The organism is Actinomadura chibensis NBRC 106107, from assembly GCF_001552135.1.
Lineage (GTDB): Bacteria > Actinomycetota > Actinomycetes > Streptosporangiales > Streptosporangiaceae > Spirillospora > Spirillospora chibensis.
Window position 1 is genome coordinate 1 of the sequence record NZ_BCQP01000079.1, and the last position, 49,339, is coordinate 49,339.

Genomic DNA, 49,339 nt, shown 5'->3' on the forward strand with positions numbered 1-49,339 from the left:
GGGGCCGGGGCCGGGCGCGGCGGCCCGTGACGCGGGCGGCCCGGGACGCCGACCGCGTACGACCGAACCGGTCGCTAGAGGGCGACCAGCGCGACGACGAGGATCACGACGACGGCCACCACGGCGGCGACGCCGACGATGACCGCCACGTTCGGCCCGGACTTCTGCGGCTGGGCCTGGTTGGCGAAGTTCTGGAACTGGTGCGTGGTACCGGCCGGATCTTGGGGCGTCTCTGACATGCGGACGAGGGTAACGGATGGCATTCGTCCGAGACGGGCGGTTTGCGAGGCGGACATACCGCCCCCGGCGTCCGGACGGCACCGCCCCCGGCGTTCGGGCGGAGTCGGAGCGGAGAGTGTGGGATTCGAACCCACGAGGACTGTCCCCAGCCCTGGGCGCTTTCAAGGCGCCTGCACTAGTCCACTATGCGAACTCTCCCAGGTGGCCATCGCCAACGATAGCGGGCATGGCGCGGTGGGTTCGACCGCATAACGCGGCTTGGGCCGTCCTCGACCGCCGCGACTCAGGACGACGCGGGACGCTGATACGCGAATCCGTCACCGACCACGGCGGCCAGGGTCAGGTACGCCTCGCGGGTCGCGGGGGCGAGCTGCTCTAGGTCGACCTCCGCGCCCTCTTCCAGGTGGTCGTCGTAGGGGATGCGGACGACCGCGCGGCAGCGGCTCTCGAAGTGCGCCTGGAGCTTGTCCAGGTCGACCTGGCTGCGGGTGCGGTTGCGGACCATCGACAGCACCACCACGCCGTTGCGGACGAGGTGCCCGTGGTCGTGCGCCTCCAGCCAGTCCAGGGTGGCGCTCGCGCTGCGGGCGCCGTCCACGGACGGGGAGCTGACCAGGACGAGCTGGTCGGCGAGGCTCAGCACGCCCGCCATCGCGGAGTGCAGGAGGCCCGTCCCGCAGTCGGTGATGCAGATCGAGTAGTACTGCTCCAGGACGACGGCGACGGCGGCGTAGTCGTCCGCGCTGAACGCCTCGCTGACCGCCGGGTCGCGGTCGGACGCGAGCACTTCGAGCCGCGCGTTGTTCTGCGACGTGAACGCGCGGACGTCGGCGTACCGGTGGATGTTGTCCCGGTTGTTCAGCAGGTCGCGGACGGTGGCGGCGGTCTCCAGCTTGACCTTGTCGGAGAGCGTCCCGCGGTCGGGGTTCGCGTCGACGGCGATGACGGTGTCGCCGCGCAGCGAGCCCAGCATCGAGCCGAGCCCGGTCGTCGTGGTCGTCTTGCCGACGCCGCCCTTCAGCGACATGACGGCGACGCGGTGGTGGCCGCCCGCCACGGCGGTGCGGGCCCGCGCGATCAGGTCCTTGCGGCGCAGGTCGCCCTGCGACTCGCCGGGGTGGATGTTGCCCGCCGTCGCCTTGTAGACGGCGCGCCGCCAACCCGAGGACGGCGCGATGCGGCGCTCGCCGAGCAGGTTCTCCGAGCTGAGGCTGTCGGCGTTCTGCGGGTCCATCGGCGGCTGCTGCGGCGCCTGGCCGGGGTGGCCCTGCGGCTGCGGATACCCGTAACCCTGCGGCGGCTGCCCGGGGTTCGGGGCGACGGGCTGGTACGCCTGCCCCGTGTTGGGGTCGATCTGGGGGGCGTACTGCTGCGCCGCGGCGTTCGGGTCCTGCTGGTAGGGCCGACCGGTGTTGGGGTCGATCGGGGTGGCGTACTGCTGCTGCGGGGCGGCGTTGGGGTCCTGCTGGTAGTCCTGCTGATAGGGCGGGGGCGCGGACGGGTCGAGCATCGGCGGGAACGCCTGCTGCTGGGCGGCCGCGGAGTTCGGGTCCTGCTGCTGGTAGAGCTGACCCGTGTTGGGGTCGGCGGGCGGATAGGGCCGACCGGTGGCGGGGTCGGCGTACGGGTACGGCTGCATGCCCGCGTTGGGGTCCTGCTGCTGGTACGCCTGCCCGGCGTTCGGGTCGGCGGGCTGCGGGAACTGCGGCTGACCGGTGTTCGGATCGCCCGGCGGGAACTGCGGTTGACCCGCGTTCGGGTCGCCGGGCGGGAACTGCGGTTGGCCCGCGTTCGGGTCCATCGGGGGGAACTGGGGCTGGCCCGCGTTGGGGTCGCCGGGCGGGAACTGCGGCTGACCGGTGTTCGGGTCGGCGGGCGGGGAGGGCTGCGGCGGGCCCGCGTTCGGGTCGATGGGCGGGAACTGCTGGAACGAGGTGGCTTCCGGGTCCTGCTCGTACGGCTGGGGGGTCGCCTCGGCGTCCCGCGAACCGAACTGGTCGGACGCGTAGGGCGGGAGCTGTTCGAGCGGAGGAGCGGTGTTGCCGTTGGCGTCGTACGGCGACTGCTGCGGCGGGTAGGGCGGCTGCGGGACCTGCGCCGGGTCGTACCCCTGGAAGCCGCCCGCGCCCGGGTAGGGCGGAGGCAGCATTCCGCCGTCGAACGGCTGCGGCATGGGGCCGCCGTCGTAGGGCGGGGGCTGCGGCGGCCCGAAGTTCTCCGGCGGGTAGCCCTCCGGGGCCTGCTGGAACGCGGGCGGCGCGGAGAGCCACGGGTTGCCGCCCGGATCGCTCGGCGGCGACGGCGGGCCGCTCTCGCCCGGCGGTGGCGGCAGCGGCAGCGGCGGCGGCGCGTTCTCCTGCTCGGCGGGTGCCTGCTGCGGGACCTGGGGAGGAACCTGCGGGGGAGCCTGCGACGGGGACTGCGCCTCCGGCGGCCGGTCGCCCTCGGGAGCGGACGGCCCGGCGCTGTCACCGCTCATCGCGTCGAGTGAGGCCAGCCGCTCCTCCAGGGAACGCCCGTCGTGCTCGTTCCTCGCCACCGTTCTTCCCCCTCGGGCACGCCTCTGATGATCAACACGGTGCAGGTGGGCGAATGGCCCCAAGGCAGGATACCCGTGTGCCAATACCACGCATCCACCGCGCAGATCGACGTTGACCCCGCGTAGCGGTCCCCCGGCGTCCCCCGGGCGTCCCCTAGGCGGGCGTCGCGTCCGCCGGGCCGTAAGACCGTTCCGGACGCCCGGTAGCGTGGCCGGTATGCATGCGATCGTGATCCGCGAGCCGGGCGACGCCGACGTCCTGACGTGGACGGAGGTCCCCGACCCGGCACCGGGGCCGGACGAGGTGCTGATCGACGTCGCCGCGAGCGCCGTCAACCGCGCGGACGTCATGCAGCGCAAGGGCTTCTACCCGCCCCCGGAGGGCGCTCCCCCGTACCCGGGCCTTGAGGTGTCCGGACGCGTCGCCGAGCTGGGCCCCGGCGTGGCGTCCGGGCTGAGCGTCGGCGACGAGGTGTGCGCGCTGCTCAGCGGCGGCGGATACGCCGAGAAGGTCGCGGTACCCGCCGGGCAGGTCCTCCCGGTGCCGCGCGGCGTCGATCTCGTCGAGGCGGCCGGGCTGCCCGAGGTCGCCTGCACGGTGTGGTCGAACGTCTTCCAGCTCGGCGGGCTGCGCGCGGGGGAGACCCTGCTCGCGCACGGCGGCGGCAGCGGCATCGGCACGTTCGCGATCCAGCTCGCCAAGGCGCGCGGCGCCCGCGTCGTGACGACCGTGGGCAGCGCCGAGAAGGCGGCCCGCTGCCGCGAACTCGGCGCGGACGTCGCCGTCAACTACCGCGAGGACGACTTCGTCGAGCACGGCCCCTACGACGTGATCCTCGACCTGATCGGCGCGAAGTACCTCGCCCGCAACGTGGACGCGCTCGCCGTGGGCGGCCGTCTCATGGTGATCGGGCTGCAGGGCGGCGCGCGGGCGGAGCTGGACATCGGCAAGCTGCTGGGCAAGCGCGCGGCCGTCCACGCGACGACGCTGCGGGCCCGTCCGGCGGACGAGAAGGCGGCGATCGTGGCGGGCGTCCGCGAGCACGTGTGGCCGCTGCTGGAGGCCGGACGGATCCGGACGGTCGTCGACCGCCGGGTCCCGATGGCCGACGCGGCGGCCGCGCACCGGGCGCTCGAAGACAGCGTTCACGTCGGCAAGATCCTGCTGACCGTGTGAGGATGTGGAGTTTATGAGCGAGCCTTCGAAGAACTCGAAGAACCAGTCAGAACAGGAGCCGCAGGTGCTCGTCGTCGGCCCGAACGGCATCGCCGTCGAGGGCGGCGGGGGCGAGTCCGAGGGCAAGTCCGTCACCGACATGGTGGAGCAGCCCGCGAAGGTGATGCGGATCGGCGGGATGATCCGGCAGTTGCTGGAGGAGGTCAAGGCCGCCCCCCTGGACGAGGCGAGCCGCGCCCGCCTGCGCGAGATCCACAAGTCGTCCATCAAGGAGCTTGAGGACGGTCTCGCGCCCGAGCTGGTCGAGGAGCTGGAGCGGCTGTCGCTGCCGTTCACCGAGGGCGTCGTGCCGAGCGAGAGCGAGCTGCGGATCGCGCAGGCCCAGCTCGTCGGCTGGCTGGAGGGCCTGTTCCACGGCATCCAGACGACCCTGTTCGCCCAGCAGATGGCGGCCCGCGCGCAGTTGGAGCAGATGCGCCGCGCCCTGCCCGCCGGGATGGTGCCCCCGACCGCCGACGAGGAGGGCCCCGGCCACCGCGCGTCCGGCCCCTACCTGTAAGCCCCCGCTAGTAGGACCCGCAGATAGGCCCCGCAGGCCCCCGGTAGGACGACTCGAAGAAGCGGCCGCGCCCCTCGGCGAGGGGCGCGGCCGCTTCTCACGGGTAGAGGCGTTCGAGGACCTCGGCGACCCCGTCGTCGTCGTTCGCGGACGTCTTGTGCGTGACGGCCGCCAGCACCAGCGGGTGCGCGTTCGCCACCCCGTACGAGACGCCCGCCCAGGTGAGCATCGGCAGGTCGTTCGGCATGTCGCCGAAGGCCGTCACGTCCGCGGGCCCGAACCCGTGCTCGGCGCACAGCGCGGCGAGCGCGCTCGCCTTCGTCACGCCGTGCGCGCTCATCTCCAGCAGGGCCCGCTTGGACGAGTGCGTCACCGTCACGAGGTCGCCGACCGCCTCCACCGCCGTCGCGGTCAGCACGTCGGGGTCGCCGTTCGGGTCGAAGGCGAGCAGTTTGGTGCCGCTGCGGTGGGCGAGGTCGGCCGGGTCCACCGAACGGCCGCCGAGGGCCTCGACGTCCAGCCGTTCCAGGTTGTAGGTGGACTCGAACACGAACCCGGTCGGGTGCTCCACCGCGAACCGCAGGCCCGGCGCGACGGCGCGGAGCCGCCCGACCGCCTCGGCGATCACCGCGGGCTCGATCTCCCGCGTCTCCAGGACGGTCTCGGTGTGCAGGTCGTACAGGACGGCGCCGTTCGCGCAGATGGCGACGCCGTGGTGGCCCGCGGCCGTCGCGACGTCGGCCATCCAGCGCGGCGGCCGGCCGGTGACCATGACGAGCATCGCCCCGGCCCGCTCGACGCGGGCGAGGGCGGCGGCGGTCCGGGCCGAGATCGTTCCATCGGAGCGCACGACCGTCCCGTCGAGGTCAGTGGCGATCACACGCGGCGAGGGCTGGCTCATGTCCCCCTTTGTATTGCATCCGCCGCCACTTTGACCCCCGGGGGCCCTGCAAGGTGGCAAAACGTGCGCTCTCCGACATCACCCCCATCCCGCCCAACGGCTCCCCGCGCGACCGGCGCGCGGGCGGCTCCGCGCGGAGCGGGCCATGGTCGCCGGGCAGAGCGGATCAGTCGCTCTTCGCCCGTTCCTCGGCGACGTGGAAGAAGTCGCCGCCCTTGCGCCGGAAGTCGTCGGTGCCCCAGGAGCGGGCCTCTTCCCGCGAGACCTTCCGCATATGCGGAATGTGCTTGGCGCAGTGGATGTAGGCCTCTTCCACCGACACCTTCACCCATACCTGCGCGCGCTGCCCGGGTGTCTGCTCCACCGGCAGGTCGGGCCACATGGCCCGCGCCGCGGCGCTCTCCAGAATCTCGGCCCCGCCATTGATGTGGAGCCCGATGCGGGCGCGTTCGAAGTCGATGACGAGTATTCCCACATGCGGGTTCTCTTCAATGTTGCCGAGGCTCGCGAACACGCCGTTTCCCCGGTACTCCGGGTACAGGACCGTTCGTTCGTCCGCGACGAACAGGACGCCGGGCGGCCCGGCCCGAAAAGAGCTGTCGCATTCTCCGTTCCGGTCGGCGGTCGCGACGAAGAACATCTCCTGCCGCCGGAGGTAGGCCCGCATGTGCGAGTTGAGATGGTCCAGCATTTGCTTGTGGTGGAATCGAATGGCGCGGTCGGTCGTCCCGAGCCGCCGCTGGAGAGCGCGTTCACCATCGGTTCCCGGACACACCGAGTACTCCGTCGTCATCGCCGGCGCCCCTGCCCTGCCAGGCTCGACCTCATCATCATCGACGTGATCCCCTTCCGTCCCGCGGGGTCGAGAAGCCGCTTCATTCGGCGATTCCGAGTGCACCACAGGCTTCACCGCAAAGGAAGGGGTATCCCGGAAGTACCTCGGCCAATATCGTTGACTTTGGCCATGACCCACATCCGGCAAAGAAGTTGATATACCGTCGGCGGGGAGGGCGTACGGGGTGCCCGAGGACGGTGTCCGGCATGGTCGATCAAATGCTTGACGTGGTCACGCTGGGTGACCTGGACGGTGTGTTTCCGCAAGATCTGGTGGAAGCGGTTTTGGCCAAAACCCAGGATCGAGAGGTGCGGCGGCGACTGCTGTCGCCCGGGTTGATGGTCTATTTCCTGCTTGCCCGCGCGTTGTTGTACCCGCAGTCTTATCAGCGCGTCCTGCGTACGCTGGTCGCCGTGCCCGGAACCGGTAATGGCTGGGATAATTGGCGGGTACCGGACAAGGCCGCGATATTTAGGGCGCGGTGCAAGCTGGGTATAGAGCCGTTCCATGAACTGCTGGTGCACGCGGGGAGCGCGGTGGCCGACGAGCGGACGCCCGGCGCGTTCTGGCGCGGGCTGCGCGTCATGGCGCTCGCCGGGACGACGCTCCAGGCCGCCGACAGCCCGGCCAACCAGACCGGACTCGGCGGGCCGCGCGCCCAGCGGGGGGAGAGACCGCCCGGAGGCCCGCTGGCGCGGCTGGTGGCGCTGGTCGAGTCGGGCAGCAACGTGGTCTGCGACGCGGCGGTCGACTCCCACCGCGTCAAGGAGCGTGTGCTCGCCGAACGGCTGGCCACCTCGCTCGGCCCGGCGATGCTGGTCCTCGCGGACCGCGACCTCCCCTGCGCGCACCTGTGGCGCAGGCTGGCGGACTCGGGCGCGGAACTGCTCTGGCGCGTCCCGAAGAACTGGAGGCCGCCCGTCGAGGAGACCCTGCCGGACGGATCGTGGCTCTCCACCGTCCACGGGGAGTTCGGCCGCGACGCCTGGCCGCGCCAGGACGCGCGGGCCAGGGTGGTGGAATACGCCCGCGACGCCCCCGGCAGGGGCGGCGCCGAACGCTGCCGGCTCGTCACCACGCTGATCGACCCGCACGCCGCGCCCGCCGCCGACCTGGTCGCCCTGTACGGCGAACGGGCGGAGGCGGAGGACCCGCTCGCCGAGCTGAAGACCACCCAGATCGGCGCCGACACCGTGCTGGCCAGCAAGACGCCCGAGCTCGTGTTCCAGGAGACGTACGCGCACCTGGCCGTCTACACCGGCCTGCGCGTCCTGATGCACGGCACGGCCGTGAACCGCAGCGAGCCGCTGGATCCCGGCCGGCTCAGCTTCACCGCCGCGCTGCGCGCCGCCCGGCGGAGCCTCACCGACCGGCGTCGGCCCGCACCGAGCCTCCTCATCCGGACACCGGTCGGCGGCGGCGGCGCACCCGGCCCGGCACGCGCGTATCCGCCACAGGGAGATCATCGCCCGCTGACCTGGGCGGCGGCCCCCGCCGACCGCTAAGTCAACGGTCAGCCCTTGACCGGCTCCAGGACGTCCAGCCCGATGAACTTGCGCAGCGCCTCGGGGACGCGGACCGTCCCGTCGGCCCGCTGGTGGTTCTCCAGGATCGAGACCATCCAGCGGGTGGTGGCCAGCGTCCCGTTCAGCGTCGCGACCGGGCGGCTCTTGCCCGCCTCGTCCCGGTACCGCACCGACAGGCGCCGGGCCTGGAACTCGGTGCAGTTGGACGTGGACGTCACCTCGCGGTACGTGCGCTGCGACGGCACCCACGCCTCGCAGTCGTACTTGCGGGCCGCGCTGGCGCCGAGGTCGCCCGCCGCCACGTCGATCACCCGGTACGGGATCTCGACCTTGGCGAGCATCTCCTTCTCCCACTCCAGCAGCCGCAGGTGCTCGGCGTGCGCGTCCTCCGGCTCGCAGTAGGAGAACATCTCCACCTTGTCGAACTGGTGGACGCGGATGATGCCGCGCGTGTCCTTGCCGTAGGAGCCCGCCTCGCGGCGGAAGCAGGACGACCACGCCGCGTACCGCCGCGGCAGCCCGTCGAGGATCTCGTCCATGTGGTAGGCGGCGAGCGGGACCTCCGAGGTGCCGACGAGGTACAGCTCGTCCTGCGGAAGCTGGTAGACCTCGGCGGCGTGCGCGCCGAGGAACCCGGTGCCCTCCATCGCCTCCGGCTTCACGAGGACGGGCGGGTACATCGGCACGAACCCGGCCGCGACGGCCTGCTCGACCGCCAGGTTGAGCAGCGCGTACTGGAGCCGCGCGCCGACGCCCGTCAGGTAGTAGAACCGCGCGCCGGACACCTTCGCGCCGCGCTCCATGTCGATCGCGCCGAGGCTCTCGCCGAGCTCCAGGTGGTCCTTCGGCTCGAAGTCGAACTCGGGCGGCTCGCCGACGTGCTCCAGGACGACGTAGTCCTGTTCGCCGCCGGGCGGGGCGCCGTCCTCGATGAGGTTCGGGACGTCCTTCAGGACCGCGTCGAGCTCGTCGCCGAGCCGGTCGGCCTCGGCCTCGGCGTCCTTGACCTGCTGCGCCAGCTCCTTGGCGCGCGTCAGCAACTGCTGCCGCTCCTCGCCCTGCGCCTTCGACACCGACTTGCCGAAACTCTTCTGCTCCGAGCGCAGCCGCTCGAACGAGGTCAGCGCCGAGCGGCGCCTCCCGTCGAGGTCGAGCAGGCGGTCGACGACGGCGTCGTCCGCGCCGCGGGCGCGCTGGGACGCGCGCAGCCGGTCAGGGTCCTCTCGAAGAGCGCGAAGGTCGATCACAGATGCGAGGCTACCGGCTGGAGGCGGCCCGCCGCGCGGGTGTATCGCGTCCGCGCGCCGCCCGGCGCGGCGCGCTCAGCGGGAGCCGCTGGCCAGCAGCGCGTGGGCGGGCAGCGCGACCTTCCCGTCCGCCGCCGCGTAGCCGGACACGATGCGGTCGTAGGCGTCCTTGACGCGCTGGACGGTGGGCGCGTCCTGCCGTCCGACGATGACGCCGTTCGTGCCGACCCTGGACAGCGCGCCCGTCTCCCACCACTCCTCCGGGTCGACGACGTGCTCCCAGGTCACCTCCTCGACGGCGACGCCCGCGAACCCCGCCGCCGCGACCAGCCGCCGGAACGCCGTGACCTCGCCGTACTCCATGAACGGCGGGTCGGGGATGTCGGCGGGGACGGGCACGCCCGCCTCCTCGAGCGCCTCCCGGACGATCCCGAGCGCGCCGCTGCCCGGCATCACCCAGCAGCTCAGCGCGAGCCGCCCGCCGGGCCGCAGCACCCGCCGCAGCTCGGCGAGCGCCGCGCCGGGCGAGCCCACGTGGTTGATGACGAAGTTGCCCGCGACCGCGTCGAACGTCCCGTCGTCGAACGGCACGTCGGGCAGGACGGCGACGCGCACGTCCAGTCCGGGGACGTTCCGGCGGGCCGTCTCGGCCATGTCCGGGTCGGCGTCGAGCGCGGTCGCCTCCGCGCCGCGCCGGACCGCCTCCCGGGAAACGAAGCCGGGACCCGTTCCGACTTCGAGGAACCGCGTCCCGGCCGCGACGCCCGCGGCGTCCAGCAGCGGGTCGATCAGGTGGCGGGTCAGCCGGGCGAACCCCCGCTCGTAGGCGGCGGCCCGCCCGGCCCACAGCTCGCGCTCGTAGAGATCGAAGTCATCGGCCACCCGCGCAGCCTACGTCAGCGCACGTCCACCTAATCACCGGGCGCGTTCGGCGCGGGCCGCGGCGCCGACTCGCGGTCCGGCTGGAACAGGGCCCGGCCGCGCAGCGTCACATCCTGGTGAACGATGTCGACGGCGGCGAGCGGGGCGGACGATCGGCGCGCGGCGCGGCCTCTCCGGTCGGTCACCGTACCGGGCGCCGGAATCGCGGGCCGGATGAAGGCCCGGGAACTGAGCCGTGGAATTGCTCTTTCGCGGCCGTTCGGCGTGCCTTTATGCGCCGTCCCTTCTTGTGGTCCCGCCAGGTCACCTGAGGTATAACGACGGTGATGGAATCCGAGGGCGAAGCTATTCTTGATCTTGGGGACGGCCGACGGCGGGAAGCCGCCGACGAACTGTGGGCGCACCGCGGCGCGGCCGTGATCACCGGGATCTCCGGGGTCGGCAAGTCCCTCCAACTCGTGAAACCGCTGCTGAGCCGGTATTTGAAGGAATGCGGGCGACCGGTCGTGAGCATCGACGTCCCGGAACGGTCGACCGACCTGGAGCAGGAACTCGTCGATCTGCTCGTGGACGGGCTCGTCCTCCCGGCGGGCGGCGGCGCCGCGCCGCGGATCGTGCCGGGCCGCGGATTCAAGGCCGCCGTCCGCGATTTGCTGCAGCAGCGGGTGCTCGTCGTGATCGACGAGTTCCAGCGGCTCCTGGACGCCGACAAGCGGCCGCGGGAGCCGTTCGGGTCCGCGCTCGCGGAACTGGCGCGGGCGCCGGGGAACGAGGGCGGCCTGTGGCTCGTGTCCAATCAGCATCTCGACGCCCTCTGGACCCAGCCGTTCCATCCGGTCGAACTGCCCGCCCCCGTGGCCGAGGAAGGCGTCCGCATCGTCCTGGAGCACCTCAGAACGGCGGACGCGGCGGCGAGGTTTCCCGAATCCCGCAGAACGGAGACGGTGAATCGGCTCGGCCGCAATCCCCGCGTGCTGCATTTGCTGGGCTCGCTTTTGCGGCGCTACACATTGGACGAGTTGCTCGGCCCGCCGTTGCTCGGCCCGCCCACCGAGGGGATCCCCGAGGACGAACTCGTCGACACGATCGAACGGGGACTGGTGGCCAAGGCCACCGAAGGGCTCGCGGACGACGAGCGCCAGGCCCTGCGCAGGCTGTCGGTCCTCTCGGCCGGTTTCGAGCAGAAGCAGGCCGAGACCCTGGTCACCGACTTCCGGAAGCGGCTCCGCGAACTGCGCTACCGCTACCTCATGGAGCCGACGCAGGACAGGCCCCCCAGATACCAGTTGCACCCGGCCGTCCGGGAGGCGGAGAACGCGTTCCTGCGCCGGGACCAGCGGGCGTGGCGCTCGGCGCACCGCGCCGCCGGGCAGTGGTACGCGGCGAGGCTCAAGCGGACCGACGCCAAGGAGCGGGCCGTCGCCCTTTCCGGCGCGTTCTTCCATCTGCGGGAGGCGGGCGCGGGACGGGAACTGGCCGACGCCATCGCGGCCGCCCGCGCGGAGATCGAATGGCGTTACGGCGGGGACAAGCGCCATATCGTCCCCGAGTCGGCGCGGGAGCGCGACGCGCGCATCGACCTGCTCGCCGAATACCTCGCGGAGCCGGGGGCGCCGGGCGTCGAGTACCACATGGCGCGGCTGCTCCAGGAACGGTTCCGCGAGACCGGAAACCCGGCGGACGGCGAACTGGCGCTCGCCCACGCCGAGCGCGCGGCGAAGCGCTGGCGGACCGGCTCGGCCGTCCCGTGGGTCATGTGGATGAAACTCATGACGGAGGTCAGGGGCTTCGAGGCCGCCGAGGAGATCGGCCGCCAGGCGCTGGCCCACAAGCCGTACATCGGCGAGCAGAGATTCGCCGTCTACATGCAGTTGAGCATTTACCTCACCGCGCAGGAACGGGTCGAGGAATCGATCGCGGAACTGCGCCGGGGCTGCGCGGAGTCGCGGCCCGCCGACCAGCGCCGCCTGGCCGACCAGGCGGTGCTGTACGCGGCGGCCGAGCCGTCCGACGACCTGCTCCGCCGCACCCGCGACTGGCTCAAGGGCTCGGGCGTCCTCGACTACCAGGCGCGGCTGGCCGAGATCCTGCTGCTCCAGCACGAGGGCCGGTGGCGCGAGTCGGCGGACCTCGCGCGCCAGAGCAGGACGGCGTTCCCCAAGCCGTACCTGCACTTCCCCATCTACGAGGCGATCGGCCGGATCGGCGAGGGGAACCCGGCGGCCGGGCTCGCGGTGCTCCAGCGGGCGCGGATCCCCGACAGCCAGCGCGCCTCGCACAAGTCGGAGTTCCGCGAGGGAAAGGCGTGGCTGCGGGCGCTCGCCGCGCTGCAGAGCGGGGAGCTGGAGGAGGCGTCCCGCTTCCTCGGCATCTACCTCGGGACGGCGCGGCCGCCGACCGGGGCCGAGGAGATCAGGGCGGCGCTGCTGACGGAATGGGACACCCGCGTGGCGATTCCGGGCGAGGCGACCCCCTCGTTCATCACGCCGATCCTCCCGCCGTCGGTGACCGGGACGTCGGAGAGCGCCAGGCGTCCGCAGTACGGGCCCCGCGTCCTGGACCAGGCTCCCGCAGAGCGCGTCGACCGCAGGCCCGTCGTCCTGGCCGTGGCGACGGAATGGTCGTCGAACCACGGCGGGCTCAGCACGTTCAACCGGCAACTCTGCGCCGCACTGGCCCGCTCCGGAATGCGCGTGTTCTGCATGACGCCCAACCCGAGGCTGGGGGACATCAAGAACGCGAAGGCCCTCAATGTCGAACTCATCAACCCGATGGAGAACGAGTGGTACGAATCCGAGCTTGAGGTGCTGAAGGAGCGTCCGGACGGGCTCGGCGGGGACCCGGACGTCATCATCGGCCACGGCCGCGTCACAGGACCGGCCGCGAAAGCCCAGGCCGACCGTTTCCCGAGTGCCAAGCGGCTGCATTTCATCCATGTCGCGTCGGAGGAGATCGACTGGTTCAAACCCGGCCGCGAGGACGGCAAGGACATCGCCGCGGTGGCGGAGTCGCGGCAGCGGCTCGAAGTGGACCTCGCCCGCGGCGCCCATCGCGGTTTCGCCGTGGGCAAGCGCCTCCACGAGCATTACGCCCGCTATGTGTCCTCGCCGGGAAAGGCGCAGCTCGCGCGTTTCGACCCGGGGTTCGACGCCGAGGACCTGACCCCGCGCGAGGCCCCGCCGGGAAAGCCCATCGTGCTGCTGTTCGGACGCGTCGAGGACGCGGAGCTGAAGGGCGTCGACCTGGCGGCGCGGGCGATCGGCGCGGCCGCCAAGGCGCTGCGGGAGAGCCGGGCCGCGACCGAGGTCGAACTGATCGTCCGCGGGGTGCCGGAGGGCTCGTCCGAGGAGCTGCGGGAGAAGATCATCGATTGGGCCGACCATCCGGCGCTGCTGGTGACCCCGCGCGTCTACGCGGCGAACGAGCAGCGGCTCGCCGCCGACCTGGAGACCGCGAACCTGGTCCTGATGCCGTCCAGGGCCGAGGGGTTCGGGCTGGTCGGGGTGGAGGCGATCATCGCGGGGACGCCCGTCCTGGTCAGCGGCCGGAGCGGGCTCGCCGACCTCCTGTGGGAGCACCTGGGCGACGAGGCGCGGCACATCGTCGTCCCCATGCACAAGAGCGAGGCCGAGAACACCGACGAATGGACCCGCAAGATCCAGCACGTCCTGGAGGACCCCGAGACGGCGTTCGCCCGCGCGACGAAGATCCGCCGCCTCCTCGCGGAGAAGTGGACGTGGTCGATGGCGATCGAGGCCCTCAAAGCCGAACTCTGACCCGCGGCGCGGCGGGTCAGGAGTGCGGCGAGCCCGTGCGGACGGCGTCGAGCCAGGCGGCGGCCTCGGTGAAGTCGTCGTCGTGGGTGCCGCGCCGGATCTCCGGACGAACCTGGTCGGCACGCGGATACGACCCGACGAAGCGGACGTCGGAGCAGACCCGCCGCAGCCCCATCAGGGCCTCGCCGACGCGGGCGTCCGCGACATGGCCCTCGAAGTCCATCCAGAACAGGTAGGAGCCGAGCCCCGCGCCCGTGGGCCGCGACTGGATCAGCGTCAGGTTGATCCCCCGGACGGAGAACTCGGTGAGGATCTCCAGCAGCGCGCCCGGGTGGTCTTCGCCGATGAACGCGACGACGGTCGTCTTGTCCATCCCGGTGGGGGCGGGCGGGGTGCACGGGCGGTGCAGCGCGACGAACCGGGTGACGGCGTCGGAGACGTCGTGGATGTCCTCGGCGAGGACCGACAGCCCGTACCGGGCCGCGGCGAACGACCCGGCGAGGGCCGCGTCGTAGTGGCCGTCCGCGACGTGCTGCGCGGCCTCGGCGTTGGACGTCGCGGCGCGCCACTCGGCGTCCGGGACGTTCCCCGCGAGCCAGCGGCGGCACTGCGGCTGCGCGATCGGGTGGGACGCGACCGTCTTGATGTCGGCCAGCGCCGTCCCCGGCCGGACGAGCAGCGCGAACGACACCGGCAGGTGGATCTCCCCGACGATCTGGAGCGGCTCGCCGGTGGCCAGCTCGTCCAGCGTGGTCGGCACGGAGCCCTCGACGGAGTTCTCCAGCGCGACGACGGCGGTGTAGGCGTCGCCGCGGCGCAGCGCGTCCAGGACGGCGGGCACCGTCGCGTACGGGACCAGCTCGGCGTCCGCCGCGCCCGGGAAGGTCAGCAGGGCGGCCTCGGTGAACGTGCCCCGCGGACCCAGGAAGGCGTAGCGCGCTGGCCTGTTCTCTGCGGTCACGGTGTCTCCGGTGGCTCAGGATGCCTCGCGCGACGGGAGCTGAGGCGAGGTGAGACAAACGAGTCTACTGTCCCCGGCGGGGCGGTCTGTTTCTCAGGCGCGGGCGGTGGACGTCCGGTCGCCGTTGCCGTTGCCGTTGCCGAAGTCGGGCAGCGGGTCGTCCATGGACACGATCGGGCCCTTGCCCAGCCGGGCCGCGCGCAGGGCCTGGTTCTCCTCGGGCGAGAGCATCTCGACCGCGTTCCCGCCCAGGACGGCCTTGGCGTAGGTCCGCGTCTCGGTGCGCCCGTTGATCGAGCTGACCACGACCCCGTCCCCGACCGCGTTGATCAGGGCGAGCGAGAACGACCGGTGCCCGGACATCTCCTTCAGCGCGTCGTAGTGCACGATCGCGAGATCGCGCAGCGCGCGTTCGTCGACCGACCCGCTCGCGAGCTGGAGCTGGCGCCTGAGCATTTCCCCGCACTCGTCGACGACCTGGTTCACCCGGTTGTGCGCGACCACGGCGATCGACAGTCCCGCCACCCCCGCGATCAGGCCGGCGACGGCCACCGCGACAAGCATCACGGGCTGAGCGTACCCACCCTGACCTCGGGGTGCGAAGGATCTGCCCGAGCAGCCCCCGGTTCGAGGCGTTTCACGAGCCACGTCCCGAGGACGACGATCGAGGCCAGCGCCGCGAGCCCGAACAGATCGCGGACGACCTGGCCCGTGAAAACCGCCAGCGTGGAGTGTTCCGGGCCGATCAGCTCGCGGCCCCACCAGGGCACCGGGAACAGGAACAGCAGCCATGCCGCGCCCGCGAAGAGACATCTTCGCGTGTCCCGGCCATCACCGGCCAAAGCACCGACAACCGCGATCATCCACACAAGGTGATGAATCCATCCCACTGGGGACAGCACGACCGACAGCAGCCCGACGATCGCCACCGACGCCAGCAGCAGGCTGGACGACCCCGGACCGTCCGGGAGCCGGTCGGCCGCCAGCGCCGCGCGCCGCGCCCACCGGAACCCGAAGTAGGCGACGACGAGCGCCAGCGCGAGCCACAGCAGCGTCCGCGCCGGGCCCTCCGGCAGCATCCGCGCGACGATCCCCTGGACGGCCTGGTTGGTGGTGCCGTCGACGGCGCCCGTCCGGTCGCCGCCCTGCAGCAGCGCCCCGAACCAGTAGTCGGACGAGTCGGACGGCAGCAGCGCGAACCCGCCGAGCGTCGCCGCCGCCGCGGTGAGCAGGGAGTTGACCAGGGCGTCCCGGCGGCCGGTGAGCAGGAAGTAGATCAGGAAGACGCCCGGCACCAGCTTGATCGCGACGGCGAGCCCGACGAGGGCGCCGCGCGGCCAGCGCGGCTCGCGGGCGCAGCAGTCGGCCAGGCACATCGCGAGGAGGAACAGCCCGACCTGCCCGAACCGGAACTGGTCGCGGACGGGGTCGAGCCACGCCATCGCGGCCACCAGCGCGCCCGTGGCGAGCGGCGCCCAGCGCCCGGTCCGCCGGATCAGGTCGCGGAACGCGTACCGGACCGAGATCGCGAGCGCGACGCAGATGAGGCCCGTCCAGACGAGCTGGGCCGCGCGCCACGGCAGCAGGGTGAACGGGACGGCCAGCGCCGCCGCGAACGGCGGGTACGTGAACGGCAGCAGTTGGGGCGGCTGCGTCAGGAAGTCGTAGAGCGGCGCCCCGCGCAGGACCGCGCGCCCGCCCTCCCGGTACACCTCCAGGTCGACGAGCCGCTGGTCGGGCTGGTTGCCGAGCCAGCGCGCCGCGATCGGCGCCAGCGCGACCGCCGCGACCGCGATCCCGGCGCAGATGATCAGTCCTCGGGCCCACGTCCCGCGCCGCGCGAGCGCGTGCGAAAACCCGGCCCCGGGCAGGGCTCGGCGCGCTTCGGGACCGTCCACAGCCCGCAGGATATTGCCACTCAGTGGTCGAAAGCCTCTTGTAGCCTTTGCGCCATGACTTCGCGGGGGCGCAGGATCGCCATGTTCCTAGGCGTCCTCGGCGCGGTCCTCGCCGGATTCGTGTGGCCCGCCGGCGCCCAGGCGGCTCCCGCCCAGGCGGCTCCCGTGCGGAACGCGGTCGGCGGGCAGGTCGTGATCATCGGGGTCCCCGGGCTGATGTGGAGCGACATCGACCGGGAGAAGACGCCCGCGCTGTGGGGGCTGGCGGGCGCGGGCTCCACCGCCGGGCTGAGCGTCCGGACGACCCGCGTGAACACCTGCCCAACCGACGGCTGGCTGACGCTGTCGGCGGGGCAGCGGTCCCGGCTGCCGCACGGCGACTGCGCGCTCCCGGCCGCCCCGATCCTGCCCGGCCAGCGGTCCCCGGCCGTCCCGCCGGAGGGCGGCGCCGTCGCGGCGGGCTGGCCCGCCATCAAGGCCGACAACGCGGGCACCAACTACCACGCGCGGATCGGGCTGCTCGGCGACGCCGTCCACGCGGCGGGCGGCTGCACCACGGCGGTCGGGCCCGGCGCGGTGTTCGGGGTCGGCAACGGCAGCGGCCAGGTCGACCACTACCTCGCCTCGCCCGACAAGGCCGCCCCCGCCGACTGGGCGCGCTGCGCGCTCACCGCCGTCGACGTGGACGACCTCTTCCGCGCCTACATCGACGCCGGCGTCGACCCGAAGGGCGAGCAGGTCCCGCTGTCGGAGCACAAGCGCGCCGCCGCCGCGACCGCCGCCGACCGCCGGGTCGGGCAGGTGCTGGGCGGCCTCCCCGCCGGGACGACCGTCCTCGTCGCGGGCCTCTCCGACATCGGCGTCGACCCGCACCTGCGCGTCGCCGTCGCGAAGGGCGCCGGGTACGGGCCCGGCTACATGCGCTCCAGCGCCACCCGGCAGGACGGCCTCGTCACCCTCACCGACCTGACCGCGACGACGCTGAAACTGCTCGGCGTCCGGCAGCCCAAGCAGGCCGTCGGGTCGGCCTGGCGCGACCAGCCGTCCAAGGACTCGACGCAAGACCGGGTGGAGTCCCTCGAAGACCAGGACGTGGCGGCGCAGGCGATCCGCAGCGTCCAGACGTCGTTCTACTGGGTGCTGTTCGCGACGCAGCTCGTCCTCTACGGGATCGCGGCGCTGGTGCTGCGCAGGCTCGGCGGCGACCGCCGGTCCCGGGCCCGGATCCTCGGCGGCACCCGCGTGATCGCGCTGCTCGGCGGCGCGGTGCCGGGCGCGTCGTTCCTCGCCGGGCTGATGCCGTGGTGGCGGGCCGAGCACGCGACGCCCGTGCTGATCTGCACCGTCCTCGGGTTCAGCGGGCTGCTGACCGGGGTGGCGCTCGCCGGTCCGTGGCGGCGCTCGGCGTTCGCGCCCGGCCTGGTGATCACCGGGGTGACCGCGCTCGTCCTCGCGCTGGACGTGATGACCGGCTCGCGCCTCCAGCTCAACACGCTGATGGGCTACACGGCGCTCGTCGCCGGACGCTTCTACGGCTTCGGCAACCAGGCGTTCTCGCTGTTCGCCGTCGCGGCGATCCTCACCGCGGCGTGGCTGACGGAGTTCCCGCTGCGCGCCGGGCGCCGCACGGTCGCGGTCGGCATCATCGCGGCGATCGGCGCGTTCGCGGTCGCGATCGACGGGCTGCCCGCGTGGGGCAGCGACTTCGGCGGCGTCCTCGCGATGGTCCCGGCGTTCGCGATGCTCGGCCTGATGGTGACCGGACGCCGCGTCTCCCCGCTCAAGCTCGGCCTGTTCTGCCTGGCGGGCGCGGCGCTGGTGCTGGTGATCTCCTACGTGAACTCGCGCAGCGCGAACCCGACGCACCTCGGCCGCTTCTGGCAGGACCTCATGGACGGCGACGCCTGGGGCGTCATCGTCCGCAAGTTCAACGCCATGCTGAACAGCCTCGGGTACTGGCCGTTCACGCTGCCGCTCGCCGCCGCGATCGGGTTCCTGTTCTTCGTCCTCGCGCGGCCGAACCGGTGGCGGGTGTCGCTGCTCCAGCGCGCCTACGAGCACTGCGTGACGATGCGTCCGGCGCTGCTGTGCGCGCTGACGGTCGGCGTCATCGGGATGCTGGTGAACGACTCCGGCGTCGTGATCCTGTCGGTGGCGTTCAGCCTGGCGACCCCGCTGATGCTCGCCGCGGGCGTCCGGGCGCTGGAGATCGACCTGAGGAACGAAGACTCTGGACCACCAGCGCCGTCACGATCGCCACGAGCGTCCACGGGATCACCGTCGGCCGAACGACGGTGAACAGCCAGGACAGGTCGTCCGGCAGGCCGATGCGGGCGGGCGCGCGCGCGGGCAGGTAGGCGAGGCTGAGCGCGGCGGTGTGCGCGAGCAGGATCCAGTCGACGCCGGTCAGCGGCAGCAGCGCCAGCAGCGCCCAGCCGAACCCGTCGTACCAGGGCAGCGCGTAGGGGGCGGCGAGCAGCCAGGCGAGGACGAGCGCGACCGTGACCCGGCGGCTCGCCGCGTCCGGGGCCTCGGGGTCGTCCTTCGGCAGGGCGCGGACGAGCAGCGCGAACAGCGCGATCCCGGCGAGCAGCGCGCCCGTCTTGATCACGTTGCGCTGGGAGCCGCGGCCGAGGCCCTCGTCGATCAGGTGCCAGGGCGTCGCGAACGACACCATGTCGCTCGCCTCCCGGACCCGGTCGAGCGCGTGCGGCCCGGCGAGCAGGTAGGACAGCGCGGCGACCGCCCCGGCGCCGGCGCCGAGCGCGGCCAGCGCGGCGAGCGGCCTTGCCCCGTGTTTCCACGCCCCGCGCTTCCAGGAGCCGCGCTCCCGCCATGTGTCGCGCAGCAGCGCCCAGGCGGGCCCGCCCGCGACGAGCACGGCGGGCAGCTTGACCGCGGTGCCGACCCCGGCGAGGACCCCGGCGGCGAGCGCCCGCGCCCAGCCGGGACGCGTCCGGCTCCCGAACACGGCGAGCGCGGCGACCACCGGCGCGATCGCGAGGACGTCGTTGTGCGCCCCCGAGATCAACTGGAACAGGACGAGGGGGTTGCACGTCCACAGCAGGGCCGTCCGCAGCCGCCGCTCCTCGCTCCGCGCCGTCCGGTAGAGGATCAGCGCCGTCACCGCGAACGCGAGCGTGTTCACCACCGACAGGACGAACACCGTCAGCCGCACCGACCCGTTGCCGATCCACGCCGCCACCGCCTGCTCGCCGGTGGCGATCGGCCCGTAGACCGACGGGGTCGTCCGCCATTCCTCGGGCGCCCCGGCGACCGGGTCCCGCGGCAGGTCGACGGCGCGGGTGGCGTACGGGTCGTGCCCGGTCGCCGCCATCCGCCCGTAGGACGCGTAGTTCAGGTGGTCGGTCGACCCGACCGGCGGCATCGCCATGAACGCGACGGCCGCGAGCAGCCCGGCCACGACGACCGGCAGCGCCCGCACCCGCCAGCCCCGCCGGACGGCGGCGAAGCACAGCGCGAGACCGGCCGTGCTCGCCACCACGCCCACCACGACGAGCCCGATCACGACGTACGGCGACGGGTGGACGCTCAGCGCGTACGGCGGCTCCGCGCGGGAGCCGTCCAGCTCGGGCTGGAACACCGACGGGCCGAGCAGCGCGGTGCCGAGGAAGCACAGGAGCCCGACCGCGATCCCGCAGAGCCCGCCCGAGCCGAGTCGGGTCACCGGCGACCGCGCAGGCCGTCCAGCCGCCGGGTCGCCGCCCGCACCAGCGGGGTCACGGCGGGCTCGCGGACGGCGAGCGCTCTCGCGACGTCCCGGAACTGGCGGGCGCGGTGCAGTTGGGAGCGCCAGTCGGTGCCGGTGGCGCGGTGCGCGAGCGGCACCTCCACCTCGGTCACCCGGAAGCCGTGCCGGAGCAGGTCGATGGTCAGCGCGGTCTCGACGCCGAACCCGGCGGCGAGCGGGAGCGCGGCGTCGAACGCGGCGCGGGTCAGACAGCGCTGCCCGTTCAGCGGGGCGGTCGCCGCCCAGCCGGTGGCGCGGCGGATGCCGTCCCGGGACAGCCGCACGACGAACCCGTGCCCGCCGAGCTTCACCGTCGTCGTGAACACCGCGATCGTCATGTCGGCCTCGCCCGCCCGGACGGGCGCGACGAGCGGCGCGGCCTCGCGCGCGGTGTCGGCGAGGTCGGCGTCCAGGAACAGCAGGTGGCGGGGCTGGTCGCGGCCCTCGTCCAGGAGCCGGACGGCCTCGGCGCCGCTCTCCATCGCGGCGCCCTTGCCGCGGTTGCGCGAGTGCCGGACGACCCGGGCCCCGGCGTCCCGGGCGACGCGCCCGGTGCCGTCGGACGAGCCGTCGTCGACCACCACGACGAGGTCGGCGCCGGGAAGCTCGTGTGCGGCCTTGACGGTGGCCGCGATGCGGTCGGCCTCGTCCTTGGCGGGGATGATCACCGCTACGTCCTGCATATCGGCGATCGTAGTCGGCGGCGGACGCCGAACGGGGCGAGCGGACGGGAACGGTCTCAGCCGTTACCGCCGCGTCAGCCGGGCGACAGCCGGGCGACGGGTGGAGTTCAGCCGGCGTCCAGGGCGGGCGCGGCGTCGGTCACGGTGAACACGGTGTCGAGCCCGGTGACCTGGAGGATGCGCTTCACCGCGGGGCGCGGGGCGGCGAGGTCGAGCGCGCCGCCCTGCTCCTTGAGCCGCTTCATGGCCGCGAGCAGGACGTTCATGCCGGTCGAATCGCAGAACTCGACGCCGCTGAGATCGACCGTGATCCGGTCGACCTGGTCGCGCAGCAGGCCCGCGAGGGCGGCCTGCAGCCTCGGCGCGGTGTAGAGGTCGAGCTCACCGGTCGCCGTGACGACGGCGTGACCCTCCTGAGACGCGGTCGAAACGTTTAGCTCCACGTCCGGCACACTATCTCGGGAACGGCCCGCGGGCCAGACAGTTCGCCAAGTCCCCTGCGGGACGGGCGTGTCGCCGTGCGGGTGGTCCCGTACGCTTTGTGAACTACGCACCGTGATGCCATTGTTCCGCGCCGGTCGGCGTCTTCGCCGCTCCTCCGTCTCCGGTTCGGCGATATCCCGGTTCCCGTCCCGCGAGACCGCCGATTAGGGGAGGCTGGACACGTGCAACACCGGCATGGGCAAGAGGCCGATCCCAGAGAGACCCGGCTCCGCGAGCGCCTTGAGACGATCCGGTCACGGTCGGCGAAGTCGAGCCCGTGGCGCTCGTCCACCCAGTACCTGAGCCGCCTGGTGAACCAGAACGGCTTCGTCCCGGTCAAGACGCGCCTGTCCCGGGAGGACATCGCCTTCCTCGCGGGCGCGCGCGAGGACGTCCTCGCCTTCGCCGAGCTCGGCGTCCGCCTGCTCGACCTGCACCGGCCGCAGGAGGCGGGCGGCATCAGCAGCGACCCCGACAACCCGATCCGCCGCTGCCGCGCCTGCATGTCCCGCTGGCCCTGCCCGACCTTCCGCACCATGGCGGAGACCCTCGACCCCTAGACCATCAGGGGGAGGGTGATCTCGAAGCGGCAGCCGGGGCCGTCGTTGGCGACGCCGATGCGCCCGGCGTGGGCCTCGACGATGCCGCGGGCGATCGCGAGGCCGAGCCCGGCGCCGCCGCCGGGGGTGCGGGCCGCCTCGCCCCGGAACGCGACGTCGAACACGCGCGGCAGGTCGTCCTCGGGGATGCCGCCGCAGGCGTCCGCGACCGTCACCCGCGCCTCCCCGCCGCGGACCTCGCCGATGACCTCGACGGCGCCATCGCTCGGCGTGTGCCTGATCGCGTTGACGACGAGGTTGCGCAGGGCGCGGCCGAGCTCGCCGGAGTCGACCTGGACGGGCAGCCCCTCCCGGACGTCGCCGCGCAGCCGGACGCCCTTCGCCCGCGCCAGCGCCTCCGCGCCCGCCACCGCCTCCGCGACGAGGTCGGCGAGGCCGACCCGGCGGCGCGACAGCCGCAGCGCCCCGGCGTGGATGCGGGACAGCTCGAACAGGTCGTCCACCATCTCGGTCAGCCGCTCCGCCTCGACGCGGATGCGGCCGTGGTACCGCCGGACGGTGTCCGCGTCGGAGACGACCTCGTCCTCCAGCGCCTCGGCCATGGCGCGCAGGCCCGCGAGCGGGGTGCGCAGGTCGTGGCTCACCCAGGCGACGAGCTCCCGGCGGCTCGCCTCCAGCGCCTGCTCGCGCTCGTGGGCGGCGGCGAGGCGCGCGTAGGCGGCCGTCAGCTCGCGCGACAGCTCGGCCAGCTCGGCGGGCAGCCGCGCGGCCGGCGGACGGAACCGGTCCGCGCGGACGGCCTCCACCAGCGTCCGGTTCGCGGCGACGAGCCGCCGTCCGAGCAGCACCGACACCGCCATCGCGACCAGCCCGGCGGAGGTCACCACGGCCAGCACCACCGACCGGTCGTGATCGTTCAGCAGCATCAGGAACGAGATCACGAGGATGCCGGAGATCGTCGCGAGCACGGTCGCCGCGCCCACCACGATCAGCTGGGTGGCGACCGACCGTCCGCGCAGCCCGTACAGGACGGCGAGCGCGACGGCCGCGACGGCCAGCGCGGCGAGGGCCGCGCAGACGACGACGTAGAGGAGGTCATCGAAGGGGATCATGCGCCGTCCTCCGCCGCACTCGCGGGTTCGGGCTCCGCGGGCTCGTAGCGGTAGCCGACGCCCCAGACGGTGACGATCCGGCGCGGCGCGGCCGGGTCGTCCTCGATCTTCTCGCGCAGCCGGCGGACGTGCACGGTGACCGTGGAGGCGTCGCCGAACGTCCACTCCCAGACGCGTTCGAGCAGCTCCTCACGGCTGAACGCGCGGCGCGGGCGGCGCAGCAGGAACGCCAGCAGGTCGAATTCGCGGGACGTGAGCGCGAGCCGCCCGCCGCGCAGCCGCGCCTCGTGCGCGCCGACGTCCACGACGAGGTCGCCGTCGCGGAGCGGGGGCTCGGGCGGGGCGGCCGGCGCGGCGGCGCGGCGCGGCTCCCGGTAGGCGCCGCGCGCCCGGCGGAGCACCGACCGGACGCGCAGCGCCAGCTCGCGCGGGCTGAACGGCTTCGTGACGTAGTCGTCGGCGCCGGTCTCCAGTCCGACGAGCCGGTCGGTCTCCGCGCCGAGCGCCGTCAGCATCACGATCGGGACGGCCGAGGTCTCGCGGAGCCGGCGGCACACCTCAAGGCCGTCCATGCCGGGCAGCATCAGGTCCAGGACGACGAGGTCGGGCCGCTCGGCGCGGGCCCTGCGCAGGGCGGACGGGCCGTCCGCGACGCAGGTCACCTGGTGCCCGTCGCGGGCCAGGTAGCGGGCGACGACGTCGGCCACGGTCGGGTCGTCGTCCACGACGAGGACGCGTCCGGCATGGCTCACGGAGTTCACGTCCACACGCTACGGCCGGGCGGGCGACTTCCATCAGCCCGTCATGACCCTGTAAGAAACCGCCCTGTAGGGAACCGCTCTCGCGGGGCGGGGCGATCATCGCTTTAATGTCCCGATGGCTCCTCCCCCTCCCGCGGCGGCCCGTCCCGCGGCCGCCCGTCCCGCGACCTCGGCGTTCGGGGTGATCGCCCTCATCCTGGTCGGCGGCGCGGCCGCCACCGTCATCGGCGCGATCATGACGTACGTCCGCCTCTACGAGTCCCCCACGCTGCTCGGGATGCGGCAGTCCACCGCCTACTTCGCGCTGCTGTGCGCCCTGGTCGGGCTCGTCACGGCCGCGGGGATCATGCTGACCCGGCCGCGCGGGCCGGTCGCGGCGATCGTCGCCGTGGTCGCCGGGTACGTCGCGCTGTACGTCGGCCTCAGGATCGGCATCCTCGGGTACGCGTTCGGGCACGGGTCGGTGCCGTTCGAGTTCGTCACCCGGCTGATGAAGCCGCGGTTCGAGGCGTGGCACCTGCTGGCGCCGGTCGCGGCAGGGGCGGTCGCCGGGCTCCGGACGCTGATGGTCGCGGGAAGCACCGCGCCGCGCCCGCCCGCCGGGCAGCCCTTCGCCGGACAGCCCTACGGGCAGCAGCCGTTTAACCAGCAGCCGTTCGGCCAGCCTTTTGGCCAGCAGCCGTTCGGGCAGCCCGGGCCCTACCAGGCGCCTCCCGCCCCGGGGGCGGGTCAGGGTCCGCATCCGGGGCCGCCTCAGGGTGGGCCTCGGCCGAACGGCGGGTTCTGACCGGGGTCAGGCTCGTCCCACAGGCTGATGACCTTCCCCGGACGAGCGCATAGGTTGTACGCATGGGTAAGACAATCCTGACCGTTCTCGGCGTCATCCTCGCGATCTGGCTCGTGATGGCCGTCATCGGCTCGATCCTGTCGATGCTGAAGTTCTTCTTCTTCATCGGCCTCGTCGCCGTCGTGGTGGTGCTCGCCGTGACCGCGGTCTCCAAGATGTCCAAAAGCCACTAGCCAAGGGGCCGCATCCCCTTGCCGGGCCCTCGCCGGTGACCGGATGATGCCTGGACAACCAGGCGGTCATCGGCGAAGGGACCTACCGTGCCGGGTCTGACGGAGACGCTGCGCGAGCGGGCGCGCTCGCATCCCGACCGTGTCGCCTACATCGCGGGCGACACCCAGCTCACCTTCCGTGACTTCGACCGGCGCGCCGACCGGGCCGCCGCCGCGCTCGCCGCCGCGGGCGTCGGCCGCGGCGACCGGGTCGCCGTCCTCGACAAGAACTCCATCGAATACGCCGAGCAGCTCTTCGGCGCGGGCCGGATCGGCGCCGTCCAGGTCCCGGTGAACTACCGCCTGGCGCCGGACGAGGTCGCCTACATCGTCAACGACGCGAAGGCGAAGGTCTTCATCGTCGGGCCGGAGTTCCTGCCCGTCCTCGACGCGATCGCCGGGAGGCTCGAACACACCGCGCGCCTGGTGGTCGTCGGCGGCGCCGACCACCCGTACGAGGACTACGCGACCTGGGTCGAGGGGGCGCCCGGGGCGCCGCCCGCCTACGAGCCGGAGCCGTCGGACGTGTTCGTCCAGCTCTACTCGTCGGGCACCACGGGCCTGCCCAAGGGCGTCATGCTCACGCACGCCAACTACCTCGCCGCGCTGGACGTGGCCACCGACGTGTGGGACATCGACGAGTCGTCCGTCCTGATGGTCGCGATGCCGATGTACCACGTGGCGGGGAACGTCCTCGCGATCAACGTGGTCCACAACGGCATCACCGGGGTGATCGCGCGCGAGCCCGACCCGGGGCTGATCGCGCGGGGGATCGAGCGGCACCGCGTCACGCACATCTTCCTCGTCCCGGTGCTGCTCCAGTTCATGCCGCTGATCCCGGAGGTCACGGCGTGCGACCTGTCGAGCCTCAGGCTGGTGCTGTACGGGGCGTCGCCGATCAGCGAGGACGTCCTGCGCGGCGCGATGGAGATGCTGCCGACCAGCGATTTCATGCAGGTGTACGGGCTGACGGAGGTGACCGGCGCGATCACGATGCTGCCCGCCGCCGACCACGTCCCGGACGGCCCGAACGCGCACCGTCTCCGCAGCGCCGGGCTGCCCAACGCGTCCTGCGAGCTGAAGATCGTCGACCCGGCGACGCTGGAGGAGCTGCCGCTCGGCGAGGTCGGCGAGATCCTCTGCCGGACGCCGCAGAACATGAAGGGCTACTGGGGGAACCCGGACGCGACGGCGGCGGCCCTCTCCGCCGACAACTGGTTCCGCACCGGCGACGCGGGCTACCTCGACGAGGACGGCTACCTCTACATCCACGACCGGGTCAAGGACATGATCATCTCGGGTGGCGAGAACATCTACCCGGCGGAGGTCGAGAACGTCCTGATGAGCCATCCGGACGTCACGGACTGCGCGGTGATCGGCGTCCCGGACGCGAAGTGGGGCGAGGTGCCGAAGGCGATCGTCGTGCTGTCGGCGGACGTCCCCGAGAAGGACGTCATCGAGTTCTGCCGGGCGCGGCTCGCGCACTTCAAGTGCCCGGCGTCGGTCGAGCGGCGCGACAGCGTCCCGCGCAACCCCACCGGCAAGATCCTCAAGCGGCAGCTCCGCGAGCCCTACTGGAAGGGCCAGGAGCGCAACGTCCACTAGCCCCTAGGCCGCGCTCACGGGAAGCGGACCACGGCCGACAGCGGGCGGTGGTCCGACGCCCTGATCCGGGACGCCGGGACGCTGCACGACACGGCGGCCGCCTTCGTGATGAACAGGTAGTCGGTCTTCTCCACGGCGGCGCCCGCCCAGTTCTGCCGGGTCGCGGCGCCCGTACGGGACGGCCCCGACTGGTCGCACTCGGCGAAGCGGCGGTACAGCGGGTCGAGCGCGGCGCTGTCCGGGGTGCCCGCGAGGTCGCCGCCGAGCAGGACGCGCCCCGTCCCGGCGAGGGTCGCGAGCGACGTCGCCTGCTTGCGCCGCAGGGCGCCCTCGGCGGCGCTGAGCCTCGTCACGCAGATCCGGGTCGTCCAGGACGGGACGTCCGCGCACAGCGCGATCCGCGACCGTCCGGCGGGCGCGGGGAGCTTCGCGCGCTCGGGCCGGTCGAGCCGCTGCGCCGTCCCGATGGCGACGCCGGAGCGGCCCTGGCCCTTGGCGCAGGACGCCTCGCCGGGGGACGCGGCGAACGCCCACGTCCACGTCGGCAGGCTCTTCCGGAAGGTGCGGACGTGCCCCTCGCAGACGTCCTGGAGCAGGACGGCGTCCGTCCTGACCTTGCGTCCGCCGACCTCCGTGCCCTGGATCCGCTGGACGATCTGCCGCCCGAGCGCGTCCGGGGCCGTGCCGAGCGGGCAGCCGGACCGGGCCGCGCCGCAGACGCTCCAGGTCATCGCGTTGACCGTGACGGCGGCCGGGCGGGGCGCGGCGCCGTCGGCGTGCGCGGGACCGCCGCCGCCCGGCAGGCCCTCGATCGAGGCGCCGGTCGCCGCCGCGGCGACGACGGCGGCCGCGGCGCAGACCGAGAGGAGGGGGATCAGGGCGCGGGGGGCTCGCACACGTTCTCCAGGTGGGGGGACATCAGCGGGGATGATGCCGGAATCTCACCACATCAAGATCGCGGCCGCCACTGGTTCACGACCAGTCGGTCGGTCACCGGACGGGGGGCGCGGGCCGGACGGGGGGATCATCCGTCCTTGAAGGTTAGGGGGTCCGGCGGGTGTTCCGCCGGACCCCCCGACTTTCTCCGCGACTTCCGGGCGCTCAGTCGAGCAGCTCGGTCACGGTGCCCGCGCCGACCGTCCGGCCGCCCCCGCGGACGGCGAAGCCGAGGCCCTCGGTCATCGCGACCGGGCGGCCCAGCTCGACGGCCAGCTCGACCGCGTCGCCGGGCATCGCCATGGCGCCGTCCGCGCCGAGGTCCACGCCGCCGACCACGTCCGTGGTGCGGAAGTGGAACTGCGGGCGGTAGCCGTGGAAGAACGGCCCGGTCCGCCCGCCCTCGGCGGCGGTCAGCACCCGGACCCGCGCCCGGAACCGCCGGTGCGGCCGGATCGCGCCCGGCGCGCTGACGACCTGGCCGCGCCGGACCTGGTCCCGCTTCACGCCGCGCAGCAGCATGGCGGTGTTGTCCCCGGCCTCGGCGCGGTCCATGGACCGGCCGAACGTCTCCAGCCCGGTCGCGACCGTGCCGACCGACTCGCCGAGCCCGACGACCTCGACCGCGTCGCCGACCCGGACGACGCCCTGGGCGACGACGCCGGTCACGACCGTGCCGCGCCCGGTGATCGTCAGGACGCTCTCCACCGGCAGCAGGAACGGCTTGTCGAGCACCCGCTCCGGCACCGGCACGTAGGCGTCGATCGCGTCGAGCAGGTCGCCGACGCGGGCCGTCCAGTACGGGTCGCCCTCCAGCGCCCGCAGCCCGGACACCCGCACCACCGGCACCTCCTCGCCCGGGAACCCGTACTCCGACAGCAGCTCCCTGATCTCCAGCTCGACCAGGTCGAGGAGTTCGGCGTCCTCGACCATGTCGGCCTTGTTGAGCGCCACGACGACGTGCCGGACGCCGACCTGCCGCGCGAGGACGACGTGCTCCCGCGTCTGCGGCATCGCCCCGTCCTGCGCGGACACGACGAGCACGGCCCCGTCCACCTGCGCCGCACCGGTGATCATGTTCTTCACGTAGTCGGCGTGGCCCGGCATGTCGACATGGGCGTAGTGCCTGGTCGCGGTCGCGTACTCGACGTGCGCGACGTTGATCGTGATGCCTCGGCCGCGCTCCTCCGGGGTGCGGTCGATGCGGTCGAACGGCACGGCGGAGGCCAGCCCGCGCGCGGCCAGCACCTTGGTGATCGCCGCGGTCAGGGTGGTCTTGCCGTGGTCGACGTGGCCCATCGTCCCGATGTTCAGGTGGGGCTTGTCGCGCTCGTACAACTGCTTGGCCATCGGTTCGTCCTCACTGGTGGATCCGGTGAGAACCCATGCGCGGCCCCTATGGACGTGCGCATGTCGTGGTCCACCCCCCTCCGCTGGTTCTCCGGAGGGCAGGACGGAGAGGGGTCAGCGTCGCAGGCCGTCGACGACGGCCGCGGCCGCCGCCGCCGAGGAGGCGGCCGACACCGCGCTCAGCGGGCCGTGGCCCGCGAGCGTCATGGTGCCGGCCGCGAAGAACATGCTCGCAGGCTACGTGGCGTCCTCGGCCGCGTCGACGGCTTTTCGACCTGCGGGAACGCGCAGGAGCAGCAGCCCGGCGGCGGCGCCCGCGAACTGGAACGAGGCGATCGCGAGGACCAGCCCGACCGGCCCGATCGCCGCCGCCGACGCGGCCGTCAGCGCCGCGCCCAGCGCGGACGCGCCGATCTTGAGGCTGCCCGCCGTCGTGTTGACCTGGCCGAGCCGGTCCGGCGGCGACTCGCGCTGGCGCAGCATCAGGGTCGCCGCGAACACCGGCCCCTCGCACGCCCCGGCGAGGACGAACGCGGCCGTCGCCCAGGCCAGCGACGGCGCGACCGCGAGCGAGGCCAGCGCCAGCCCGAACGCGACCAGCCCCGCGACCATGACCGGCTCGCCGTGCTTCGGCGTCAGCCACCGGCTGGAGGCGAGCGACCCGAGCAGCGAGCCGACCGCCATCGCGACGAGCAGCCGGCCGCCCGCGCTCGGCGGGGCGCCGATGTGCTCGGCGAGCAGCACGGCCGTGACGGCGACGCCGCCGAAGCCCGTCCAGGCGAGGGTGGTCGCGGTGGTCAGGGCGCGCAGCACGCGGCCCTCCGCCAGCACCCGCAGCCCGCCCGTGATCACCGAGCGCGCGCCCCGGCCGCCCGCCGGGGCCGCCGCCTCCGGCGCGGGGAACGGCAGCAGCGGCAGCGTGAGCATCCCGAGGACGCCCGCGCCGACGATCGCGACGCCCGCGTACTGCCCGCCCGCGAACCCCGCGATCCCGGCGGCGAGGCCGGGACCGGCGATCCCCGCGAGGTTGAAGCTGGACGCCTCCAGCCCGTACGCGCGCGACAGCCGCCCGGCCGGGACGAACCGGGGCAGCAGGCTCGTCAGCGCCACCACGATCGGCTCCGTGCAGCCGATCACGGCGGCGACGCACAGCGCGAGGACGAGCGGCGACCGTCCGGCCGACAGCAGCAGCGCGGCGGTCGCGGCGGCGTAGCAGCAGGCGAGGACGGCGGCGACGCGGCGGGGGCGGGCCGTCCGGTCCAGCGTGTTCCCGATCACCGGGCCGCTCAGCACGTACGGGAGCGTCGTCGCGGTCTGGAGGTACCCGGCCGTGGCGGCGTCCCCGGTCCGCGCCTGGACGGTCAGGACCAGCGCGGTCGCGACCCCCTCGGCCGACACCCGCAGCAGCGTGGCCGACGTCAAATGCAGCGGAAGCGCCGCCGACCTGCTGATCACCTTCGCATGGTGGCACAGCGAACCGGACGAAACAGGCGGCCTAGACTGCGGAGTGTGACGGCAACGAAGACGGCACTGCCAGGGCGGACGGCGCACGAGCACCGGGTGACCAGCGAGGTCGGACGGCTACGGACCGTGCTGCTGCACCGTCCGGGCGCGGAGCTGAAGCGGCTCACCCCGCGCAACAGCGACAAGCTCCTCTTCGACGCGATCCCGTGGGTCGGCCGGGCGCAGGAGGAGCACGACGCGTTCGCCGAGGCGCTCCGCTCGCGCGGCGTCGAAGTCCTGTACGTCACCGAGCTGCTGCAGGACGCCCTGGAGTACGAGGGGGCCCGCGACCAGGCCATCGCCGACGCCGTCGTGGACCTCCGCCTCGGCGACCAGCTCCGCCGCGTCGTCGAGGGCTACTTGCGCGACCTCGACCCGGAGAACCTCGCGCACACCCTGATCGCGGGCCTCGCGCACGAGGAGCTGAAGGCGGGGCACGGCCTCGTCTACCGCCTGATGGACCGCCTCGACTTCATCGTCGACCCGCTGCCCGGCCTGCTGTTCACCCGCGACAACAGCACCTGGATCGGCGACCGCGTCGCGGTGACGAGCCTCGCGATGGAGGCCCGGCGCCGCGAGTCGGCGCTGACCGGCCTGATCTACGCGCACCACCCGCGGTTCGCCGGGACGGAGCCGGTGTACTCGCCGTCCCTGGAGCACCTGGAGGGCGGGGACGTCCTCCTCCTGTGTCCGGGCGTCGTCGCGGTCGGCACCGGCGAGCGGACGACCCCCGCCGGGGTGGAGCGCCTGGCCCGCCAGGTGTTCGACGCCGGGCTGGCGCGGACCGTGCTGGCCGTCCCGATCGCGCAGGAGCGGGCGACCATGCACCTCGACACCGTCTGCACGATGGTCGACGTCGACACCGTCGTCATGTATCCGCCGGTCGCGCACTCGCTGACCGCCTACACCGTGACCCAGGGGAACGGCGACCTGCGCGTGGACGGCCCCCGCCCCTTCCTGGACGCGGCCGCCGAGGCGATGGGACTCGACCGCCTCAAGGTGATCGACACGGGCCTCGACCCCGTCACCGCCGAGCGCGAGCAGTGGGACGACGGCAACAACACCCTCGCCGTGGCGCCGCGCGTGTGCGTCGCCTACGAGCGCAACATCGAGACGAACGCGCAACTGGAGGCGTCCGGTATCGAGGTCGTCCGCATCAGCGGCAGCGAACTCGGCACGGGCCGGGGCGGGCCGCGCTGCATGTCCTGCCCGATCCTGCGGGACGGCGTCTAAGGCCGATGGGCCGGACCCGGGGAATAGAACAACTCGGGCGATGCCGACGGGGGCACGGCAACGCCCGAGCTGTGGAAGGACCATACAAGGGGAAGGGCCCGCATTTCTAGGCGGGGCCCCGTCAGGCCGGGTAGGCCCTGCTCGGAGCGGCCCCGTCGTACAGGTCGTCGTCGGGGTCGTCCATGAGGTCGGGGAAGTCGGCGAGGTCGGGGACGACGGCCTGCGGCCCGGTCGTCGTGGGGATGCCGTTCCCGTGGGACGGGTGGCTCTCGCCGTTGGCGCGGGGCGCGCGCAGGACGGCCCAGACCGTGGTGGCGCCCTCCTCGTGGCGGACGCCCCAGCCGTCCGACAGCGCCTCGACGATGCCGAGCCCGCGGCCGCCGAGCGAGGACAGCGTGCCGGGCCCGCGGCGCGGCTCGGTCATCGCGCCGCCGTCGCTGACCTCCAGTTCGAGCAGGTCACCGCGGCGCAGCCAGCACACCCTGACCTGGCCGGACGGCAGCGGCCGCGCGTGCCGCAGCGCGTTGCTGAGAAGCTCGCTGACGATGACGCTGGCGTCGTCCACGACCGACTCGTAGACGCCCGATCCGGCCAGCTCCGAGCTGAGGCGCCGGCGGGCGACCGCGACGCTGGACGGTGCGTGTGGGAGCAGTACGACGCTCGACGCCCTCACCTCCCCGTGGAGTCCGTTCACTCGGACGAGTCCCGCCGTCGCTTTCCGGTACGACCGAAATGCCCTGATGGTCGAGACCGGAAACCCGAACGGTTCAGTTTGCCACCTGCACAACGAGTCACCGGCCATCCGGTCACGGTGATCACCCCCGGATCGGAGTCTCGTCACGAACGGCAACCATCAAGGATCTATCCAGCCAACGGCGGATTTACTCCTCGCGCGCGCGTTTCGTCCATCACACCGCGCAGCCACAGCACTTTCCCACACGGGCCCAGCCTGCCATCCGTCGAGACCACGGAACCCCCTGGTCATGCCGGTCTCACCGCGCCGCGCACAAGCCCCTGTCGTCACGGTGAGTAACCGAAATGCGGCTCATGATCACGCTTGGGCGGCGGCGTCCGGCGGGGCCGTCAGCCCGCCGCGCGGAGCACGAGCCGCATGCACGTCCCCTCGCCCGCACGCGCACCACCTGCGGGTCCGCGGCCGTGCGGGGAGCGCAGGAGGGCGCCCGCGCGGGGCGCGGACGGCTCCGTCCCGGCCGCGCCGCCGGGTCGCGGGGCGCCGATGTGAGATGCCTCACTTTTGCCCGCTCCGGCCGGAAGCGCGGAGATCGTCCCGCCCTGCGCCTCCGTCAACCGCTTCACGATGTAGAGGCCGAGCCCGATCCCGCCGAACCGCCGCCGGTCCCCGGTCTCGCCCTGGACGAACCGCTCGAAGATCCGCTCGTGGTCGCCAGGCGGGATGCCGATGCCCTCGTCCGCGACCGTCACGACGATGTCGGCGCCCTCGCGCAGGGCCCGGACGGTGACCGTCCCGCCGTCCGGCGAGTACTTGAAGGCGTTCTCCAGCAGCTGCCCGAGGACGATGTCGGTCGCCATCGCGTCGCCCCGGCACTCGGGCAGGTCGGGCGCGATCTCCAGCTCGACCCGGTGCAGCGGCGACAGCGACCTGAACCCCGCGACCACGCCCTCCACCACGCGGGACAGGTCGAACGACTCGATCGTCACGGTCAGCTCGTCCGCGCCCGCGCGGGAGCCGAGCAGCAGGTGCTCGACGAGCCGGGCGAGCGACTGGGCGCGCTCGGCGATCGTCGCGACGGCGGCGCGGCGGTCCGCGTCGGTCAGCTCGTCCCACCGGTTGACGAGCGTGGACGCGAACCCCTGCACGACCGTGATCGGCGTGCGCAGCTCGTGGCTCGTGGTGGCGAGGAACAGGTCCTTCGCCTCTTCGAGCGCCTTCGCCTCGGACACGTCGCGGAAGTCGACCACCAGCTCGCCCGTCTCCTCGATCTCGGCGGCGAGGACGTTCAGCCACGTCCCCGACTCCAGCCGGAACGTCAGCATCTCCCCGAGCGCGGGCATGTCGAACGGCAGCGGGCGCCCGATCGCGTCGCCCGGCGGGACGCCGGTGAGCGTGTGCGCCGCCGGGTTCCACTGCCGGACGACGAGGTCGTGGTCCAGCACCGCGATGCCGTCCGCGCTGGAGTCGATCACCGCGCGCTCGTGCGCCCGCTGCCGGACGACCTCCGCGTACGCGACGGCGTTGCCGACCGCGACGCCCGCGTGCCCGGCGAGCAGCTCCAGCAGCTCAAGCTCGGTGTGCCCGACCTTGCGCCCGGAGAACAGCGCGTACAGCGCGCCGTACGGCCGGTTCTGCAGGTACGACAGGCCGAGCGCGATCGTGTGCAGGCCGGGCAGCTCGGACCAGATCAGGTCGCCGAGGCGCCGCTGCCCGGTCGCGAGCTTCACCGTCTTGCCGGACCGCAGCAGCTCCCCGACCAGGCTCGTGCGCAGGTCGGCGGACCGTCCGCGCATGTGCTCGGGCAGCCCGGACATGTTCACGAGCCGCAGCCGGTCGCCCTCGATCCGGACGAACCCGCCCGCGTCCGCGCCGGTCAGCTCGATCAGCGCGGCGGTGATCCGGTCGAGCACGACGGCGAGGTCCAGTTCGGCGTTCAGGTCGGCGACGATGTCGTTCAGCCGCCGGACGAGCCGCGCCCGCTCGGTCATGTGGTGCTGGACGATCTCGTCCTCGTCGACGGGGTGGTACACGCCGACCCAGCCGAGCGGCGTCCCGGCCGGGTCGCGCAGCAGGCTCGTGTCGATCCGGACGTCGATCAGCCGCCCGTCCCGGTGGAACCGGCGGGTCGCGATCGAGATCTGCCCGCTCTCGCCGGAGCCTGACGCGGGGCCCGTGACCGGGGCCTCGCCCGGCGCCTCGCCCGCGCGCCGGGTCAGCAGCCGCTCCTGGACGGCGTTGTGCTCGGCCGTCAGCTCGTCCGGGACGATCGGCGGCACCCGGCCGACCATCTCCTCGGCGGTCCAGCCGAACATGCGCTCGGCGGCCGGGTTCCACACGGTGACCCGGTGCCGCTGGTCCACGGCCACGATGGCGTCGGCGGCGCTCTCGATGACGGCCCGCGCGATCGGATCGTGGACGTGGTGGTGCACGCCTGTCATCGTGCCACCGGACTCCGCCCGAGCGCCGGGTAACTTACGCCGAAACTTTCCACGGCAACCCTGCACAAACGGAAACCTTACTTCTTGGTAAGGCTAGCGCCGGGTGAGCCGCCCGGCGAGAACGGCCGTGAGCCCGGCGACCAGGAACGACAGCAGCGACGCGCTCATCCAGCTCTGCGCCGTGAAGTGCAGGACGTCCTGGACGTCCCGCCAGAATCCGGCCCAGCGCCCCACCGTGCCGGGGTTGATGAGCTGGTAGACGGCGAATCCGGCGGCCCACGCGGCGATCATGCTCCACCGGGACGGCGCCGTCCGGGACACGTCCCAGCCGCGCACGCCCCGGTGGCGGCGGCCGAGGAAGAAGTCGGCCGCGAGCACCCCGAGCATCGGCACGAACACCGACCCGATCAGCGTGAGGAAGCCCGCGTAGTCGTTGATGTCGAGGACGAGCGCGAGCACCGTGACGCCGACGCCGAGCGCGACGCTCAGCACCCGCCGGTCCGCGCGCGGCACGAGGTTCTGGATCGACACGGCCGTCGAGTAGGTGTCGGCGAACGACTGGTCCGCCTCCCGCAGCACGAAGATCGCGAAGAACACCACGCCGAGCGACACGTTGAGGAACGGGTCGAACGCCTTCGTCGCGTCCCCCGCCACGAGCGCCAGCGCCAGCAGCCCGAGGACGTAGGCGACGATCTGCGTGACCGAGTACCCGACCGCCGCCGCGCCGAACGCGGCGCGCTCCGTCCGGGAGTGCCGGGTGTAGTCGGCGGCGACCGGCACCCAGGAGATCGACACGGCGAGCGCCGCGTCCGCGCCGATCCAGAAGCCGCCCCACGAGCCCTGCGTCAGGTCCGGCAGCGGCTCGCGGAGGAGCTGGACGTAGAAGTAGACGAGCGCTATCGCCACGGCGACCGTGACATACCGGCGCAGCAACCGGACGGAGCCGAGCGGCCACACGGTCAGCACGGTCGTGATCGCGCCCGCCGCGATCACGTAGCCCCAGCGCGGGACGCCGTCCCACAGCTCGCGCGCCGCGTCCGCGATGACGATCAGCTCGAACGTCCCCCAGCCGATCAGCTGCGCGACGTTCAGCACGGTCGGCGCGTACGACAGCCGCGCCCCGAACAGGCCGCGCAGCAGCACCATCGCGGGCTGGCCGGTGCGCGCGCCGGGGACGGCGGCGAGGCCGAGCATCAGCCCGCCGAGGACCGTTCCCACCGACATCGCGACGATGCCCGCCATGATCGACAGGGTCGGGCGGCCCGCCTCGTCCGGCGCGAGGACGGTGTAGGCCCCGGAGAACGCCAGCAGGCTGACCCCGAGGTTCGCCCAGAAGGCGCTCTGGTCCCAGAAGCCGAGCACCTTGGGCGCGGGCTCGTCGAGGGTGAAGGGGACCTCGTCGGCGGCACGCTCGCTCGCACGCTTCCCAAGATCGGACGTCACGCGGACCCGCTCCCTACGCCGGCATTACCCGGACAGGTTCATGCGGTCGGCGACGCCGTGAAGGCCGCCCTCTCAGCCCGGCTGTGGCCCGAGCTCCCGCGGTTCGTCGTTGCACGGCCGACACCCGGTCGACCGGCCCCGATAGTACAACCGCCCGGCCATCACCAAAAGGGCATGGATCACTAAAGATCGGACATGCCGGGCCAGGTCGGCGTGGGGACCGCGTGGGAGCGGTGCGGGGAGCGGTTGCGGGTCAGGCCACGTACGGGGGCCTCTCGCCGCCGCTCTCCATCGGACGTCCCGCCTCCGCCCAGCCCTTCATCCCGCCGTCGACGTTGCGGGCCAGCCACCCCGCCTGGTTCAGCGCCACCGTCACCTGCGCGGACCGCTGGCCGGACCGGCAGATCACGAAGACCTCCCGGTCCCGGGGGACCTCCCCGGCGCGGTCGCCGAGCTGCCCCATGGGGATGTGGACCGCCGAGGGCGCGTGACCCGCGTCCCACTCGTCCTGCTCCCGGACGTCCAGCAGGTAGCCGTCCTGCGGCACGTCGGCGGCCCCCACGGCCGGCACGTCTTCCCCGAAATTCATCACACCCCCATGGAACCGCGCGAAGCCCCCCTGCGTCGAATCACGCATGCGGTATCGGACGCTCCTTTTCGCCGCGCCCGGCCTGACCTTGGTCCTGGCCGTCGGGGCCTGCGGCGACGAACAGGCAAACGGACCGTCCGCCGGCAAGCCCTCGGGCACCACGTCCGTGCAGCCCTCGGGCACGTCGGCGAACACCCTCACCGTCAAGGTGAAGGCCTCGAAGGAGGCACCCGCCAAGTCCTGGACGCTGAAGTGCGACCCGACGGGCGGCGACCATCCCAAGGCCGCCGACGCCTGCGCGGCGATCGCCAAGGCCAAGGACCCGTTCAAGCCCATTTCCAAGGACCAGGTGTGCACGCAGATCTACGGCGGTCCGGAGATCGCCACGGTCAAGGGCACCTGGCACGGCAAGGAGATCAACACCAAGTTCACCAGGGACAACGGCTGCGACCTCCACCGCTGGACGCAGGTCGCGCCGCTCTTCGGGAACGTCCCGAAGGTGCGCTGAGCGAGCCATCCCCGTTCCGGCTCGTCCAGCGGACGACCAGGAAGCTCCCCACCGGCCCCGGCGGAAACGCCGGGGCCCTACCCGTCCTACTCGTCCTCAGGTGAGGAAGCCGCCCAGGCTGCGGTTCTGCGAGACGGCGGTGTCGAAGGCGAGCGGGCAGGCCAGCACGAGCGTCCGCATGGGCTCCTGCAACTGGACGTGCATCCGTAGCACGTACCGGTCCGCCCCCGTGAACATCTGCGACAGGAACTCGCCCATCCCGGCGAAGCCGCGCTGGATGCGCGCGATCTCCTGCTGCTGCCAGTCGGTGACCCGTCCGCTCAGCAGTTCGTAGTAGCCGAGCTGCCGCTCGTACGGGTCGAGGATCTCCCAGCCGCGCATCGCCCGCTTGCGCAGATGCCCGATCAGCCCGCCCTGCGGCGTGAGCACCTGCATCTTGGGCGTGCCCATGAACCCGTACGGCTTGTAGAACAGGAAGTACGGCATGCCGTCCGGACGGAAGATCGACAGCTTCCGCTCCGCCTTGGTCTGGCTGCCCTGGGCGACGACGCGCAGCGCCTTCTTCGCCCCGCTGACGCCCTCCTCCCGGACGTACGCCGCCGGATGCCCCTGCGGAAGCCAGATCGTGTAGTTCGCCTCGGTCGAGAAGAACTGCGCGGGCTGGTCGTAGACGAGGATCGGCGACCCGTACAGATCGGCGGCCTGCTGCGGCTGGTGCTGCGGCTGCGGCGGCGCCTGGGCCGCCTGCGGCGCGGGATACCCGCCCTGCTGAGGCGGATATCCGGCCTGCTGGGGCGGGTAGCCGTTCTGCTGGGGCGGGTAGCCGTGCTGCTGCGGCGGATAGCCCTGCTGAGGAACCGGCGGCGCCCCCTGCTGCGGATGCCCGTTCGGCGGATAGCCGTTCGGCGGGTATGCGGGGGCGGGCGGCGGGCCGTATCCGGGAGGGTAGGGGCCACCCGGACCGGGCTGCGCGGGAGGGGGCGGATAGCCCATGGCGGCTCCTGGACGCGACGGCGAGCGTGATCTCCGCGTCACGATACGCCGCCTGATCACCCGGTATCGCGGGCTTCCGGCCGAAATCCCCCGGCCCCGCCGAAGCGCCGCTATTTCAGGAGGCGGGACATGCGGCGGTCGGCGAGCGGCTTGCCGCCCGTCTGGCACGTCGGGCAGTACTGGAGGGACGAGTCCGCGAACGACACCTCGCGGATCGTGTCGCCGCACACGGGGCACTTCTGCCCGGTCCTCCCGTGCACCCGCAGGCCGGTCTTCTTCTCGCCCTTGAGGTCCTGCGCCTCCAGCCCGCGCGACCGCTCCACCGCGTCGCGCAGCGTGCGCACGATGGCCTCGTGCAGGACGGCGACGTCGGCGTCGGTCAGCGACGACGCGATCTTGAACGGGGACATCTTCGCGGCGTGCAGCACCTCGTCGGAGTAGGCGTTGCCGATCCCGGCGATCACCCGCTGGTCGCGCAGCAGCCCCTTGACCTGCGTCCGCTTGCCCTTGAGGAGCGCGCCGAGCGCCTCCGGGGTGAACGCGTCGTCCAGCGGGTCGGGCCCGAGCGACGCCACCCCCGGGACGTCCGCCGGGTCGCGGACGACGTACACCGCGAGGCCCTTCTTCGTCCCGGCCTCGGTGAGGTCGAAGCCGGAGCCGTCGTCCAGGTGGACGCGCAGCGCCAGCGGGTTCTTGCCGCCGGGCCGGACGGGCCGCGCGGGGATCTCGTCCCGCCAGCGCAGCCAGCCCGCGCGGGCGAGGTGGATCACGAGGTGGACGCCGTCGACGTCGAGGTCGAGGAACTTGCCGTGCCGGGCCGCGCCGGTGACGGTCAGCCCGCCGAGCGACGTGATCGGCGGGTCGTAGGTCTTCAGCGCGGAGATGGCGAGAACATCGACGCGGGCGACCGCGTGTCCGACGACGCGCTCCCGCAGGAACCCCGCCAGCGCCTCCACCTCAGGAAGTTCGGGCATGCCCTCAGTATCGGCGACGTTTCGGGGTGCCGGTGAGGGCGCCGCGCAGGTGGGTCGTATGCTCGTCCACAGGGCTGTGGAAGCCTGTGGAAAACCTTGTGCACAACGTCGGATCCGGCGGGGCGGCGGGCGTTTTCGGCGTCGATACCTCGACGAATCGCCACAGAACGCCGGGTCGGCGGGGGAATCGGCGGTCACACAGGGTGTGGATAACTTCCGCGTAACGACCCGCGGGTAACCGTCGCGGGGCGGGGCGCGCCATGCGGGACCCCAGGGCCGGACGCATCCGGACATGTGACCCGGATCTCGAAATAACCCCTAGGGGGTAGGGGTTGCGAGAGTCGAGACGTTATGGCAGCATGACGGACACGAGATACCCCCCAGGGGTACTGACCACAGGGAGACGAGATGAGCACCGCCACCTACACCGTCACCGGGATGACCTGCGGGCACTGCGTCAGCTCCGTCACGGAGGAGGTCGAGCAGATCGCGGGCGTGACCGGCGTCGACGTCGACCTGCCGACCGGCAAGGTCACCGTGACGAGCGACGCGCCCATCGACGACGCCCTGGTCAAGGGCGCGGTCGAGGAAGCCGGTTACCAGTTGACGTCCTGACCGGAGCGCGCCCCGCCGCCGTGCGGGGGGCGCCCGGCCGAGCGGGTGCCCGCGGGCACCGAGTGGAGTGAATCGGAATGAACAGCGCGACCAAGCTGGGGATCTACGCGGTGGGACTGGCCGTCGTGTTCGGCGGCGCCGCCGGGGTCGGCAAGATCGTCGGTCCCGTCGGGGCGTCCGCGGAGACGGCCTCGCACGACGGCGGCGGCCACGGAGGCGGGAACGGCGGGGGCCACGGAGGCGGAGGCGGTGGCGAGACCGCGCACGCGCCCGGCGGCCTCCAGGTCTCCGAGGACGGCTACACGCTCGTCCCGCGCGCCACGGACGTGACCCCCGGCGAGCGGACCGACTTCCGCTTCACCATCAACGGCCCGGACGGCAAGCCCGTCACCGGGTTCAAGCTCCTGCACGGCAAGCGGGTGCACCTGATCGTCGCCCGCCGCGACCTGTCCGGCTTCCAGCACCTGCACCCGACGGAGGCGGGCGGCGGCGTGTGGACGGTCCCGATCACGCTCCCGAAGGCCGGCGTGTACCGGGTCTTCACCGACGTCCAGCCGGAGGGCGCGAAGCGGCAGCTCACGCTCGGCGCGGACGTGTTCGCCCAGGGCGAGCTGAAGACGACCCCGCTGCCGAAGCCCGAGCGGGTCGCGAAGGTGGACGGCTACGAGGTCGCCCTGACCGGCGGCCTGGCCCCCGGCAAGTCGACCGAGCTGACCCTGACGGTGAGCAAGGACGGCAAGCCGGTCACCGACCTGGAGCCCTACCTGGAGGCGTACGGCCACCTGGTCGCGCTGCGGCAGGGCGACCTCGCCTACCTGCACGTCCACCCGGACGGGGCGCCGGGCGACGGCAAGACGAAGCCGGGTCCGGAGATCACGTTCTTCGCCGAGGCGCCGAGCACCGGCGCGTACCGGCTCTACCTGGACTTCAAGCACGGCGGCAAGGTCCGCACGGCCGAGTTCACCGTGTACGCGGGGGACGCGCGGGCACCCGTCCAGACCGGCGGGGGCCACGACGACACGCCCCACACGCACTGACACACCCCGAGACGACGACCGAGGCAGAGGAGGAGCGATGAGCACGGACTCCGCGTCCGAGCGTGTCGAGCTGGCGATCGGCGGGATGACGTGCGCGTCGTGCGCCAACCGCATCGAGCGCAAGCTCAACAAGCTGGACGGCGTCACCGCCACGGTCAACTACGCGACCGAGAAGGCCCGCGTCGAGTACGCCCCCGGGGTGTCGACGGACGAGCTGATCGCGGCGGTCGAGAAGGCCGGATACACCGCCGAGCTGCCGTCCCCGCCCAAGGGCCGCGAGGGCGACGGCGAGGCGGAGCCGGACGACGGGCTCCGCCCGCTGCGCCAGCGGCTCGTCACCGCGATCGTGCTGTCGGTGCCGGTCATCGCGATGGCGATGATCCCGGCGCTCCAGTTCGAGGCGTGGCAGTGGCTGTCGCTGACGCTGGCGGCGCCGGTCGTCGTCTACGCGGGCTGGCCGTTCCACAAGGCGGCCGCGGTCAACCTGCGGCACGGCGCGGCCACCATGGACACGCTGATCTCGCTCGGCACGATCGCCGCGTTCGCGTGGTCGCTGTGGGCGCTGTTCTTCGGCACGGCGGGCGAGCTGGGGATCAAGCACGGCTTCGAGTTCTCCATGACCCGGTCGGACGGGTCGATGAACATCTACCTGGAGGCCGCGTCCGGGGTGATCATGTTCATCCTGGCCGGGCGGTACTTCGAGACGCGGTCCAAGCGCCGCGCCGGGGCCGCGCTGCGGGCCCTGCTCGAACTGGGCGCGAAGGAGGTCTCGGTCGTCCGGGACGGCGGGCGCGAGGAGCGCGTCCCCGTCGACCAGCTGGCCGCGGGCGACGTGTTCGTCGTCCGTCCCGGCGAGAAGGTCGCCACGGACGGGACGGTCGTCGAAGGCTCGTCGGCGGTCGACGCGTCCATGCTGACCGGCGAGTCCGTCCCGGTGGAGGTCGGGCCGGGCGACGCGGTGGTCGGCGCGACGGTGAACGCGGGCGGGCGGCTGCTCGTCCGGGCGACGCGGGTCGGGTCCGACACCCAGCTCGCGCAGATGGCGAAGCTCGTCGAGGACGCGCAGACCGGCAAGGCGCAGGCGCAGCGGCTGGCCGACCGGATCTCCGGGATCTTCGTCCCGGTGGTGATCGCGCTGGCGCTCGGCACGCTCGGCTTCTGGATCGGCACCGGCGAGCCGCTGGCCGGGGCGTTCACCGCCGCCGTGGCCGTGCTGATCATCGCCTGCCCGTGCGCGCTCGGCCTCGCGACCCCGACCGCCCTCATGGTCGGGACGGGACGCGGCGCCCAGCTCGGCATCCTGATCAAGGGCCCGGAGGTGCTGGAGTCGACCCGCAAGATCGACACGGTCGTGCTGGACAAGACCGGCACCGTCACCACCGGCCGGATGGCGCTGGTCGACGTGATCACCGCCGCCGGCGTGTCCGCGGACGACGTCCTCCGGCTGGCGGGGGCGCTGGAGAACGCGTCCGAGCACCCGATCGCGCAGGCCGTCGCCAAGGGCGCCGCCGAGCGGGTCGGCGAGCTGGGCACGGTCGAGGACTTCGCCAACGTCGAGGGCCTCGGCGTCCAGGGGGTCGTGGACGGGCACGGCGTGCTCGCCGGGCGTCCGCAGCTCCTGGCCGAGTGGTCGCAGGACCTGACGCCGGACCTCGAACGCGCCATGGCGGAGGCGCAGGCCAAGGGCCGCACCGCCGTCGCGGTCGGCTGGGACGGCGCCGCCCGCGCCGTGCTGACCGTCGCCGACCAGGTCAAGCCGACCTCGGCGGAGGCGATCGGGCAGCTCAGGGCGCTCGGGCTGCGTCCGGTCCTGCTGACCGGCGACAACGCGACCGTGGCCCGCACGGTCGCGGACGCGGTCGGCATCGACGAGGTCATCGCCGACGTCCTGCCGCAGGACAAGGTGGACGTCGTCAAGCGCCTCCAGGCCGAGGGCGCGACGGTCGCGATGGTCGGCGACGGGGTCAACGACGCCGCCGCGCTCGCGCAGGCCGACCTCGGGCTCGCGATGGGCACCGGGACGGACGTGGCGATCGAGGCGTCCGACCTGACCCTGGTGCGCGGCGACCTGCGGGCGGCGGCGGACGCGATCCGGCTGTCCCGCCGCACGCTCGGCACGATCAAGGGGAACCTGTTCTGGGCGTTCGCCTACAACGTGCTGGCGCTGCCGCTGGCGGCGTCCGGGCTGCTCGTCCCGATGATCGCGGGCGGCGCGATGGCGTTCTCCTCGGTGTTCGTGGTGAGCAACAGCCTGCGGCTGCGCCGGTTCAAGCCGCTGGCGGCGAACCGGGCGGACGCCGTCGGCCCGGCCGGGACGGCGGCCAGGGTCGAGGTTCCGGCCGCGCGCTGACCGAACCGCGAAAGCGCGGCCCCCGTGCGAACGGGGGCCGCGCTTTTCGCGTGTCTCAGGCGAGCGCGGAGCTCAGGCGCGCAGCCCGGCGAGGACGGGGGCCAGGGCCGGGTCGGCGGCGGCGGCTTGGAGGGCCTCGGTCAGCGTCTCGGCGTAGGTCGGGGCGGCCTTCTCCTGGAGGGCGCGGCCCTCCTCGGTGATGACGGTGTAGACGCCGCGCCGGTCCTTCGGGCACATGTCGCGGCGGGTCAGGCCCGCGGCCTCCAGCCGCGCGACGAGGCGGCTGACCGAGCTCTGGTTGAGGCCGATGAGGTCGGCGAGCTCCTGCATGCGCAGCTCGCCATCGGCGGCGCGGGACAGCCGGCACAGCGCGCGGTACTCCGACAGCCCGATGTTGTGGCCGCGCTGGAGCGCCTTGGCGAGCCGGTGCTCGACGCGTCCGTGCAGGGTGACGACGCCGTCCCAGAGAAGGCCGTCCTTCGTCGCGGGACTCGTCCCGGTTGCAGCGCCCATGTCCGCGCCTCCTTCTCTCTTGACGTCAGCTTACCTGAAATGACAACATCTGCATGTACATGCATGGAATGTATGTACATGCAAACTAATCTCGGGAGGTTCCGATGACCAGTCCGCTCCTGCTCCCCTACGAGGGCCCGCGCCTGACCCTGCGCAACCGGATCGCGATGGCGCCGATGACGCGCAACCGGGCGGACGACGCGACCGGCGTCCCGAGCCCGCTGACCGCGGAGTACTACGCGCAGCGCGCGACGGCCGGGCTGATCGTCACCGAGGGGATCTGGCCGGACGTCCTCGGAAAGGGCGAGCCGGGCGTCCCGGGCCTGGTCACGGACGCGCAGGTCGCCGGATGGCGCGAGGTCACCGGGGCCGTGCACGCCGCGGGCGGGACGATCTTCGCCCAGCTCTGGCACGTCGGGCGCATGTCGCACCCGCTCACGCTCCCCGGCCGCGCGACGCCCGTCGCGCCGTCGGCCGTGCGGATCGAGTCCGAGACGATCCGCACGAACGAGGGGAAGGTCCCGCACGTCACCCCGCGCGCGCTGACGACCGCCGAGGCGGAGGCGGCGGTCGCGGCCTTCGCGGCGGCGGCGCGCAACGCCGTCCGCGCCGGGTTCGACGGGGTCGAGGTGCACGGCGCGAACGGCTACCTGATCCAGCAGTTCCTGGCCGAGAACACCAACCGGCGCACCGACCGGTACGGCGGCTCGCTCGCCGGGCGGCTGCGCTTCGCGGTGGACGTGGTCGAGGCCGTCGCCGCCGAGATCGGGCCGGAGCGGGTCGGCCTGCGCGTCTCCCCCGACAACCCGGAGAACGAGATCGCCGAGGCGGATCCGCGGGGCACCTACCGGGCGCTCGTCGCCGCCCTCGACCCGCTCGGCCTCGCGTACCTGCACGTCATCGAGCGCGGCGCGTACGGGGCGCTGGCCGACCTGCGGCCGCGCTGGTCCGGGACGCTGATCGGCAACTTCAACGGCCCGGAGCCGACCTCGCGGCGGGCGGGGGAGCAGGCGCTCGCGGCGGGCCTCGCGGACGTGTTCTCCTTCGGCCGCCTGTTCATCTCCAACCCCGACCTCCCGGCGCGGTTCGCGAGCGGCGCGCCGCTCGACGACTACGACACCGCCCTGGTCCACGCCGGCGGACGCGAGGGCTACGTCGACTACCCGGCCCTCGCGGGCTGACCGTCAGGTGGCGGCGGCGCCCGGCTCGCCGCCGCGCGCGACGGGACGCAGTCCCGGCGCCAGCGCCAGCGTGATCAGGAGCGAGGCCGCCGCCATGACCGCCATCGCCGTCCCGGGCGAGGTCCACTCGGCGACCGTCCCGGAGAGGGCGGCGGCGACGGCCTGCATGGTCAGCATCCCGGACGAGTGGAGCCCGAGCGCCTGCCCGTGGATCTCCTCCGGGGTCAGGGTCATCAGCCGGTCCTGGAGCAGCAGCGTGGAGCCGTAGCCGACCGACGCGACCAGGACGAGCACGGCCGCCACCGGCACCCCCGGGTCCACGGCGAACACCAGGTAGGGCGCGGCGAGCACGACGCGGAGCGGGGCTTCGAACCGGTACCGCCAGCCGCGCGGTATGAACCGTCCCGCCGCGACGTCCCCGGCCAGCATCCCGGCGGCGGCGAACGCGAGGAGGACGCCCGCGCGGTCCGGCGCGTACGGGACGAACACCGCCTCGCAGCCCACGATCAGCCCGTTCGGCAGCCACATCGCGAGGTAGACGTACCGGCGCGGACGCGACGACCACAGCAGCGTGTTCACCCGCCACGTCTCGGCCACCGACGGGCGCCCCGCCGCCCGCGGCGGCCGGGACGTGAGCAGCCGCCACGCCGCCGCGGCGGCGAGGACGTCGAGCGCGGCCGCGACTAGGAGCGTTCCACGCGGCGACAGCACCGTCACGAGGACGCCGCCGCTCGCGAACCCGAGGATCTGCGTCAGCCCCGTCGACATGTTCAGGACGGAGCGTCCGATCAGGTAGCCCTCGCGCGGCAGGATCTGGCTGAGCAGCCCGTACCGGACGCCCCCGAGCACCGCCCCGACCAGGCCGAGCGCGAGCACGATGGCGAACAGCCCCCACACGGGCAGGCCGGGGACGGCGAGCACGGCCGTCCCGAGCCCGGTGACGAGGACCAGCGCGCAGAGCGCGGCGCGCGGCGGCAGCCGGTCCGCCGCCGACAGCAGCGCCATCGCCCCGACCATCTGGGTCAGGGACGCCCCGAACATGCTGAGCGCGGCGAGCAGCGGCGAGTCGGTGGCGGAGTAGACGAGGACGCCGAGCGCCAGCCCGCTGACCGTCGTCGCGGCGCCCTGCACCGTGACGACCGCGAACAGGGGGCTGAACTCCGGCGAACGGAAGAGTTCCCGGTAGGTCCGCATGTGTCGAAATATGATCAATGCGGCCGTGGGCCCGGCAACCCCTTATTCCACGGACGCGCGGGTCAGACGTCCCAGAAGGCCAGCTCGTGGCGCATGCCGTCCAGGAAGAGGCGTTCGGCGGTCGCCGGGTCGGCCCCGGACTCGTCGATCATCTGGGCGACGCGGCCGGCCAGCTCGGCGAAGCCGGGGTCGGCGTAGGTGTCGACCCAGCGGCGGTAGCGCGGCTCGGCCGGCGGGTCCTCGGCGAGCAGCCGCCCGAGCGTGGAATAGCCCCACATGCAGGGGTAGAGGGCGGCGAGGCCGCCCGCGTAGTCGGCGGCGCTCTCCAGCAGGAAGGACGTGTACGCCGCGCAGGCCGGGCCCTTCGTCGCGCCGTCCAGGTCGGCGCCGAAGCCCGCGGACAGCGAGCGGTGCAGGTCCAGCTCGTCGTGGTACGTCGCGTGGGCGAGGTCCACCAGGTCGCCGAGGTGGGCGGCGGGCGCCTGCCAGGCCAGCCGGGAGAACACGCGGGTGTAGTCGTGCAGGAAGAGGTAGTCCTGCTCAAGCCAGGAGCGGAAGACGGCCTCGTCCAGGTTCCCTTGGGCGATGCCCCGCACGGTGGGGTGCTTGAGCTGTTCGTCGACCAGCGGACGGCCGATCTCCTCCAGGTGCGCGGCGAGACTCATGCCCGCAGTCTCCCATCGGGAACGATCAGAGCCCCGCCCGGCCCTGGGGCCGAGCGGGGCTCTGATCAAAGACCGGTGTGCGGGTCGCCTCTCGGCGAAAGGCACAACACGGCTCCAGCCGGACGGTATTCCGTGAAGGCGAAAGGTGAGGCCCGGGGACACCAGGCACACCGGCTGTCATGTGTAACCGACGGGTCCCCGCGATTGTTCCCGGCCGCTTCCGAGATCGGTGAAGGTGCCCGTCCGGCGGACGGTGTGCCACCCGAGCCGCGACCCGAGCAGCGCCGTGACCACCGACTGCACGACCACCAGGTACATGAGCTGCCGGTAGACGAACTGCTGGAGCGGGAGCGTCCACAGGGGGCGGATCGGCTCGCCGTCCAGCCAGAGCGCGTAGGCGCCCGCCGCGGCCTGGGCGGCGACGAAGACCGTCCAGGTGAGCAGGGGCGCGACCGGGTCGACGAACACGACGCCGAGCAGCGCGAACAGGTCGATGGCCGGGGCGAACAGCGGGAGCAGCACCTGGAACACGGTCAGGTAGGGCAGGCAGCGGCGGCCGAACCGCCCGGACGCACCGCCCTCGACGAGCGAGCGGCGGTGCTTCCACATCGCCTGCATCGTCCCGTAGCACCAGCGGTAGCGCTGCCTCCAGAGCTGGCCGAGCGAGTCGGGGGTCTCGGTCCAGGCGAGGGCGGTCTCCTCGTAGACGACGCGGAGGCCGGTGCGGCAGATCGCCATGGTGAGGTCGGTGTCCTCGGCGAGGGTGTCGCCGGGGACGCCCCCGACCCGCGCCAGCGCCGACCGGCGGAACGCCCCGATCGCGCCGGGCACGGTCGGCATGCACCGCAGCACGTCGTACATCCGCCGGTCGAGGTTGAAGCCGATCACGTACTCGATGTGCTGCCAGCGGCCGAGGATCCCGTCCCGGTTGGCGACCTTGGTGTTGCCGCTGACCGCGCCCACCGCCGGGTCGGCCAACGGCGCGACGAGCCGCCGGATGGTGTCGCGCTGGAAGACGGTGTCGCCGTCCACCAGCACGAGGACGTCGGCGCGGGCGGCCGCGATCCCCGCGTTGAGCGCGCTCGGCTTCCCGCCGTTGGGCTTCCGGACGAGCCGGACGGCGGGCGGCGCGAGCGCCTCGACGATCTCGGCGGTGCGGTCGGTGGAGCCGTCGTCCACCACGATCACCTCGACCGTGCCCGGGTAGTCGGTGTCGAGCAGCGAGGCGACCGTCGCGCCGATGCCCGCCTCCTCGTTGTACGCGGGGACGATCACCGACACGGGCGGGAACGGATCGGGCGGCAGCCCGTCCCCGCCGGCGGGCACCGGCGGGGGCGGTTCGCGCCGGGCGCGCCGGGCGCGGCGGCGGCCCGGCTCGCGGGCGTGGCCCCGGACGCGCCGCACGTGGACGTGCGCGAACAGCAGCAGCGTCACGAGCCGCAGCACGTAGAGGATCCCGGCGACCGCGAACAGCGCCTCCATCGTCCCGGTGAGGGCGGCCGCGGCGCGCTGCGCGGCGACGAGCGTCCAGCCGACGGCCCGCTCGTGCGCGGGCACCGCGACCTCGGCGGACGGCAGCCCGAGCGCGGCGGTGAGCGTCGTGAACCGGTAGCCGAGCGGCTGGAGCCGCTCGATGATCCGCTCGACCGCCGCGACGGTCTGCGCCCGGTCGCCGCCCGAGTCGTGCAGCATCACGACCGCGCCCGCGCCGGGCGCGCCGCCGTCCAGCGCCGCCTGGACGATCCGTTCCGCGCCGGGCCGCCGCCAGTCCTCGGTGTCGCGGTCGGTGAGGACGACGACGTACCCCGCCCGCCCGGCCCGCTCGGCCGCGCGCCACTCCGCCCCGGTCAGGCCGTCCGGGCGGGACGAGTACGGCATCCGCACCAGCCGCGTGTGGACGCCCGCCGCGCCCGCCAGCGCGCGCTGCGTGAGGTCGAGTTCGAGGCGTCCCCGCCAGGCCGGGGCGGTCGCGAGGTCGGCGTGCGTGTAGGTGTGCGAGCCGATCTCGTTGCCCTCGCGCAGGATGCGGCGGGTCAGCGCCGGATGCTCGGCGACGCGCGCGCCGACCGTGAAGAACGTGCCGTGCGCGCCGTGGCGGCGCAGGACGTCGAGGACGCGGGGCGTCCACTCGGGGTCGGGGCCGTCGTCGAAGGTCAGCGCGATGGTCTTCGGCGGGGTGCGGCGGGTGCGCGGGGCGCCGTCCACGAGGCTGACGACCGGCCCGCCCGACGCCACCGAGGCCGGCACCGGCCCGCCCGGCGGCGCCGACTCGGCGCGGGGCGCCTCGCCGACCGCGCCGCTCGCGAAGCCGTCCAGGAGGAGGAGCACGGTCAGGACGAGACCGCCGAGCAGCAGCAGGACCCAGTGTCCTCTGGGCTCGGTGCGGCGCGCGGTCAACGCTTCTTCTTCTTGTGTCCCCAGGCGGGCGGGGACGCCTGCGACCTGCCGGGGTGCGCCGTGGCCGACGGGGACGGCCGCACCGCCGACGTCCCGGTCGCGGACGGCGCGGGCGGCGGAGCGGCGGGGGCCGGGCGGCCCGTCGCGGCGGGCGTCCCGGGCGGGGCGCCC

Annotated in this window: 42 protein-coding genes, 1 tRNA gene, 1 pseudogene and 1 riboswitch; of the genes and pseudogenes, 15 read left to right on the forward strand and 29 right to left on the reverse strand. The window is 73.2% G+C overall.

Features of this window, described 5'->3' with window-relative positions:
- Window positions 1-74: 74 nt before the first annotated feature.
- The 3 genes from ACH01S_RS44135 to ACH01S_RS46595 form a co-directional block, all read right to left on the reverse strand.
- Window positions 75-239, reverse strand: coding sequence for a hypothetical protein (locus ACH01S_RS44135; RefSeq protein ID WP_174564940.1), 165 nt, complete (start codon window positions 237-239; stop codon window positions 75-77).
- Between the two features lie 110 nt (window positions 240-349).
- Window positions 350-438: transfer RNA gene (locus tag ACH01S_RS37890), tRNA-Ser, on the reverse strand.
- 85 nt (window positions 439-523) lie between these two features.
- Window positions 524-2,779, reverse strand: a complete 2,256-nt coding sequence (locus ACH01S_RS46595; protein WP_281289167.1) for a MinD/ParA family ATP-binding protein — start codon at window positions 2,777-2,779, stop codon at window positions 524-526.
- A 217-nt stretch (window positions 2,780-2,996) separates the two neighbouring features.
- Here ACH01S_RS46595 and ACH01S_RS37900 point away from each other — a divergent pair, with 217 nt between their 5' ends.
- Both ACH01S_RS37900 and ACH01S_RS37905 read left to right on the forward strand, forming a co-directional pair.
- A complete protein-coding gene (locus tag ACH01S_RS37900) occupies window positions 2,997-3,956 on the forward strand; it encodes an NAD(P)H-quinone oxidoreductase (RefSeq protein ID WP_067904009.1) in 960 nt (319 codons plus the stop codon).
- 13 nt (window positions 3,957-3,969) lie between these two features.
- Window positions 3,970-4,515 (forward strand): bacterial proteasome activator family protein, encoded by a 546-nt coding sequence (locus ACH01S_RS37905; protein WP_067904012.1) that lies wholly within the window; start codon window positions 3,970-3,972, stop codon window positions 4,513-4,515.
- Window positions 4,516-4,612: 97 nt separating this feature from the next.
- On the opposite strand, the gene ACH01S_RS37910 is transcribed toward ACH01S_RS37905, so the two are convergent.
- Together ACH01S_RS37910 and ACH01S_RS37915 are read right to left on the reverse strand one after the other, a co-directional pair.
- Window positions 4,613-5,416 carry an HAD-IIB family hydrolase gene (locus ACH01S_RS37910; RefSeq protein ID WP_067904014.1) on the reverse strand — a complete coding sequence of 268 codons (804 nt, stop codon included), beginning with the start codon at window positions 5,414-5,416 and terminating at the stop codon, window positions 4,613-4,615.
- Between the two features lie 166 nt (window positions 5,417-5,582).
- The gene (locus ACH01S_RS37915; protein ID WP_067904017.1) at window positions 5,583-6,209 is read right to left on the reverse strand and encodes a pyridoxamine 5'-phosphate oxidase family protein; all 627 of its coding nucleotides are present in this window, start codon (window positions 6,207-6,209) and stop codon (window positions 5,583-5,585) included.
- Window positions 6,210-6,469: 260 nt separating this feature from the next.
- On the opposite strand from ACH01S_RS37915, the gene ACH01S_RS37920 reads away from it, so the two are divergent.
- Window positions 6,470-7,756: an IS4 family transposase gene (locus ACH01S_RS37920; RefSeq protein ID WP_246236506.1), complete on the forward strand. Its 1,287-nt coding sequence runs from the start codon at window positions 6,470-6,472 to the stop codon at window positions 7,754-7,756.
- An 8-nt stretch (window positions 7,757-7,764) separates the two neighbouring features.
- On the opposite strand, the gene serS is transcribed toward ACH01S_RS37920, so the two are convergent.
- The 3 genes from serS to ACH01S_RS44140 all read right to left on the reverse strand — a co-directional run bounded on the left by serS (window position 7,765) and on the right by ACH01S_RS44140 (window position 10,091).
- Window positions 7,765-9,024 carry a serine--tRNA ligase gene (gene serS / locus ACH01S_RS37925; RefSeq protein ID WP_067904024.1) on the reverse strand — a complete coding sequence of 420 codons (1,260 nt, stop codon included), beginning with the start codon at window positions 9,022-9,024 and terminating at the stop codon, window positions 7,765-7,767.
- 75 nt (window positions 9,025-9,099) lie between these two features.
- Window positions 9,100-9,906, reverse strand: coding sequence for a class I SAM-dependent methyltransferase (locus ACH01S_RS37930; RefSeq protein ID WP_067904027.1), 807 nt, complete (start codon window positions 9,904-9,906; stop codon window positions 9,100-9,102).
- A gap of 29 nt (window positions 9,907-9,935) precedes the next feature.
- Window positions 9,936-10,091 (reverse strand): hypothetical protein, encoded by a 156-nt coding sequence (locus tag ACH01S_RS44140; RefSeq protein WP_157406355.1) that lies wholly within the window; start codon window positions 10,089-10,091, stop codon window positions 9,936-9,938.
- A gap of 141 nt (window positions 10,092-10,232) precedes the next feature.
- Between ACH01S_RS44140 and ACH01S_RS37935 the strand changes: the two genes are divergently transcribed.
- On the forward strand, window positions 10,233-13,682 hold the full coding sequence (locus ACH01S_RS37935; RefSeq protein WP_067904030.1) for a glycosyltransferase: 3,450 nt from the start codon (window positions 10,233-10,235) through the stop codon (window positions 13,680-13,682).
- Window positions 13,683-13,698: 16 nt separating this feature from the next.
- Here ACH01S_RS37935 and pheA read toward each other — a convergent pair whose 3' ends face one another.
- From pheA to ACH01S_RS37950, 3 genes are all read right to left on the reverse strand, one after another.
- The gene (pheA, locus tag ACH01S_RS37940; protein ID WP_067904033.1) at window positions 13,699-14,643 is read right to left on the reverse strand and encodes a prephenate dehydratase; all 945 of its coding nucleotides are present in this window, start codon (window positions 14,641-14,643) and stop codon (window positions 13,699-13,701) included.
- Between the two features lie 93 nt (window positions 14,644-14,736).
- Complete coding sequence (locus tag ACH01S_RS37945) at window positions 14,737-15,207, reverse strand: DUF4446 family protein (RefSeq protein ID WP_083981602.1); 471 nt, start codon at window positions 15,205-15,207, stop codon at window positions 14,737-14,739.
- On the reverse strand, window positions 15,207-16,541 hold the full coding sequence (locus ACH01S_RS37950; protein ID WP_246236507.1) for a glycosyltransferase 87 family protein: 1,335 nt from the start codon (window positions 16,539-16,541) through the stop codon (window positions 15,207-15,209). Before ACH01S_RS37950 ends, ACH01S_RS37945 begins: the two co-directional genes overlap by 1 nt.
- 54 nt (window positions 16,542-16,595) lie before the next feature.
- Between ACH01S_RS37950 and ACH01S_RS46390 the strand changes: the two genes are divergently transcribed.
- A complete protein-coding gene (locus ACH01S_RS46390) occupies window positions 16,596-18,839 on the forward strand; it encodes a hypothetical protein (RefSeq protein ID WP_083981603.1) in 2,244 nt (747 codons plus the stop codon).
- Window positions 18,840-19,398: 559 nt separating this feature from the next.
- On the opposite strand, the pseudogene mptB reads toward ACH01S_RS46390, so the two are convergent.
- From mptB to ACH01S_RS37975, 3 genes and pseudogenes are all read right to left on the reverse strand, one after another.
- Window positions 19,399-20,229, reverse strand: a pseudogene (gene mptB, locus ACH01S_RS46945) (polyprenol phosphomannose-dependent alpha 1,6 mannosyltransferase MptB); the annotation flags it as partial.
- Window positions 20,226-20,975, reverse strand: a complete 750-nt coding sequence (locus ACH01S_RS37970; RefSeq protein ID WP_067904048.1) for a glycosyltransferase family 2 protein — start codon at window positions 20,973-20,975, stop codon at window positions 20,226-20,228. The pseudogene mptB and the gene ACH01S_RS37970, both read right to left, overlap by 4 nt.
- 107 nt (window positions 20,976-21,082) lie before the next feature.
- Window positions 21,083-21,418, reverse strand: coding sequence for an STAS domain-containing protein (locus ACH01S_RS37975; protein WP_067904116.1), 336 nt, complete (start codon window positions 21,416-21,418; stop codon window positions 21,083-21,085).
- A 222-nt stretch (window positions 21,419-21,640) separates the two neighbouring features.
- Between ACH01S_RS37975 and ACH01S_RS37980 the strand changes: the two genes are divergently transcribed.
- Window positions 21,641-22,018, forward strand: coding sequence for a hypothetical protein (locus ACH01S_RS37980; RefSeq protein ID WP_067904051.1), 378 nt, complete (start codon window positions 21,641-21,643; stop codon window positions 22,016-22,018).
- Here the strand turns inward: ACH01S_RS37980 and ACH01S_RS37985 are convergent.
- Window positions 22,015-23,130 (reverse strand): sensor histidine kinase, encoded by a 1,116-nt coding sequence (locus tag ACH01S_RS37985; protein ID WP_067904054.1) that lies wholly within the window; start codon window positions 23,128-23,130, stop codon window positions 22,015-22,017. The genes ACH01S_RS37980 and ACH01S_RS37985 overlap by 4 nt on opposite strands.
- A complete protein-coding gene (locus tag ACH01S_RS37990; protein ID WP_281289168.1) occupies window positions 23,127-23,891 on the reverse strand; it encodes a response regulator in 765 nt (254 codons plus the stop codon). Before ACH01S_RS37990 ends, ACH01S_RS37985 begins: the two co-directional genes overlap by 4 nt.
- A gap of 115 nt (window positions 23,892-24,006) precedes the next feature.
- On the opposite strand from ACH01S_RS37990, the gene ACH01S_RS44950 reads away from it, so the two are divergent.
- The 3 genes from ACH01S_RS44950 (at window position 24,007) to ACH01S_RS38000 (ending at window position 26,555) form a co-directional block, all read left to right on the forward strand.
- On the forward strand, window positions 24,007-24,678 hold the full coding sequence (locus ACH01S_RS44950) for a hypothetical protein (RefSeq protein ID WP_067904057.1): 672 nt from the start codon (window positions 24,007-24,009) through the stop codon (window positions 24,676-24,678).
- A gap of 62 nt (window positions 24,679-24,740) precedes the next feature.
- Window positions 24,741-24,911, forward strand: a complete 171-nt coding sequence (locus ACH01S_RS44710) for a hypothetical protein (RefSeq protein ID WP_169809424.1) — start codon at window positions 24,741-24,743, stop codon at window positions 24,909-24,911.
- Between the two features lie 87 nt (window positions 24,912-24,998).
- Window positions 24,999-26,555 (forward strand): long-chain-fatty-acid--CoA ligase, encoded by a 1,557-nt coding sequence (locus tag ACH01S_RS38000; RefSeq protein ID WP_067904060.1) that lies wholly within the window; start codon window positions 24,999-25,001, stop codon window positions 26,553-26,555.
- A 14-nt stretch (window positions 26,556-26,569) separates the two neighbouring features.
- Here ACH01S_RS38000 and ACH01S_RS38005 read toward each other — a convergent pair whose 3' ends face one another.
- The 3 genes from ACH01S_RS38005 to ACH01S_RS44150 all read right to left on the reverse strand — a co-directional run bounded on the left by ACH01S_RS38005 (window position 26,570) and on the right by ACH01S_RS44150 (window position 30,296).
- Entirely contained in the window at window positions 26,570-27,451 is an 882-nt protein-coding gene (locus ACH01S_RS38005) for an endonuclease/exonuclease/phosphatase family protein (protein WP_067904063.1), read from the reverse strand.
- A 205-nt stretch (window positions 27,452-27,656) separates the two neighbouring features.
- Entirely contained in the window at window positions 27,657-28,841 is a 1,185-nt protein-coding gene (gene tuf, locus ACH01S_RS38010) for an elongation factor Tu (protein ID WP_067904066.1), read from the reverse strand.
- Between the two features lie 237 nt (window positions 28,842-29,078).
- Window positions 29,079-30,296, reverse strand: a complete 1,218-nt coding sequence (locus tag ACH01S_RS44150) for an MFS transporter (RefSeq protein ID WP_169809425.1) — start codon at window positions 30,294-30,296, stop codon at window positions 29,079-29,081.
- Window positions 30,297-30,350: 54 nt separating this feature from the next.
- Between ACH01S_RS44150 and ACH01S_RS38020 the strand changes: the two genes are divergently transcribed.
- Complete coding sequence (locus ACH01S_RS38020) at window positions 30,351-31,577, forward strand: arginine deiminase (protein WP_246236508.1); 1,227 nt, start codon at window positions 30,351-30,353, stop codon at window positions 31,575-31,577.
- A 121-nt stretch (window positions 31,578-31,698) separates the two neighbouring features.
- Here the strand turns inward: ACH01S_RS38020 and ACH01S_RS38025 are convergent, their stop codons facing one another.
- The 4 genes from ACH01S_RS38025 to ACH01S_RS38040 form a co-directional block, all read right to left on the reverse strand.
- Window positions 31,699-32,250, reverse strand: coding sequence for an ATP-binding protein (locus ACH01S_RS38025; RefSeq protein ID WP_246236509.1), 552 nt, complete (start codon window positions 32,248-32,250; stop codon window positions 31,699-31,701).
- Between the two features lie 410 nt (window positions 32,251-32,660).
- Window positions 32,661-34,709 carry a sensor histidine kinase gene (locus tag ACH01S_RS38030; RefSeq protein WP_083981607.1) on the reverse strand — a complete coding sequence of 683 codons (2,049 nt, stop codon included), beginning with the start codon at window positions 34,707-34,709 and terminating at the stop codon, window positions 32,661-32,663.
- Window positions 34,710-34,802: 93 nt separating this feature from the next.
- A complete protein-coding gene (locus tag ACH01S_RS38035) occupies window positions 34,803-36,152 on the reverse strand; it encodes a purine-cytosine permease family protein (protein WP_067904126.1) in 1,350 nt (449 codons plus the stop codon).
- Window positions 36,144-36,262, reverse strand: a riboswitch (TPP riboswitch). (Overlaps the previous gene by 9 nt.)
- Before the next feature lie 143 nt (window positions 36,263-36,405).
- A complete protein-coding gene (locus ACH01S_RS38040) occupies window positions 36,406-36,741 on the reverse strand; it encodes a rhodanese-like domain-containing protein (protein ID WP_067904074.1) in 336 nt (111 codons plus the stop codon).
- A 46-nt stretch (window positions 36,742-36,787) separates the two neighbouring features.
- Here ACH01S_RS38040 and ACH01S_RS38045 point away from each other — a divergent pair, with 46 nt between their 5' ends.
- Window positions 36,788-37,249 (forward strand): SSI family serine proteinase inhibitor, encoded by a 462-nt coding sequence (locus ACH01S_RS38045; protein ID WP_067904076.1) that lies wholly within the window; start codon window positions 36,788-36,790, stop codon window positions 37,247-37,249.
- Between the two features lie 96 nt (window positions 37,250-37,345).
- On the opposite strand, the gene ACH01S_RS45040 is transcribed toward ACH01S_RS38045, so the two are convergent.
- Both ACH01S_RS45040 and ACH01S_RS38055 read right to left on the reverse strand, forming a co-directional pair.
- Entirely contained in the window at window positions 37,346-38,242 is an 897-nt protein-coding gene (locus ACH01S_RS45040; RefSeq protein WP_067904079.1) for an LURP-one-related/scramblase family protein, read from the reverse strand.
- 110 nt (window positions 38,243-38,352) lie between these two features.
- Window positions 38,353-39,216, reverse strand: a complete 864-nt coding sequence (locus ACH01S_RS38055) for an Fpg/Nei family DNA glycosylase (protein WP_067904082.1) — start codon at window positions 39,214-39,216, stop codon at window positions 38,353-38,355.
- A 408-nt stretch (window positions 39,217-39,624) separates the two neighbouring features.
- Here ACH01S_RS38055 and ACH01S_RS38060 point away from each other — a divergent pair, with 408 nt between their 5' ends.
- From ACH01S_RS38060 to ACH01S_RS38070, 3 genes are all read left to right on the forward strand, one after another.
- The gene (locus ACH01S_RS38060) at window positions 39,625-39,831 is read left to right on the forward strand and encodes a heavy-metal-associated domain-containing protein (protein ID WP_067904085.1); all 207 of its coding nucleotides are present in this window, start codon (window positions 39,625-39,627) and stop codon (window positions 39,829-39,831) included.
- A gap of 77 nt (window positions 39,832-39,908) precedes the next feature.
- The gene (locus tag ACH01S_RS38065; RefSeq protein ID WP_067904088.1) at window positions 39,909-40,868 is read left to right on the forward strand and encodes a DUF8832 domain-containing protein; all 960 of its coding nucleotides are present in this window, start codon (window positions 39,909-39,911) and stop codon (window positions 40,866-40,868) included.
- A gap of 37 nt (window positions 40,869-40,905) precedes the next feature.
- Entirely contained in the window at window positions 40,906-43,218 is a 2,313-nt protein-coding gene (locus ACH01S_RS38070) for a heavy metal translocating P-type ATPase (protein ID WP_067904092.1), read from the forward strand.
- A 72-nt stretch (window positions 43,219-43,290) separates the two neighbouring features.
- Here the strand turns inward: ACH01S_RS38070 and ACH01S_RS38075 are convergent, their stop codons facing one another.
- A complete protein-coding gene (locus ACH01S_RS38075; protein WP_067904097.1) occupies window positions 43,291-43,731 on the reverse strand; it encodes a MarR family winged helix-turn-helix transcriptional regulator in 441 nt (146 codons plus the stop codon).
- A 104-nt stretch (window positions 43,732-43,835) separates the two neighbouring features.
- Here ACH01S_RS38075 and ACH01S_RS38080 point away from each other — a divergent pair, with 104 nt between their 5' ends.
- Window positions 43,836-44,912, forward strand: a complete 1,077-nt coding sequence (locus ACH01S_RS38080; RefSeq protein ID WP_067904100.1) for an alkene reductase — start codon at window positions 43,836-43,838, stop codon at window positions 44,910-44,912.
- Window positions 44,913-44,915: 3 nt separating this feature from the next.
- On the opposite strand, the gene ACH01S_RS38085 is transcribed toward ACH01S_RS38080, so the two are convergent.
- The 3 genes from ACH01S_RS38085 to ACH01S_RS38095 form a co-directional block, all read right to left on the reverse strand.
- Complete coding sequence (locus ACH01S_RS38085; protein ID WP_067904103.1) at window positions 44,916-46,106, reverse strand: MFS transporter; 1,191 nt, start codon at window positions 46,104-46,106, stop codon at window positions 44,916-44,918.
- Window positions 46,107-46,168: 62 nt separating this feature from the next.
- Window positions 46,169-46,771 carry a TenA family protein gene (locus ACH01S_RS38090; protein ID WP_067904105.1) on the reverse strand — a complete coding sequence of 201 codons (603 nt, stop codon included), beginning with the start codon at window positions 46,769-46,771 and terminating at the stop codon, window positions 46,169-46,171.
- 177 nt (window positions 46,772-46,948) lie between these two features.
- Entirely contained in the window at window positions 46,949-49,168 is a 2,220-nt protein-coding gene (locus ACH01S_RS38095; RefSeq protein ID WP_218010536.1) for a bifunctional polysaccharide deacetylase/glycosyltransferase family 2 protein, read from the reverse strand.
- Window positions 49,169-49,339: the final 171 nt, after the last annotated feature.

Coding starts and splice junctions, on each gene's coding strand:
- ACH01S_RS44135 (WP_174564940.1), bottom strand. CDS start 239: ATGTCAGAGACGCCCCAAGATCCGGCCGGTACCACGCACCAGTTCCAG.
- ACH01S_RS37900 (WP_067904009.1), top strand. CDS start 2,997: ATGCATGCGATCGTGATCCGCGAGCCGGGCGACGCCGACGTCCTGACG.
- ACH01S_RS37905 (WP_067904012.1), top strand. CDS start 3,970: ATGAGCGAGCCTTCGAAGAACTCGAAGAACCAGTCAGAACAGGAGCCG.
- ACH01S_RS37910 (WP_067904014.1), bottom strand. CDS start 5,416: ATGAGCCAGCCCTCGCCGCGTGTGATCGCCACTGACCTCGACGGGACG.
- ACH01S_RS37915 (WP_067904017.1), bottom strand. CDS start 6,209: ATGACGACGGAGTACTCGGTGTGTCCGGGAACCGATGGTGAACGCGCT.
- ACH01S_RS37920 (WP_246236506.1), top strand. CDS start 6,470: ATGCTTGACGTGGTCACGCTGGGTGACCTGGACGGTGTGTTTCCGCAA.
- ACH01S_RS37935 (WP_067904030.1), top strand. CDS start 10,233: ATGGAATCCGAGGGCGAAGCTATTCTTGATCTTGGGGACGGCCGACGG.
- ACH01S_RS37945 (WP_083981602.1), bottom strand. CDS start 15,207: ATGCTTGTCGCGGTGGCCGTCGCCGGCCTGATCGCGGGGGTGGCGGGA.
- ACH01S_RS46390 (WP_083981603.1), top strand. CDS start 16,596: ATGACTTCGCGGGGGCGCAGGATCGCCATGTTCCTAGGCGTCCTCGGC.
- ACH01S_RS37970 (WP_067904048.1), bottom strand. CDS start 20,975: ATGCAGGACGTAGCGGTGATCATCCCCGCCAAGGACGAGGCCGACCGC.
- ACH01S_RS37985 (WP_067904054.1), bottom strand. CDS start 23,130: ATGATCCCCTTCGATGACCTCCTCTACGTCGTCGTCTGCGCGGCCCTC.
- ACH01S_RS44950 (WP_067904057.1), top strand. CDS start 24,007: ATGGCTCCTCCCCCTCCCGCGGCGGCCCGTCCCGCGGCCGCCCGTCCC.
- ACH01S_RS44710 (WP_169809424.1), top strand. CDS start 24,741: ATGGGTAAGACAATCCTGACCGTTCTCGGCGTCATCCTCGCGATCTGG.
- tuf (WP_067904066.1), bottom strand. CDS start 28,841: ATGGCCAAGCAGTTGTACGAGCGCGACAAGCCCCACCTGAACATCGGG.
- ACH01S_RS38030 (WP_083981607.1), bottom strand. CDS start 34,709: ATGACAGGCGTGCACCACCACGTCCACGATCCGATCGCGCGGGCCGTC.
- ACH01S_RS38040 (WP_067904074.1), bottom strand. CDS start 36,741: ATGAATTTCGGGGAAGACGTGCCGGCCGTGGGGGCCGCCGACGTGCCG.
- ACH01S_RS38045 (WP_067904076.1), top strand. CDS start 36,788: ATGCGGTATCGGACGCTCCTTTTCGCCGCGCCCGGCCTGACCTTGGTC.
- ACH01S_RS45040 (WP_067904079.1), bottom strand. CDS start 38,242: ATGGGCTATCCGCCCCCTCCCGCGCAGCCCGGTCCGGGTGGCCCCTAC.
- ACH01S_RS38055 (WP_067904082.1), bottom strand. CDS start 39,216: ATGCCCGAACTTCCTGAGGTGGAGGCGCTGGCGGGGTTCCTGCGGGAG.
- ACH01S_RS38060 (WP_067904085.1), top strand. CDS start 39,625: ATGAGCACCGCCACCTACACCGTCACCGGGATGACCTGCGGGCACTGC.
- ACH01S_RS38065 (WP_067904088.1), top strand. CDS start 39,909: ATGAACAGCGCGACCAAGCTGGGGATCTACGCGGTGGGACTGGCCGTC.
- ACH01S_RS38070 (WP_067904092.1), top strand. CDS start 40,906: ATGAGCACGGACTCCGCGTCCGAGCGTGTCGAGCTGGCGATCGGCGGG.
- ACH01S_RS38075 (WP_067904097.1), bottom strand. CDS start 43,731: ATGGGCGCTGCAACCGGGACGAGTCCCGCGACGAAGGACGGCCTTCTC.
- ACH01S_RS38080 (WP_067904100.1), top strand. CDS start 43,836: ATGACCAGTCCGCTCCTGCTCCCCTACGAGGGCCCGCGCCTGACCCTG.
- ACH01S_RS38085 (WP_067904103.1), bottom strand. CDS start 46,106: ATGCGGACCTACCGGGAACTCTTCCGTTCGCCGGAGTTCAGCCCCCTG.
- ACH01S_RS38090 (WP_067904105.1), bottom strand. CDS start 46,771: ATGAGTCTCGCCGCGCACCTGGAGGAGATCGGCCGTCCGCTGGTCGAC.